The organism is Pseudoalteromonas sp. SWN29 (assembly GCF_015864465.1).
Taxonomy (GTDB): Bacteria; Pseudomonadota; Gammaproteobacteria; order Enterobacterales; family Alteromonadaceae; genus Pseudoalteromonas.
Genome location: NZ_JADYXE010000023.1, coordinates 1 through 57,671, shown reverse-complemented (window position 1 = coordinate 57,671; position 57,671 = coordinate 1). Strand labels below are relative to the sequence as shown.

At 37.6% G+C, this 57,671-nt stretch carries 51 protein-coding genes and 4 pseudogenes (1 of these 55 running past the window's edge); 37 read left to right on the top strand and 18 right to left on the bottom strand.

What is annotated here, in order from left to right; genetic code table 11:
- Positions 1-595 carry the 3' portion of an alpha/beta hydrolase gene (locus tag I6F53_RS10615; RefSeq protein ID WP_197239504.1) on the top strand. 287 nt of this gene lie to the left of the window's left edge, so 595 of the gene's 882 nt are visible here — the last part of the coding sequence; the start codon falls outside the window, past its left edge; the stop codon is at positions 593-595.
- 576 nt (positions 596-1,171) lie between these two features.
- On the opposite strand, the gene I6F53_RS10610 is transcribed toward I6F53_RS10615, so the two are convergent.
- Positions 1,172-2,380 carry a porin gene (locus I6F53_RS10610; protein WP_197239502.1) on the bottom strand — a complete coding sequence of 403 codons (1,209 nt, stop codon included), beginning with the start codon at positions 2,378-2,380 and terminating at the stop codon, positions 1,172-1,174.
- Between the two features lie 905 nt (positions 2,381-3,285).
- Between I6F53_RS10610 and I6F53_RS10605 the strand changes: the two genes are divergently transcribed.
- The 5 genes from I6F53_RS10605 to I6F53_RS10585 all read left to right on the top strand — a co-directional run bounded on the left by I6F53_RS10605 (position 3,286) and on the right by I6F53_RS10585 (position 10,797).
- Entirely contained in the window at positions 3,286-4,875 is a 1,590-nt protein-coding gene (locus I6F53_RS10605; protein WP_197239525.1) for an ABC-F family ATPase, read from the top strand.
- A gap of 351 nt (positions 4,876-5,226) precedes the next feature.
- Positions 5,227-5,709, top strand: a complete 483-nt coding sequence (purE, locus tag I6F53_RS10600; RefSeq protein WP_002962540.1) for a 5-(carboxyamino)imidazole ribonucleotide mutase — start codon at positions 5,227-5,229, stop codon at positions 5,707-5,709.
- A gap of 2 nt (positions 5,710-5,711) precedes the next feature.
- Positions 5,712-6,860, top strand: a complete 1,149-nt coding sequence (locus I6F53_RS10595; protein WP_197239501.1) for a 5-(carboxyamino)imidazole ribonucleotide synthase — start codon at positions 5,712-5,714, stop codon at positions 6,858-6,860.
- Between the two features lie 124 nt (positions 6,861-6,984).
- Positions 6,985-8,160, top strand: coding sequence for an endonuclease/exonuclease/phosphatase family protein (locus I6F53_RS10590; protein ID WP_197239500.1), 1,176 nt, complete (start codon positions 6,985-6,987; stop codon positions 8,158-8,160).
- Between the two features lie 132 nt (positions 8,161-8,292).
- Positions 8,293-10,797: a S9 family peptidase gene (locus I6F53_RS10585; protein ID WP_197239498.1), complete on the top strand. Its 2,505-nt coding sequence runs from the start codon at positions 8,293-8,295 to the stop codon at positions 10,795-10,797.
- An 88-nt stretch (positions 10,798-10,885) separates the two neighbouring features.
- On the opposite strand, the gene rrtA is transcribed toward I6F53_RS10585, so the two are convergent.
- Positions 10,886-11,470, bottom strand: coding sequence for a rhombosortase (rrtA, locus tag I6F53_RS10580; RefSeq protein WP_197239497.1), 585 nt, complete (start codon positions 11,468-11,470; stop codon positions 10,886-10,888).
- Positions 11,471-11,567: 97 nt separating this feature from the next.
- Between rrtA and ggt the strand changes: the two genes are divergently transcribed.
- The 3 genes from ggt to I6F53_RS10565 all read left to right on the top strand — a co-directional run bounded on the left by ggt (position 11,568) and on the right by I6F53_RS10565 (position 16,059).
- A complete protein-coding gene (gene ggt / locus I6F53_RS10575) occupies positions 11,568-13,343 on the top strand; it encodes a gamma-glutamyltransferase (RefSeq protein ID WP_197239496.1) in 1,776 nt (591 codons plus the stop codon).
- Between the two features lie 142 nt (positions 13,344-13,485).
- Positions 13,486-15,180, top strand: a complete 1,695-nt coding sequence (locus I6F53_RS10570) for an NAD-dependent malic enzyme (RefSeq protein WP_197239495.1) — start codon at positions 13,486-13,488, stop codon at positions 15,178-15,180.
- Positions 15,181-15,333: 153 nt separating this feature from the next.
- Complete coding sequence (locus tag I6F53_RS10565; protein WP_166420312.1) at positions 15,334-16,059, top strand: SIMPL domain-containing protein; 726 nt, start codon at positions 15,334-15,336, stop codon at positions 16,057-16,059.
- A 15-nt stretch (positions 16,060-16,074) separates the two neighbouring features.
- Here the strand turns inward: I6F53_RS10565 and I6F53_RS10560 are convergent, their stop codons facing one another.
- Complete coding sequence (locus I6F53_RS10560; protein WP_166420313.1) at positions 16,075-17,427, bottom strand: DUF2254 domain-containing protein; 1,353 nt, start codon at positions 17,425-17,427, stop codon at positions 16,075-16,077.
- Positions 17,428-17,579: 152 nt separating this feature from the next.
- Here I6F53_RS10560 and I6F53_RS10555 point away from each other — a divergent pair, with 152 nt between their 5' ends.
- The 14 genes and pseudogenes from I6F53_RS10555 to I6F53_RS10490 all read left to right on the top strand — a co-directional run bounded on the left by I6F53_RS10555 (position 17,580) and on the right by I6F53_RS10490 (position 32,462).
- Positions 17,580-17,951: an MAPEG family protein gene (locus I6F53_RS10555; protein WP_166420314.1), complete on the top strand. Its 372-nt coding sequence runs from the start codon at positions 17,580-17,582 to the stop codon at positions 17,949-17,951.
- A gap of 14 nt (positions 17,952-17,965) precedes the next feature.
- Positions 17,966-18,598: a sulfotransferase gene (locus I6F53_RS10550; RefSeq protein ID WP_166420315.1), complete on the top strand. Its 633-nt coding sequence runs from the start codon at positions 17,966-17,968 to the stop codon at positions 18,596-18,598.
- Positions 18,599-18,645: 47 nt separating this feature from the next.
- Positions 18,646-19,218, top strand: a complete 573-nt coding sequence (locus tag I6F53_RS10545; protein WP_007586685.1) for a tRNA-(ms[2]io[6]A)-hydroxylase — start codon at positions 18,646-18,648, stop codon at positions 19,216-19,218.
- 259 nt (positions 19,219-19,477) lie between these two features.
- The gene (locus tag I6F53_RS10540; protein ID WP_165728636.1) at positions 19,478-21,397 is read left to right on the top strand and encodes a pilus assembly protein N-terminal domain-containing protein; all 1,920 of its coding nucleotides are present in this window, start codon (positions 19,478-19,480) and stop codon (positions 21,395-21,397) included.
- Entirely contained in the window at positions 21,394-22,071 is a 678-nt protein-coding gene (locus I6F53_RS10535) for a tetratricopeptide repeat protein (RefSeq protein WP_165728635.1), read from the top strand. The genes I6F53_RS10540 and I6F53_RS10535 overlap by 4 nt, the downstream gene beginning before the upstream one ends.
- Before the next feature lie 379 nt (positions 22,072-22,450).
- Positions 22,451-22,840, top strand: coding sequence for a hypothetical protein (locus I6F53_RS10530; protein WP_010552792.1), 390 nt, complete (start codon positions 22,451-22,453; stop codon positions 22,838-22,840).
- Positions 22,841-22,937: 97 nt separating this feature from the next.
- Positions 22,938-23,705, top strand: coding sequence for a hypothetical protein (locus I6F53_RS10525; protein ID WP_165741299.1), 768 nt, complete (start codon positions 22,938-22,940; stop codon positions 23,703-23,705).
- Between the two features lie 6 nt (positions 23,706-23,711).
- Positions 23,712-25,010: a CpaF family protein gene (locus I6F53_RS10520; protein WP_197239493.1), complete on the top strand. Its 1,299-nt coding sequence runs from the start codon at positions 23,712-23,714 to the stop codon at positions 25,008-25,010.
- Complete coding sequence (locus I6F53_RS10515) at positions 25,003-25,878, top strand: type II secretion system F family protein (RefSeq protein WP_197239492.1); 876 nt, start codon at positions 25,003-25,005, stop codon at positions 25,876-25,878. Before I6F53_RS10520 ends, I6F53_RS10515 begins: the two co-directional genes overlap by 8 nt.
- The gene (locus I6F53_RS10510; RefSeq protein WP_007586675.1) at positions 25,875-26,690 is read left to right on the top strand and encodes a type II secretion system F family protein; all 816 of its coding nucleotides are present in this window, start codon (positions 25,875-25,877) and stop codon (positions 26,688-26,690) included. The genes I6F53_RS10515 and I6F53_RS10510 overlap by 4 nt, the downstream gene beginning before the upstream one ends.
- Positions 26,691-26,699: 9 nt before the next feature.
- Positions 26,700-27,866, top strand: coding sequence for a hypothetical protein (locus tag I6F53_RS10505; RefSeq protein WP_197239490.1), 1,167 nt, complete (start codon positions 26,700-26,702; stop codon positions 27,864-27,866).
- Positions 27,863-30,742 carry an ATP-binding response regulator gene (locus I6F53_RS10500; RefSeq protein WP_197239489.1) on the top strand — a complete coding sequence of 960 codons (2,880 nt, stop codon included), beginning with the start codon at positions 27,863-27,865 and terminating at the stop codon, positions 30,740-30,742. The genes I6F53_RS10505 and I6F53_RS10500 overlap by 4 nt, the downstream gene beginning before the upstream one ends.
- 37 nt (positions 30,743-30,779) lie before the next feature.
- Positions 30,780-31,205 carry a response regulator gene (locus tag I6F53_RS10495; protein WP_010552799.1) on the top strand — a complete coding sequence of 142 codons (426 nt, stop codon included), beginning with the start codon at positions 30,780-30,782 and terminating at the stop codon, positions 31,203-31,205.
- A gap of 514 nt (positions 31,206-31,719) precedes the next feature.
- Positions 31,720-32,462, top strand: a pseudogene (locus I6F53_RS10490) (alpha/beta fold hydrolase).
- Positions 32,463-32,893: 431 nt separating this feature from the next.
- Here I6F53_RS10490 and I6F53_RS10485 read toward each other — a convergent pair.
- The 3 genes and pseudogenes from I6F53_RS10485 to I6F53_RS10475 all read right to left on the bottom strand — a co-directional run.
- Entirely contained in the window at positions 32,894-33,853 is a 960-nt protein-coding gene (locus I6F53_RS10485; RefSeq protein WP_197239488.1) for a sugar-binding transcriptional regulator, read from the bottom strand.
- A 247-nt stretch (positions 33,854-34,100) separates the two neighbouring features.
- Positions 34,101-34,547: pseudogene (locus I6F53_RS10480) on the bottom strand (TOBE domain-containing protein); the annotation flags it as partial.
- Positions 34,548-34,765: 218 nt separating this feature from the next.
- A pseudogene (locus I6F53_RS10475) lies at positions 34,766-35,192 on the bottom strand (hypothetical protein); the annotation flags it as partial.
- Positions 35,193-35,315: 123 nt separating this feature from the next.
- Here I6F53_RS10475 and I6F53_RS10470 point away from each other — a divergent pair.
- From I6F53_RS10470 to I6F53_RS10450, 5 genes are read left to right on the top strand one after another with little or no spacing between them, the layout of a single operon-like run.
- Positions 35,316-35,699 carry a response regulator gene (locus I6F53_RS10470; RefSeq protein ID WP_165728620.1) on the top strand — a complete coding sequence of 128 codons (384 nt, stop codon included), beginning with the start codon at positions 35,316-35,318 and terminating at the stop codon, positions 35,697-35,699.
- 13 nt (positions 35,700-35,712) lie between these two features.
- Positions 35,713-36,618 (top strand): AAA family ATPase, encoded by a 906-nt coding sequence (locus I6F53_RS10465; RefSeq protein ID WP_197239487.1) that lies wholly within the window; start codon positions 35,713-35,715, stop codon positions 36,616-36,618.
- 6 nt (positions 36,619-36,624) lie between these two features.
- Positions 36,625-37,611 (top strand): DUF58 domain-containing protein, encoded by a 987-nt coding sequence (locus I6F53_RS10460; RefSeq protein ID WP_197239485.1) that lies wholly within the window; start codon positions 36,625-36,627, stop codon positions 37,609-37,611.
- Positions 37,611-39,581, top strand: coding sequence for a transglutaminase family protein (locus I6F53_RS10455; protein ID WP_197239484.1), 1,971 nt, complete (start codon positions 37,611-37,613; stop codon positions 39,579-39,581). Before I6F53_RS10460 ends, I6F53_RS10455 begins: the two co-directional genes overlap by 1 nt.
- Before the next feature lie 7 nt (positions 39,582-39,588).
- Entirely contained in the window at positions 39,589-40,911 is a 1,323-nt protein-coding gene (locus tag I6F53_RS10450) for a Na+/H+ antiporter family protein (protein ID WP_197239482.1), read from the top strand.
- A gap of 269 nt (positions 40,912-41,180) precedes the next feature.
- Here I6F53_RS10450 and I6F53_RS10445 read toward each other — a convergent pair whose 3' ends face one another.
- From I6F53_RS10445 to I6F53_RS10435, 3 genes are read right to left on the bottom strand one after another with little or no spacing between them, the layout of a single operon-like run.
- Entirely contained in the window at positions 41,181-41,612 is a 432-nt protein-coding gene (locus I6F53_RS10445; protein ID WP_002960891.1) for an acyl-CoA thioesterase, read from the bottom strand.
- Between the two features lie 5 nt (positions 41,613-41,617).
- Complete coding sequence (locus I6F53_RS10440) at positions 41,618-42,436, bottom strand: M23 family metallopeptidase (RefSeq protein ID WP_197239481.1); 819 nt, start codon at positions 42,434-42,436, stop codon at positions 41,618-41,620.
- Positions 42,429-43,286, bottom strand: coding sequence for a 6-carboxytetrahydropterin synthase (locus I6F53_RS10435; protein ID WP_197239479.1), 858 nt, complete (start codon positions 43,284-43,286; stop codon positions 42,429-42,431). The genes I6F53_RS10440 and I6F53_RS10435 overlap by 8 nt, the downstream gene beginning before the upstream one ends.
- A gap of 203 nt (positions 43,287-43,489) precedes the next feature.
- Between I6F53_RS10435 and fabA the strand changes: the two genes are divergently transcribed.
- Complete coding sequence (gene fabA, locus I6F53_RS10430) at positions 43,490-44,005, top strand: bifunctional 3-hydroxydecanoyl-ACP dehydratase/trans-2-decenoyl-ACP isomerase (protein ID WP_007582756.1); 516 nt, start codon at positions 43,490-43,492, stop codon at positions 44,003-44,005.
- Between the two features lie 101 nt (positions 44,006-44,106).
- On the opposite strand, the gene rmf is transcribed toward fabA, so the two are convergent.
- Positions 44,107-44,277: a ribosome modulation factor gene (gene rmf / locus I6F53_RS10425; protein WP_002960897.1), complete on the bottom strand. Its 171-nt coding sequence runs from the start codon at positions 44,275-44,277 to the stop codon at positions 44,107-44,109.
- A 399-nt stretch (positions 44,278-44,676) separates the two neighbouring features.
- On the opposite strand from rmf, the gene acuR reads away from it, so the two are divergent.
- From acuR to I6F53_RS10410, 3 genes are all read left to right on the top strand, one after another.
- Positions 44,677-45,312 carry an acrylate utilization transcriptional regulator AcuR gene (gene acuR, locus I6F53_RS10420; protein WP_197239477.1) on the top strand — a complete coding sequence of 212 codons (636 nt, stop codon included), beginning with the start codon at positions 44,677-44,679 and terminating at the stop codon, positions 45,310-45,312.
- 49 nt (positions 45,313-45,361) lie between these two features.
- A complete protein-coding gene (acuI, locus tag I6F53_RS10415; protein ID WP_197239476.1) occupies positions 45,362-46,354 on the top strand; it encodes an acrylyl-CoA reductase (NADPH) in 993 nt (330 codons plus the stop codon).
- Positions 46,355-46,426: 72 nt separating this feature from the next.
- Positions 46,427-46,843, top strand: coding sequence for a VF530 family DNA-binding protein (locus I6F53_RS10410; RefSeq protein ID WP_007582761.1), 417 nt, complete (start codon positions 46,427-46,429; stop codon positions 46,841-46,843).
- Positions 46,844-46,970: 127 nt separating this feature from the next.
- Here the strand turns inward: I6F53_RS10410 and I6F53_RS10405 are convergent, their stop codons facing one another.
- Positions 46,971-47,402, bottom strand: a complete 432-nt coding sequence (locus I6F53_RS10405; RefSeq protein ID WP_197239474.1) for a DUF3859 domain-containing protein — start codon at positions 47,400-47,402, stop codon at positions 46,971-46,973.
- Between the two features lie 105 nt (positions 47,403-47,507).
- Positions 47,508-49,319, bottom strand: coding sequence for a protein kinase domain-containing protein (locus I6F53_RS10400; RefSeq protein ID WP_197239472.1), 1,812 nt, complete (start codon positions 49,317-49,319; stop codon positions 47,508-47,510).
- Between the two features lie 226 nt (positions 49,320-49,545).
- Here I6F53_RS10400 and I6F53_RS20600 point away from each other — a divergent pair, with 226 nt between their 5' ends.
- The 3 genes from I6F53_RS20600 (at position 49,546) to I6F53_RS20590 (ending at position 50,762) form a co-directional block, all read left to right on the top strand.
- Positions 49,546-49,893 (top strand): TonB-dependent receptor plug domain-containing protein, encoded by a 348-nt coding sequence (locus I6F53_RS20600; protein WP_231615099.1) that lies wholly within the window; start codon positions 49,546-49,548, stop codon positions 49,891-49,893.
- Entirely contained in the window at positions 49,844-50,146 is a 303-nt protein-coding gene (locus I6F53_RS20595) for a TonB-dependent receptor domain-containing protein (RefSeq protein ID WP_231615100.1), read from the top strand. The genes I6F53_RS20600 and I6F53_RS20595 overlap by 50 nt, the downstream gene beginning before the upstream one ends.
- A 175-nt stretch (positions 50,147-50,321) precedes the next feature.
- Complete coding sequence (locus I6F53_RS20590; RefSeq protein ID WP_231615101.1) at positions 50,322-50,762, top strand: TonB-dependent receptor; 441 nt, start codon at positions 50,322-50,324, stop codon at positions 50,760-50,762.
- 122 nt (positions 50,763-50,884) lie between these two features.
- Here I6F53_RS20590 and I6F53_RS10390 read toward each other — a convergent pair whose 3' ends face one another.
- The 6 genes from I6F53_RS10390 to I6F53_RS10365 all read right to left on the bottom strand — a co-directional run bounded on the left by I6F53_RS10390 (position 50,885) and on the right by I6F53_RS10365 (position 55,736).
- On the bottom strand, positions 50,885-51,331 hold the full coding sequence (locus I6F53_RS10390) for a hypothetical protein (RefSeq protein ID WP_197181053.1): 447 nt from the start codon (positions 51,329-51,331) through the stop codon (positions 50,885-50,887).
- A 114-nt stretch (positions 51,332-51,445) separates the two neighbouring features.
- On the bottom strand, positions 51,446-52,105 hold the full coding sequence (locus I6F53_RS10385) for an NADPH-dependent FMN reductase (RefSeq protein ID WP_197239471.1): 660 nt from the start codon (positions 52,103-52,105) through the stop codon (positions 51,446-51,448).
- 176 nt (positions 52,106-52,281) lie between these two features.
- Positions 52,282-53,097, bottom strand: coding sequence for a hypothetical protein (locus I6F53_RS10380; RefSeq protein WP_231616577.1), 816 nt, complete (start codon positions 53,095-53,097; stop codon positions 52,282-52,284).
- A gap of 383 nt (positions 53,098-53,480) precedes the next feature.
- Positions 53,481-53,717: a hypothetical protein gene (locus I6F53_RS10375; RefSeq protein WP_197239469.1), complete on the bottom strand. Its 237-nt coding sequence runs from the start codon at positions 53,715-53,717 to the stop codon at positions 53,481-53,483.
- Positions 53,718-53,789: 72 nt separating this feature from the next.
- On the bottom strand, positions 53,790-54,803 hold the full coding sequence (locus tag I6F53_RS10370) for a DUF5924 family protein (RefSeq protein WP_197239468.1): 1,014 nt from the start codon (positions 54,801-54,803) through the stop codon (positions 53,790-53,792).
- Between the two features lie 168 nt (positions 54,804-54,971).
- Positions 54,972-55,736 carry an ATP-binding protein gene (locus I6F53_RS10365; RefSeq protein WP_197239467.1) on the bottom strand — a complete coding sequence of 255 codons (765 nt, stop codon included), beginning with the start codon at positions 55,734-55,736 and terminating at the stop codon, positions 54,972-54,974.
- A gap of 608 nt (positions 55,737-56,344) precedes the next feature.
- Here I6F53_RS10365 and I6F53_RS10360 point away from each other — a divergent pair.
- Positions 56,345-57,322 (top strand): DUF1852 domain-containing protein, encoded by a 978-nt coding sequence (locus I6F53_RS10360; protein ID WP_197239465.1) that lies wholly within the window; start codon positions 56,345-56,347, stop codon positions 57,320-57,322.
- A 91-nt stretch (positions 57,323-57,413) separates the two neighbouring features.
- A pseudogene (locus I6F53_RS10355) lies at positions 57,414-57,671 on the top strand (methionine synthase); the annotation flags it as partial.

Sequence of the window (57,671 nt, the reverse complement as noted above, 5' to 3'; positions counted from 1 at the left end):
TAAGGCTATATTGGTGTCTATCCCTAATTTATTTTTTAAAGATACTCGTAATCGCGATTTAGTGCCTCCTTATGCCCGCCAAGATGTAAATACACAAGCGCGTTTAGAGCACGAAACACTACCTGAGCCAAACGGTGAAGCTGATAAGTTTTTAGCATTTATCGAAACTGAGTTACTTCCATATTTATCAACAAATTATAAGCTTAGTAATAACCGTGTATTAAGTGGTTTTTCGGCAGGTGGTAGCTTTGTACTTTATACACTGCATACAAAGCCTGAGTTATTTAATGGTTATTTTGCGTTTAGCCCAGCAGCTTGGTATGACGACATGACTGTAGTTAATAACGTAGATGCGTTTTTAACGGCTCAAGCTAACAAAGTTAAGTCGCCTACTTATTTATACCTTTCGGTGGGTGGAGCAGAGCACCCGTTAATGTTAAAAGCATTTAATAATTTAGAGACTGCTTTAACAACAAACCCTAATAATAACCTTGTCTGGCAAAGTGCTATAAACGAAGGTGCTGAGCATTCAGACAATCCACCTCTTAGTGTAGCTAAGGCATTAGCTGGTTACAGTGCGTTTATTAAAAAGTAGGTTAGGTAGGTTTAAGCGATAACTGTATATGCGTACAGTTGTCGCTGTTTTATCTATTTATGATAACGAATCAGTTTTATAGTACTTTACTTAGTTTAATATTATTAACGACTTACAAAGGGAAGTTGGTTTAATTTATTTTTGCACAGCAAATGAAAACACTGTTTTTATATACAGCTTATAGGTATTGAGTTAGAATTCCATCAGTACCCATGAGCATATATCACACTATTTGTTACTGTTTTAATTACCCTTACGCATTTAAGTGATCAGCAATAAGGAGTGTAAGTGCTTTACAGTTTCAATATAGTTTCACCATCTTTTTACACTCTTAATGCAATTAATATAAATTGGCTGGTGGCTCTACATTAAAAGAACACATCATACTTAGTTCTATTTTAAAACTAAACTAAGCAATAGAGTTAAATTGTTGAAAAGGTAATCAAAGGGATAGTGCAAAATACAGGTCGGTGGGATTCAAAAGTATAGCGGAATAAAAAAAGCCCAGTTAAAAAGTTAAAAGGGCTAAAAGGGTTGTGCTTAGGGAAGTTGTAGTCGTTTTAGTTAAACGGGTATTTAAAACTTATATCTAAAACCAAATGCTATACCGTCATCTTCAGACTGCTCCATTTGTGCTTGTTGATCGTCGTTATCGCTTTCAAAGTCGCTAAAGTCTTTACGTGCTTCTACGTAGGCAATAGTGTCTTCGTCAATTAAGTAATGAAGGCCAATAACAGCAAACTGGCGTTTAAATACATCGTTAGGATCGGCGTTAAAGTTTGGTTGTATTACGTAATCATCACCGGCAGCAAACACGTTGTAGGCAATAAAAGGGCGAAAATCGTTATCAAAGCGGTAAGATGCGAATGTTTCTATGCCAATTGCGTCATCAATTAAGCGACCAATATTATCTGTGTCGTGGTTTTTGTTTTTATTTACGTTAGCAGCAACGTAAAGGCCGCGCTTTTCAATGCTGCCCCACATAATGCCTGCACCATAAATTAAATCTTCAACGTTTCGGGTAGAGCCATCGCCAAACGTTAAATCAAACTCACCACGGTTAACACCTGCAGTAAGCGTTAGCATATCTGTTGGTGTATAAGTAACAGAAGCACCAAATGTGTAATTAAATTCAACTTCTTGGGCTGCGCTATCGCCTGAGTTCCAAAGTGTTTCGCATTCTTCTTCTGAAATGTCGCTTACGTCACAGGTATAAAATTCGCTGTTTTTAAGCTGCGCTTGTACTGCAAAATTAAAATCGTTGTAACTATTGCGGTACTGCACTAGCTTATCGCCACGGCCAGTGCCATTTACAGCGCCATCGTCTTTATTATAAGTGTAAACGCCTGCGGCATTGCCATCCCATACAAAGCTATTATTTGTGCCGTAAACTACGTCGTACCATGCACCCCATTGTTTACCAATGGTAAGTTGCCCGTACTTTTCGTGCGAAAGGCCTGCGTAACCTAAACGGTTATATAAAAACTCATCTTGAATTGATTCAAAGCGGTTGTTGTAAACAATATCGCTGCTGCCAACAGGGTTTACACCCCATTCTACGAGTGCAAGGGCAGTCCAGTCTTTCTTAAGCTTTCGGGTAAAGGCAAAGTTGATGCGTGAAGTACCATTAACAACTTCGGTTTCGTTTTGTGTATTAATTACACGCACATCAAGATAACCACCTACTTTTAGAGTGTTTTTATCATCCTTGTATAGCTCTACCGCCGAAACTGCGGGTGCTAGTACAATACTTGCGCTAACCAGTGTTGCTAATTTTTTGCTCATCTTGTGTGTTGCCCTGTGTAAATTGATCAGTGTTTTCACGTAGGTAAAAATTCAGATTTGAAGACTAACAAAGCGATAAACGACTCAAAAGTGAAAAATACTCAATAAAACTGAGCATTAATCTTAATAGGTGTTCACGAGAGGTTAATTTTGTTTTTCAGGTGTTGCTGAGGTTTGTTTTTTTAGTTGTTTTGTAGGTAAAAAGAATTGGTAATAAGTGGTGTGTTAAAATTCTAATTTGAATTAATTTCATCTTGGTTAAAAAATAGCGACTAGTGCAAAAGCTCTAAAACTGCTTTATTTTCATAAATATAGCTTTTTATTACTATAGGTTGTACAAAAATGAGTTAAGTAAACACACATACACGTTAAAAGTGTTTTTACTCTAGGGTCTGTTGATCTTTGCGGATTAAAATTTGTTCAAATTAGGGGCTATTTAATCGCGGCGCGAGGTTTGTAACCTAGTGGGCTAAGTAAAAACCGAGCTACAAAGAGTAAATAGCCCCTAGGAAGACCCCTTTGGGCAGCGCCTGTTTGGCATTAATGCTACGTTATCGCCCATTTATGGGGAATAACCACACTACATAGACTCTGCCTTGCCTTAACACCAAACAGACTGCTGAAAATTCAACCTTGAAAGTTCAACAGACCCTAATATATATAACAAATTATAAACACTCATATCGGTTTATTATGAATGTATTTATGAATTTTAATTTATCTAAATTGAATAACAGTTTGCAAAAACACTAAATTTAATTTGTTATTTTAATTACGAGTAGCTCAGTGATAATAATTGCCTTAAACGACGTGGCTTGCCATTAAACTTTCATAGAAAAACAGGCCATTTTGGTTTAAACTGCGCGCAATTTAATTACATCCTTACTCCCTTGGAGGGTAGCGCTATTATTAGTACAGCTAATGTCACCATGCAATTTGGTGCTAAACCATTATTTGAAAATATCTCAGCAAAATTTGGCGATGGAAACCGTTACGGTTTAATTGGCGCAAATGGTTGTGGTAAATCAACATTTATGAAAATTTTAAGTGGTGAGCTTGAAGCGTCTTCAGGTAATGTAAGTACTGATCCTAATGAACGCGTTGCTAAACTAAACCAAGACCAGTTTGCCTACGAAGAATACTCAGTAATTGATACTGTTATTATGGGCCATAAAGAACTGTGGAAAATTAAACAAGAACGCGACCGTATCTATTCTTTACCAGAAATGAGTGAAGACGACGGTATGAAAGTAGCCGATCTTGAAACTGAATTTGCTGAAATGGATGGTTACTCTGCTGAATCTAAAGCAGGCGAGCTTCTATTAGGCGTAGGTATTGGTACTGAGCAACACTTTGGCCTAATGTCAGAAATTGCACCAGGTTTTAAACTACGCGTGCTACTTGCACAGGTGTTGTTTTCAGACCCAGATATAATGCTACTTGATGAGCCTACCAATAACTTGGATATTTACACCATCAAGTGGTTAGAAGACGTGTTAAACCAACGCGACTGTACCATGATAATCATCTCGCATGACCGTCACTTTTTAAACTCTGTGTGTACTCACATGGCAGATATTGACTACGGTGAGCTACGTATTTACTCAGGTAACTATGACGAATACATGTTTGCAGCAACGCAAGCACGTGAGCAGCTACTTAGCGAAAACGCGAAGAAGAAAAACCAAATTGCTGAACTTCAACAGTTTGTATCACGCTTCTCTGCTAACGCATCTAAAGCTAAGCAAGCTACATCGCGCGCTAAACGTATCGACAAAATTCAGTTAGACGAAGTTAAAGCCTCATCACGTCAAACACCGTTTATTCGTTTCGACCAAGAAAAGCAGTTATTCCGTAACGCGCTTGAAATGAATAACTTAACGCAAGGTTTTGAGGACAATACGTTGTTTTCTGGACTTGAAGGTTTAGTAGAAGTTGGCGAACGTATTGCTATCATTGGTGAAAATGGTGTTGGTAAAACAACATTACTTAATACATTAGCAGGGCGCTTAGCTCCTAAAGCCGGTGAGTTTAAGTTCTCAGAAAATGCAAATATTGGTTACTACGCGCAAGATCACGCAGATGAGTTTGCAACCGACATGAACTTGTTTCAGTGGATGGAGCAATGGCAACAAGAAGGCGACGACGAGCAAGTGGTTCGTAGCTTCTTAGGTCGTATGTTGTTCTCTCAAAACGACATTAAAAAGTCAGTTAAAGTAATTTCAGGTGGTGAGCAAGGCCGCATGCTGTTTGGTAAAATTATGATGCATAAACCAAATATACTGTTAATGGATGAGCCAACTAACCACATGGATATGGAATCTATTGAAGCGCTTAACCTAGCACTTGAAGCCTACGAAGGTACATTAATGTTTGTATCGCACGATCGTCAATTTGTATCATCGGTAGCTACCCGAATTTGGGAAGTTAAAGATGGTAAAATCATTGACTTTAGAGGCAACTACGCAGAATACCTAGCGAGTAAAGACGCTTAATTAGCAATTTAACCTGAACTCTGGATAATAAACCTATCTCGAGCCGCTATTTTTAGCGCTAACTGCGTTGAATTTACTTGCAATAGGCTAGCTATCGACGCGTAAATTCGCCTTGTTTTCACTGAAAATCTCTGGCTAGAGAAGATAAATTTAAATATCACCATGATTCAACACGTTAGTAAATCTCTTAACCAGAGTTCAGGTTATCTACCCGTTAATTCTAAAAAGCCATGTTTAAACATGGCTTTTTTTGTTTTTGTGAGTCGCAATTAAACGGCGTTTGGGTATAATACCCGCCTAAAACCGGACATAAGTCCGCTATTTTGAAAAATACATTACTGAGGAGTATTTATGACTGTTGGCATTATTATGGGTTCTAAATCAGATTGGCCAACCATGGAACATGCAGCACTTATGCTAGAGCATTTTGGCATTAAGTACGAAACTAAAGTCGTGTCTGCACACCGCACTCCTCAATTACTTGCTGATTATGCAAGTTCAGCCGCAGAACGTGGTATTAAAGTGATTATTGCAGGCGCTGGCGGCGCTGCGCATTTACCGGGTATGGCTGCTGCTTTTACATCGCTTCCTGTACTGGGCGTACCTGTAAAATCAAAAGCATTAAATGGTGTTGATTCACTTTTATCTATTTGCCAAATGCCTAAAGGTGTTGCTGTTGGTACGCTTGCCATTGGTGAGCCGGGCGCTGCAAACGCAGGTTTACTAGCTGCACAAATTTTAGGGTGTCAAAATCCAGAAATTTTTGCAAAAATTGAAGCGTTTCGTAAAGCGCAAACCGACACTATATTAGCTAACCCAAACCCTGCAGAGTAATAATGAATATTTTAATATTAGGTGCAGGGCAACTTGCACGTATGATGAGCCTTGCAGGCGCGCCACTTAATTTAAACGTAGTGGCGTACGATGTAGGCAGCAAGCAAATTATGCACCCGCTAACTGGCGAGGTTTATACCACATCACTTGAGCAAGCAATTTCAAACGCAGATGCAATTACTGCTGAGTTTGAGCACATTCCTGATGACGTACTAACACTTTGCTGTAACAGCAATAAGTTTTACCCAGGAAAAGCCGCGATTAAAACCGGTGGCGATCGCTCGCTTGAAAAGGCATTGCTTGATAAAACAAATGTAACCTGTGCGCCGTATCAATTAATTACTGAAAAAGCGCATTTAGAACTTGCCGTTAAAACCCTAGGTAAGCCACTTGTTATTAAAACATGCCAAGCAGGTTACGATGGAAAAGGTCAATGGCGATTAAAGTCAGATGATCAAATAGACGAAATTTGGTCACAAATGGCTGATTTTATTGCATCGGGCACAGAGCTTGCGCCACATACAATTATTGCTGAAAAAATGATCCCGTTTGATCGTGAAGTCTCTATTATTGGTGCGCGCGATAAACACGGTAATGTTGCTATTTATCCGCTAACAGAAAACGAGCATACAAATGGTGTGTTAACTTTATCTATTGCGGGTAAAAACAATCGCAGCGTTGAAGCGCAAGCAAACGATGCATTTACTAAAATAGCAAACGAACTTAACTATGTTGGCGTATTAGCTATTGAATTTTTTGATGTACAAGGCACGTTACTCGTAAACGAAATTGCACCGCGTGTACATAACTCAGGGCATTGGACACTACAAGGTTGTCACTGTTCGCAGTTTGAAAACCACATGCGTGCTGTTGCAGGTCTACCGCTTGGTAATACAGAGCTTAAACACATTACCGCGATGATAAACGTACTAGGGCAACCTAGTATTCCAGCTGACGTACTAAAATACGCAGATGTGACTAGCCATTGGTACGGTAAAACTGCAAAACCAGGTCGTAAAATGGGCCATATAAACGTATCGGCCACTAGCATGAACGACCTAGCAGATAAATTAGGTGAGCTTACTGAATATTTACCTGAGCAAGACTACCCAGGTATTTTAAAAGCGGCAGCTAATTTAATCCTTCATTAAACGGCTAAATACTCGTTTTATTAAATGCCGAGCTTGCTCGGCTTTTTTATGTTTAAAAAAGGCGCGTGGATACCCAGTTTGTGAAATAATGATTGAGTCTAAAATTTTACAGTGAAATTATTTAATGAAACTTAAAGCAATTTATAGCGCACTACTTGTTGCCGCTTCTTTTAGTACTTTTTTTAGTAACAGTGCATTTGCATCAGACTCTCTTCGTGTTGCTACATTTAATGTAAGTATGGATGCAACTAATCACACGCCTAAAGGTGAGCAAATTAAAAGTGATGCTTTAGTTAACGCACTTAAAGCAAACCACCAGCAAATTAAAAACATAGCCGAAATTATTCAACGTGTTCGCCCTGACATTATTTTACTTAACGAATTTGATTACATCCCAAAAGAGCAGGGCATTGAATACTTTAATAAACATTTTTTAAATGTAGGTCAGCAAAAACAAGCGGCTATTAACTACCCTTACTCTTATATAGCCCCAGTAAATACAGGCCTAGCCACCGAGTTTGATTTAGATAATGATGGCAAAAAAAATGGCGTGATGGGCGATGCACAAGGCTTTGGCTTTTTTGAAGGCCATTATGGTATGGCTATTTTGTCAAAATACCCAATCGATTTTGATAAAGTAAGAACTCTTCAAACCTTTAAATATAAAGACATGCCAAATGCACTAATGCCAGTGATGCCTAAAACAGGCGAAAACTGGTATAACGCACAAGAATGGCAAGCACTTAGGCTCAGCTCTAAATCGTTTTGGGATTTACCTATTAACGTAAATGATAAAACCATTCATGTTATTGCATCTCACCCAACACCGCCTGTATTTGATGGCGAAGAGGACAGGAACGGCAAACGTAACCACGATGAAGTAAGGCTAATTGCTGACTATGTATCAAACGCCAAGTATATTTACGATGATAAAGGCCAAAAAGGCGGATTAAAAACTTACTCTCGTTTTGTTATTTTAGGTGATTTAAATGCCGCACCAGAGGGCGATAAAGCGCGTACAAATACCACCGACCAACTGCTTAAAAATCCACTTATTAACGCTCAATTTGTTCCAAAAAGTGAAGGCGCTAAAGAGCAGTACGATGTACTTTATGCACAAAATTACAGTGCTAATTGGCAAGCGCGTGTTGATTACGTACTACCGTCAAATTATGGCTTAAAAATTAAAGACGGAGGGGTGTTTTGGCCAACTAAAACCAGCGATGAATATCGTTTAATTAAGGACAGAAACGCTTCAAGCGATCATCGACTGGTGTGGCTTGATTTAATAGTTGAATAGCGTCCACTAATAAAGGGGGCGTTAGTAAACTGAGCTTTACCCTGTTTAATGGCTATTTATCTTAAAAAATTGCAATAACTTGAGTGCTTCTGCTTAAATACGGCTTAATTATAATAACCGTATAGAAGCACTATGATTTTTAATTTTTCTTCATCTAAAACGTTAGTGGCCTTAGCTGTTGCCTCAAGTGTCATGCTTGCAGGTTGTAGCGCTACTGCTAACACCTCTTCAACACAGCAAAGTGTATTACCAGCAACTAAGATTGCTGCGGTTGTAAACACACCAGCAGATATCGGCTCACAAAAAATAACGCTAGAACAAGCAATGGCCGATCCAGATTGGATGGGTAATCAGCCAGAGAGTGCTTACTGGGCTAGCGATTCGGCTACTATTATTTATGCTCAAAAAGAGCAAGGTAATACACTACGCGATTTATTTAGCCAATCAGTTACTAGCCAAACAGCAGAGCAAGTAGCACTTAATAAACTTCATACTGTGGGTTCAAATAAAGCTGTTTATTCAAAAAATAAAACAATGGCGGCCTACACGTTTAAAGGCAATGTATTTGTTAAAAACCTAAAAACGGGTGAACTTAAACAAATTACAGCGACATCAGCAAGCGAGTCTAAACCACAATTTTTAAATAATGGCGATTTAGTTTACCGCCAAGGTAATGTGTTTTTTAGAGTTGATTTAAAAACAGGTTTAACGACTGAGCTTGCTAACTTAAAGCTTGCCGATGAGCCTAAAGGCATTGAAGAGCCAAGCACTTATATTGCGAAAGAGCAGCATAAACTGATTAAATTTGTGGCGCTTCAACAAAAAAACAAAAAAGATAAGCAAGCACGTAGTGAGCAAATTAATGAACAAAACGATTCAGTTGCTAACACGGCTTATTACTTAGGTGACGGTAATAAAGTTGCTGAGGCACAACTTTCACCAAATGGTGATGCGCTGTTAGTTGTTGTACAAAAGCAAACAGATTGGCGTGGTGAGGGCGATATTATGCCTAACTACATTACAAATGACGCTACCATTGAGCCTAAAAAAGCACGCCGCCGTGTAGCCGATGCTAAAGAAGAAACTTCACAGCTTGTGTACATCAATTTAACTAATAAAGAGCAAACATCACTTAGCTTTAATACCTTACCGGGTTTTGATGAAGATGTTTTAGCTGCAGTTAAAAAAGAAAATTATGCACGTGATGGTAAAACATATAAGTCTAAAAAGGCGCCTCGTGGCATTAACCTTATTATGGACTGGGGTTTTGAGCAAAGCCCAATAGTATGGAACGATGACGGGTCACAAGTTGCTATCATGCTTGAAGCGTGGGACAACAAAGATCGTTGGCTTGCTACCGTTGATTTTGAAAGCAACAAACTCGTTTCGCAGCACCGCCTACATGACGATGCATGGATTGCTTATGCATTTAACGACTTTGGTTGGTTGCATAACTCAAACACGCTTTATTATCTATCGGAAGAGTCGGGTTATAGCCAGCTTTATAAAAAACCAGTAAATGGTAAAGCAACTGCGCTAACACAAGGCCAATTTGAGGTTTCTAATTTAACGCTTACCAGCGACGACAGCGCTATTTATTATAAAGCGAATGTTGAGCACCCCGGTCTTTACGAAATTTACCGTGTTAACCCGCAAACAGGTAAGAGTGAGCAAGTTACTGACTTAAATGGCATGACTGACTACACGTTAAGCCCTGATGAAACCAAGTTACTCCTTAAGCACTCTACAATTACCATGCCTAATGAGCTTTACGTAGCAGATGCTAAAGCAAATACAAAAGCCACGCGCTTAACTCATACAGTGTCGGATGAGTTTTTAGCTAAAAAGCTAACTGCACCTAAAATTGTAGCCGTGCCATCGAGCCATACTGATCAACCAATATACGCAAAAGTGTACTACCCAGCTGATTACGTAGAGGGTGAAGTAGGCAAAAACCGTAAAGCGGTTATTTTTAACCACGGCGCAGGCTACTTACAAAATTCACACATGGGCTTTTCGGTTTATTTTCGTGAATTTATGTTTCATTCATTACTAGCAGATGAAGGCTATATAGTAATGGATATGGATTACCGTGCGTCTAAAGGTTACGGACGCGATTGGCGTACTGCGATTTATCGTCAAATGGGGACGCCTGAAACACAAGATTTAGCCGATGGCGTTAAATGGATGGCGCAAAATGCCAACGTTGATACTAAAGCTGTCGGTACTTATGGCGGCTCTTACGGCGGCTTTATGACTTTTATGGCCTTATTTACCGCGCCAGAGTTATTTCAATCGGGTGCTGCACTTCGCCCTGTTACCGATTGGGCGCACTACAACACAGGTTACACAGCTAATATATTAAACCATCCTGATGTAGACCCGATTGCCTATGAACGTAGCTCGCCAATTTACTATGCTGAGGGTTTAAACAAGCGTTTATTAATTAACTCACCCATGGTTGACGATAACGTGTTTTTTCAAGATTCAGTGCGTTTGGTACAGCGCTTAATAGAGCTTGAAAAGCAAAACTTTGAAACAGCGATATTCCCAGTTGAACCACATGGCTTTGTACAGCCTTCAAGCTGGTTAGACGAATACCGCCGTATTCATAAATTATTTAAAGAAACGCTTTAATTCTTAAAATAAAGTATAAAAACAAAAACGCCGCGTTAGTTTAATAAACTAACGCGGCGTTTTTATTAGAGGAGCAATAGCTTATGCGCTATTTTTGCTTTTTTAAGAGCTCTATAGCCAGTGGTATGGCAAGTAGAGTTCCACCTATAACGCCAATTAAATGTGCATCAATGGCCACAGTGGAGTTAATAAGTTTTCCTATATCGGCATTTGGGCCGCTAAATTGCTCAAACGCTATTTTAATCCATACGCCTATAAATAATAAATAACCCGATTTAAGCCCTACAGTTATATCTTTAACTGCCCCCCAAATAATTACGCCATGAAGTAAAGCACTTAACCCAGTGTAAATATGTATGCTTGGGCAAAACCAATACACACCAAGTCCACACCATAATGCCAGTAAGCATATATTAAACGCATAACGAGCAGGGGATGTATATTCACCATGCAAAAGCCATATTAATAAAACACCACTGGCATTTAATCCCAAATGAGCCCAATTGGCATGAACAAATTGGCTAGAAAAGATTCGCCACAGTTCGCCTTCATCAATTAGGCTTCGGTTAAATTCAAGTAAATTATTTAAATCAAATGCAGCAAAAATGGTACTAAAAAGCAGCAAAATTATAGGCGGTAATATATAACGAGGTTGAATAGGTAAATTAAGCATTTTATTGTAATTTTTTAGTCAAAATTTTTGCATATTGTGCCCGTTTAACTTTAAGATGCCAAATACAACTACGTAATTAAGTGTTTTTAGTATTTTTATGCATTTTAAACTTAACTCATTATTTGCCATTGGACTGTGCGCAGTAACGCTGCCTTCTATTGCACAACCAACTCAAATCGAAACTCGCGAACCTGAAGCCGCTACTGGATTAATCCATAAACAAGTGGTGCAAGGGAATAAGTACATGGTTGCTGCTGCAAACCCATATGCTTCAAAAGCCGGTCAACAAATTTTAGCCCAAGGCGGCAGTGCCGTAGATGCTGCTATTGCTACTCAACTTGTACTTACTTTAGTTGAGCCGCAGTCGTCAGGTATTGGCGGTGGTACATTTATGATGTACTACAACAAAGCAAACAATAAGCTGACTAGCTTTGATGGCCGTGAAACAGCTCCTGCAAATGCAGACGAAACGCTGTTTTTAGATAAGCACGGTAAAGCCGTTAAATGGATTGAAGCTGTAGTAGGTGGGCGCTCTGTTGGTGTACCTGGTATTTTACATGCCTTTGCAAGCGCGCATAAGCAATACGGTACATTGCCGTGGGAAGAACTTTTTAAACCAGCTATTGAACTTGCAGAGCAAGGCTTTGTAATTTCGCCGCGTTTACATGGCTTATTAGCACGCCAGTTAAACCCAGGCGTGTTGAGTATGCCTATTATTAATGAATATTTTTACCCAAATGGTAAATTAATTGAAGCAGGTAGTGTTAAAAAGAACCAAGCACTTGCTGACTTATACAAAGACATTGCAAAGCAAGGCATTGATGCGTTTTACAAAGGCGAAAACGCTAAGCAAATGGTTAACGCCGTACAGCACTCTAAAATTGCTCCTGGTAAGTTGAGCGTACAAGACTTAGCGGATTACAAAAGCAAAGAGCGCGACGCTGTGTGTATACAATACCGAGCGTACAACGTATGTTCAATGGCACCACCTAGTAGTGGTGGTGTAGCGGTGCTACAAATGCTTGGCTTACTTGAACATAAAGACATGAGTGCACTTAAGCCAAATGGCGAAAAAGCGATTCATTACTTTAGCCAAGCATCGCGTATTGCATTTGCCGATCGCGATATGTACATGGGCGATCCCGATTTCACCCAAGTACCAACAAAAGAGCTTTTAAACAAAGATTACATTGCCTCGCGCGCTAAATTAATTACCGAAACAGACCAACCAGCCGTTGCAGGTAACCCTGTAGGTTACTTAAGTTATGCAATGGATGACTCATACGAGTTACCGTCTACCTCGCACGTATCTATTGTCGATAGTAAAGGTAATGCAGTGTCGATGACCAGTTCAATTGAAATGGCGTTTGGCTCTACGGTTATGGTTAATGGCTTTATTTTAAATAACCAACTAACTGACTTTTCGTTATCGCCACGTAAAAACGGCAAGCTTGTAGCAAACCGTGTAGAGGCTGGTAAACGCCCGCGTAGCTCTATGTCACCGGTAATGGTATTTAATAAAGATGGCAGCTTACGTTTAATTGTAGGCTCACCTGGCGGTAGCCGTATCATCGATTACGTTGCACAGGTTGTAGTGGGGGTTATTGACTGGAATTTATCAGCGCAAGACGCCATTAACTTACCGCGTACAACAAATCGTAACGATTACACCAGCCTTGAAAAAGGCACCGCCATTGAAGCCATTGCACCCGCGCTTACTAAACGCGGCCACAATGTACGTATTATTGACTTAAACTCGGGTTTACACGCAGTTGAAGTTAAAAATAATACCCTATATGGTGGCGCTGATCCGCGCCGTGAAGGTGTTGCGTTATCTGATTTAACTGATAATAACGCCACTATCAAATTTTAAATTATGTATAATATGCTTGCGGGCAGTGAAGCCCGCATGTGTTTTCTCTCAATGGTCTGACAAGCTTAATTGTCGTTGCAATTAAACCTTTAATACTGATAATGACAGATCATAACTTAAGACTCCGTTAAAGCCTGGAAATATGACAACTAATACTGATCCTAACTACTTATATATTCATCATTCTGGCCCTGGCCTAATTGAAACACCGCTATTAAATAAAGGCAGTGCCTTTAGTAAAAAAGAACGCGAAAATTTCAATCTTGCTGGTTTACTTCCTCCTCGCTTTGAAACAATAAAAGAGCAAGTTGAGCGTTGTTATCAGCAGTACTCTAGCTTTACCGACAACCTTAATAAGCATATTTACTTACGTGCGATTCAAGATAATAACGAAACACTTTACTACCGTTTAGTGCGTGACCATCTTGAAGAAATGATGCCAATCATTTACACGCCTACAGTAGGTGATGCCTGTGAAAAATTCTCAGACATTTACCGCAGCGCACGTGGTTTATTTATTTCATATGAAGATCGCTACCAAATTGACGACATTTTACGTAATGCGACTAAAGGCAAAGTAAAAGTTATTGTTGTAACCGATGGCGAGCGTATTTTAGGCCTAGGCGATCAGGGTATTGGTGGCATGGGTATCCCAATTGGTAAACTGTCACTTTACACTGCATGTGGTGGCATTAGCCCAGCATACACACTACCTGTAATGCTTGATGTGGGTACTAATAACGAAAAGCTTCTAAACGATCCTATGTACATGGGCGCACGCCATAAGCGTATTGCTCAAGACGAATACGATGAGTTTTTAGATTTATTCATTAAAGCGGTTAAACGCCGTTGGCCAAATGTGTTACTTCAGTTTGAAGATTTTGCACAGCCAAATGCAATGCCACTACTTAAACGCTACCGCAATGAAATTTGTAGCTTTAATGATGACATTCAAGGTACTGCGGCTGTAGCAGTAGGGTCTTTACTTGCTGCGTGTCGTATTAAAAATTCAACCCTAAGCCAACAAAAAGTAGTATTTGTGGGCGCTGGCTCTGCTGGTTGTGGTATTGCAGAGCAAATCATTAGCCAAATGGTGTTTGAAGGCATTAGTGAAGCACAGGCACGTAGCCAAGTATTTATGGTTGACCGTTTTGGTTTGCTTTCAGAGGGAATGGAAGGCTTACGCGATTTCCAACAAGCACTTGCACAACCGCAAGGCTCGTTAAGTGAGTGGACTTACAGCGGTGAATACGCATCACTTCTTGATGTTATGCACTGTGCACAACCAGACATTTTAATTGGTGTTTCAGGCCAACCTGGTTTATTTAGCGAACAAGTAATTCGCGCTATGCACGCCGGTTGTGAACAGCCAATTATTTTCCCATTAAGTAATCCATCTAAGCAGGTAGAAGCACATCCTGCTGATGTTATTAAATGGACAGACGGTAAGGCACTTGTTGCAACAGGTAGCCCATTTGATCCGGTTGAATACAACGGTGAAATTTTCCCAATCCCACAATGTAACAACAGTTATATTTTTCCAGGTATTGGTTTAGGGGTTATTGCCGCTAAGGCGACACGCATTACAGATGCTATGTTAAGTGTGTCTAGCGAAATGCTTGCTGAATCATCGCCGCGTGCTAACACAGGTAAAGGTAGTTTATTACCAGCACTAACTGAAATTGAAACGCTAAGTAAGCGTATTGCATTTGCCATTGCTAAAAAAGCAATCGAAGAGGGCGTTGCTCTTGAGATTACTGATGATGCGTTATGGGCAGCAATCGACAAAAATTACTGGTTACCAAAATACCGTAACTATAAACGTTGCAGTGTTTAATAACGTTTATACGTAATTAAAATAAACAGTGTTGTAGGCACAGTTACAACGCTTAACAAAAAACAGGTAATTGCCTGTTTTTTTGTGCTTGTTCATATTTAATTAACCACGTACGGTGTTTACTTGCTTTTACATAATTAAAGGATCGACTTAATGAAAACTCTGACTCTCGTTTTAGGTAGCGCACTGGCTTTAAATGTACTTAGTTTTGATGCACTTGCTGCTGCAACTCCCGATGCTCCTCATATTTATGTTAAAGGTGAAGCAACCCTTACAACTATGCCAGATTACGTGCAACTTAGCGTAGGTATTACTAAGGTTGATAAAGACTTAATTGCAGCTAAAAATAAAACCGACTTAACCATCGCTAAAGCAATTAAGCTCGTAAAAGAAATTGGTGTTAAAGAGGGAGATATAAACGCCGGGCAAATCTCAATAAACCGTGATAGCCAATATAACCGCACTACCGGTAATCAAGAATTTAAAGGGTTTAAAGTTTCTCGTACATTAACGGTAAAACTTAGCGATATAAATAAATACCCTGAGTTACTACAAAGCTTAGTTAACAACGGTATTAACGAAATTAATCAAACGCAATTTTTAGCAAGTAACTACAACGAGCTGCATAAAAAAGCACAAAAATTAGCAATTAAAGACGCACGTGACGCAGCAAAAGAGTTTAGTGAAGATTATGGCGTTGATTTAAAAGGATTGTACAGCGCATCACTAAGTCCACTCAATGTGCAGTCGCAGCCTTATATGCGTGCAGAAAAAATAATAATGGCTGATAGCGCACCAAGTAACTATGTACCTGATGCCTACCATGCTGGAGAGATTAAAGTTACTGCCTCAAGCTATGCTGTGTATTACATAGACTAAAATTGTTAGATATCTTTACTTTTGGTGGTGCTCAAAACGTGCCACCAACTTCTCACCTTGCTCCTGGCTAATACGCGCAATAGAGTTGAGCATATTAGTCACTTCGCGTCTGTCGTATTCATTAGTTACATGCTCATTAATGTCATCAACAATCGCATTTAAATAATTAAATAAACTGTTGCGTGCATCGGTATCTTTATGGGCAATAAACAAAATATTTTTAAATGCCTCAAGCACGTTTGTCATTACGTATGCATCGCCTTTGGCGTAATTACGAAGCGGTGTAAAATTATCGTGTAGCAACTCATCAAAGCTTGTTTCGTGCAGGTATAGTAATGGTCCTTTATCACTGTGCTTAAACGAGTAATTAATATCGTTAATTGAAAGTCGTTGAATAAGTAAAATGCTCAGCATATCAATTGATTTAACCGCAGTACCAGGATCGTTGATACCCGGGCTCATTGCTTTAACCGCAATCTCTGATATTTGTGTTAATCCATAACGATAATGATCGCTAATGTACTCTTCTATATAAAAAATAAAGCAGTCGAGAATTTTATTTATCAGCTCTTCATCGTTTGCTATATCTTTATTACATTTTAAAAACGGATAGCCTTTAACTGTAAAATAGCCTTGGTTAACAGAGATATAAACCTTTATATCTTGCTCTGCCAAAATGGCACACAGCTTATCGGTATGTACGCCTTTATAATATCCTTCTGTTTTACTGCTAACCGAATGCCACTTGGTAAAATCAGGGAAGTCTTCAACTGGGTTTTCTTGTTGCCTTTGGATAATTGTTTTAATTTCGTTTTTAGTTTGACTAAACAAGCCATTTAATACGTTATCAACCTGAATAGCACGTGAGATTGAATGTATAAAAAATACAAATAAACCTAATGAAATCAAGCCAAAAACAAGTGCAAACAACACACCAATGGAAGGAATAGCCGTACTGCCACCTTCAAGCTTATTAATATTTATAAGCATAATTATTGAGTAAATTATACTGCCTAAATAAAAGCCCAAAACCATTTGGTGTGATTTACGCGTAATAAGCCCTGGCACTACGCGAGGCGATAAACTCGCACTGGCCGAATTTAAAACCACCATTACCATCGAAAAACTAAACACGGTAAGCGAAATAATACTGCCTGCTAAGGTGCTTAAAATAGTACGCGCGTTTTCGGCGCTATCAACGAGTACAACCGATATAAACGATTTTAGTTGCTCAATAGGGGCTAAATATTCAACTGACATAGTAATAATGGCGAATACCAAAAAGCCCACTGAAAGCACTGAAGGGTAAAAGCCAATACTGTTAATCATTCCACGGTAACTATCGGCTACTTTGCGAGGTACAAACATAAAATCCTTTGTATTTTTCTACTTACTTAATACCTCTAGCTTAGCATAGGCATTTATTAAACTTCTGATAATGCTGCTCAAATTTATATGTTATTATCACGCCCACAATAATAGAGCGCATATTTATGCGATAAAAATAACAGGACAACACTGTGATCATTTCAACTTATGCAGCACTACTTGCGTTTTACTATGTTTATTTAAGTTTTAACGTAATAAAATTACGCCAGGCACAAAAAGTATCATTGGGCGACAACGGTGAGCCAAGCCTTCAACGTGCAATACGCGCCCACGGTAACTTTATGGAGTACGTACCATTTGCTGTTATTTTACTTTTTTTAGTAGAGTATCAAGGCCTTGCTAGTCATTACTGTCACATACTAGGTGGGATGTTATTAATAGGACGTGTATTTCACAATTCAGGCATCGTAGAAAAAAACATGAGATTTCGCCAAATTGGTGCTGTATCAACATTTTTAGTCATTATTATTAGTGCATTTGTTATGCTTGTGACACGTGGTTAATTAAAGAAAAGTTAATGAGCAAAATATTTATAATAGGTTTACCGCGTACCGGCACAACCAGTGTGTGCCATGCATTTTTAGAACTCGGCATTACAACAGCGCATACCGCCTATACCAATGCCTGTTTTGAAAATGCTAACGCGATTGCCGACACTCCCATATTTAACGATTTTAAAGCGCTTGATATCCATTACCCAAATTCTAAATTTATTTACCTAGAACGCGAATTGAGTGCATGGCTGCCATCAATAAAGCAGCTCCTAACGCGTATGCACACTAATTTAACGCGCGGCGACGGGGGCTTTAATATTCATATAAAACGCTGTTATTTAAATACGTTTAGTGAGCTTTCGCTTAATAATATTAATGACGATAGTTACTTAGCAGATTGTTATAAAAAGCATTTTAATGACGCTCAAACGTACTTTAATAACCGTGAACATGACTTTTTATCTATTGATATAGCAAAGCCTGATAGTTACAAAAAGCTGTGCGATTTTTTAGCGTTAAAAAGTGACAAAGCTGATTTTGAAAAAATGAATATGGGCGGTAAAGTCACCGCATGGAACGATATTAAACACCCGTTAAAAGTTGAATCTACGGCTAAAGGGCGCATAGATAAATTACTGCCTTACAAGATTTTTTAAATCAAATACGTTAAAATCCCCGCATTATTATTTAAGTTGTACAGAACATGTTTGAATTAAAATACCACACCCCATTTGAATGGACCGAAGTTGTCCTTGCTGACTTTAATACATTTTTACAAGATCATGCTGCTGCTGAAAAAAAAGCATCCGGTATGGCTATGTCTATGCTGTCGCATTACCCAGACAAACGTAAATTAGTAAAAGCCATGACCGACTTAGCACTAGAAGAACTAATACATTTTAAACAAGTGCTTAAGTTACTTTTAGAACGCGATGTAAACCTAGGTGACGACAAAAAAGATCCATACATAAAACAAATTCGTGCACTATTTAGACACGGACGCGATGGCTTTTTAATGGACCGATTACTGGTTGGCGGTGTAATTGAAGCACGCGGCCATGAACGCTTTTCTCTAGTTGCCCAAGCATTACCTGAAGGCAAAGAAAAAGACTTTTATGTTGCTATTGCTAAGTCAGAAGAAAAACATAAAAATCTATTTGTAGAACTCGCTTACGAATACTTTGAAAAAGAAGAAGTTGATGTTCGCCTAGAAGAGCTATTAATAGCTGAAGCGAAAATCTGTGAAAGCATTCCTTTTACTGCGGCATTGCATTAATTAATACTAGTGCCTGTAGGCCTTTCAGGATTAACCTCGAAAGATAAACAGGCCCTAGCGCAGAGTGTATTTACACGCTCTGCGCATAGTCATTTTAAGCTCACGCCTTTATTAATCCCTGTGTGAATCATTGATTTGCAATTTGCGAATCAAAATAATAAAAAACACGTTTATACATCTTAATCCACTGATTATAAATACAAAAACCCTTGGTCTCATACTTGCTACCTATACAGTAAGCAAATTGAGGGAAAGGCTTATGTTAAAATTTATTTTTATACTATTACTAATATCTTTTACCGCTATGGGCAGTGAAAGTCATTTAGATTATATAGAAAATGCAAATGGTGAGCGGGTACAAAAAGTATCGCACTTAGTTAAATGGACGCATACTCGCTTTGTGTTTACCCGTGATATTTCTCGTATTGCACTTGGCCACGAAACAACACTTGATGTGAACGTGGTAAATGGCCGTGAGCTACTAATTTTAGCTAAAAAGTTGGGCCGTACATCTATGATGGTGTGGTACGACGATAAAAGCTCTGAAACATTTTTACTTGGCGTAACCGAAGACTACAGCGTACTAGAAAATGCCTTAAACGACATCCATCCTGACGTACAGCTAACCATAGCGCCTGATCGCCATGCTGTTGTATTACGTGGTGAAGTACCTACTATAAATTATCGTCATGCCGCTTATGAAGCTGCAAAAAACTACCTTTATGCCAGTAGCTCACAAGCATCACAACCCGTTATCACCTCAAATCCTAACCAAGGTATGTTTAATTCACTTGCTCAACGCTTGCAAGGCTTGGGTAACGCAAACGGCGGCAGCTCTCAAAACTCGAGTAAAGTCGCTATTATTAATTTAATAAAAGTAACTCAAGCACCCAAGCCTAAAGAAGAACGTATTAGCGAAGTAATAAAATCAATGGGCGCAGATAAAGTGACCATTAAACGCATCTCGGTTGATGAGTTATCAAATGACGACAACGATGTGTTTTTACTTTCCGGCTCTGTAAAAAACCAGATAGAGCTAGTGCGCTTATTAAATACAATTAATAAATTATTCGAACCAGAGCAAGCATTACAAACTCAGGGTTCTCCTCTTGATCCTAATAATTTAATGGGCGGCGCAACGCAGGATAAAAGTTCAGGTATTGAAGTACTTGCCAACGAGTCAGGCGGTTTAATAAATGATGCTACCTCAGGATTAAATTTAAGTAATGTGAGTTCTAATATTGCAAGAGCAACGTTGCTGTCAGTGGCTGGCGGTAAAGTTTTGTCGAGTATTGAAGTTGAAGATTTACCGCAAGTGCGTGTATCGGTGCAGCTATACGAAGTAAATCAACGTAGGTTAAAGCAATGGCGCCCAGATATTAGCGTGCTCTCTAATGGATATGAAAAAGAAGCGGGTTTATTTGGCCGTGACGGTATGACTAATCGTGAATCTGGCTCTGCAACAATAGAAAATGCGCTGCAATTAATTGGCGGTCAATTAACTAATAACTTACAGCTTTCTACCTCACAGTTTGCCATTGATATGTTATTTTCATTACTTGAACAAGAAGGTATTTCTCGAACGCTTTCTCGCCCTACAATCACGGTTTTAGCCGGTGAAAGTGCCGTGTTTAAAGTCGGTGGTGAAGTACCTGTACCTACAAGTTATAGCCCTTCAGGAATTACAAGCGGGCAGCAAGGTAGTAGTGGGTCGGTGTTTAGCGGTACAGAATTTAAATCATTTGGAGTTGAATTAAATGTACGCGCCATGGTTGACGACAAAGACAGAATAACACTTGATCTAAACCCTGTAATTTCATTACCCGATACCACGTTAACCGCCGAAATTGCACAAAGTACAGGCAGCAGTTTAAACAGTAGTGCATTTAATACACGCAGCATGCAAACATCAACACGTTTAAAAGACGGACAACCTCTTATTATTGGTGGCTTAATTAGCACCGATAACAACGCAAGCCACGACTTTGTACCTGATGGCAACGGCAATAGCATGCTAGGAAAGTTAAGCGAAACAACCAGTAAAAGTGAAAACAACCGCGAGCTAATTATTGTTGTTACTCCAAACCTGGTGCGTGAGCCAATTAATACCTTACGTTCGTGGGAGCAGGCAAATATAGACACCCAGTTACTTAGTTACATACAGGAGCAAGGGCTATGAAAATATTTTATATAATTTTACTGCTTACTTTATCGGGTTGCGCTCATATTGATTACAAGCCAACAGTAAATCCTTACAACGCGTTGAGTGACATCGTTAAAAAATACCAATTAAATTCCCAACCATTAAAGTGTGAAGGTATAAATGCAAGTAACTGTTTAAACCTAGTGCATGAGGTGAATCAGTTAATGCTTGAACACCCCGATAACAAGGCAATACTTTCAATATCGGCCTACGTACTTTATAAAAGTGGCCGTGCTAATCAATCTCAACAAGTTATAAACACATTACTGAATAAAGCTAATCCACCATTAAATGCAATTACTTTAGGGGTTACGTTAGCAATAGAGCAAGGTAATTTAGCTAAAGCAAAAAGTATTGCTCAATACGGCGTTGATGTTTTTGGTACACATGCTTCACCATACCTGCAAATGGCCTCTATACATTATGCTCAGGGCAGTTACGTTATAGCTTCAAACTACTTAGAGCTTTCGGTTAAGTTTGGTTTAAATAGCACTGCCTATTTTTACCATAAAGGGTTAATTGAAGAAGCTAATACCAATAATTTATTGGCTTGTGGCTACTATGAGCAAGTTTTACGTGCAGAACCCACGCATAAAAAAGCACTTGCTAGGCGCGGTAAACTCTCCGTTTTAGGTAATTGTTATTCTTAAGGCCTTCGGGCCTTTTTTTATACCTAAAATTTGGCATTATTTAGGGCCAAAACCACTTTATTATTTATCAAAAATACAAGTAAAGCTTACGCTCATCCTACGTTTTATACGTAACCTCACAAGACTGCTTTTAATATTTACCCCTTACACTATCCATCAGTTTTAATAATACTTTCAATAACGTAAACCTAGCATTATTTATCTAAAATATTTTTAATATTGATTTGCATTTTGCATTTTGCAAATCAAAAATTAAAACATCTAATAAACAGTAACCATTAAAAACATAACCAACTGTATTTAATAGTTATTTATAGCTGGCATGGTCCTCGCAATATGTAAAGTGAGCATAAGCTCTTCTAATTTAAAGGCTACGATTATGAAAACTATTAAACATAACTTAAATAGCAAAAAGCAAAAAGGTTTTGTACTAACGTCAGAGCTAATCATTCTTTCTACTTCAATGGTAGCAGCACTTGTAATTGGTTTATCTACATTACGTGACTCGGTAACCAGCGAACTTGAAGATGTAGCTGAAGCAATTGGCTCACTTGACCAAAGCTATGTATTTGACGGCATGATTAACGCCGAAGGCACTGCTGAAGTGTCTGGCTCTGGGTTTGTAGATTCAGTTGATGTGTACGCAGGCGATGGCAGTTCATTCACTTTTGTTGCATCAGACTTTAGTGAAAGTGCCGCACTTGTTAATGCAACACCAAGCGGCGATGCTGCAACACGTACAGCAGCAGGCGGTTCACAAGGTAACTAACGCAAGGTACCCAATATAAGGCAACCAGGTTTGAATACCAAGCTTAAGGCTCACTGCCACAAAAGTGTGGCAGTGAAAGTTACTCTGGAGGAATATTATGAAAAGTAAAAGTAACAAAGGCGCAACCACTGCGGCTCTCACATTACTCATCACCTCTGGCATGTTAGCTTCGGCTTTGGGCATTAGACAGGTAAGCGATGAAAATAGCGTAACAGCCTGGGTAGTAAACAAAAATATGTCGGCCGGTCAAACAGTAACCGTTCACGATGTAGAGCAAAAGAGTATAGATCCAAGTAACTATTCAAATATTGCACTGAGCGTTCAAAACCCACGTGCATTAATTGGTCAAAAATTAGCAACTAATAAAATGGTTGAACAACCTTTGTTCGACACCGATTTTATTAGAGCGAAAAGCCAAAATTTATCAGAAGCCATACCGGCAGGGCGTGTTTTATATACTTTAAAACTAAACACCTTAGATATTCCGCTTTCGCGCATACACAAAGGTGACCGACTCGACATAGTCGCTAAAACTAATCGCTTAGTAAGAACAGTTGCCCGTGATGTACAGCTTATTGGTGTTTCGAAAGGTCCTAAATCGCAAGCCGCTAAAAGTGGCGTAATGGATAATTTAGCTAAAGAGTCTAATTCTGCTACGGGCGGTGTTTCATTAGTCCTTGCGGTACTTCCAAAAGATGTTTATTCGTTGGCGGGTATAGATAACGCCGACAAAGTTTCAATTATTGTGCATAGCGCTTATGACATTGAACAAGGTCGTTTGCAAAACTTTTCACGCTTACAAACCAGTCGCACAATCGAAGTGGTTAAAGGCGTTAAAAATGAAGCTGTATATGTAGCTAAGTGAGTTTTTATGTTTAATTTATCAAGCAAACATGAAGAAGTTCAAACCAGTTTAAGTACCTTTGAAGAGCTTAAAAAGCTATTGCATGATGCCGTTATCGAAGAGTACGAACAAGAACCAACCGCGCTTTTATCAAGTAATGTTCTCGAAAAAATCTCTGTATTGTGCAGTGAAATTCCACAATTTAATCAATCTTCATTTAATCAACACCAACAAGAGCAGGTTGTTCAGGCTGTATTTGATGAAATTCAGGGTCTGGGTCCTATTGCACAGTTTATGCTGGACGATCAGGTGAGTGATATTTTAATAAACGACACGCAGGATATTTGGATTGATAAACAAGGCAAACTACTTTGCACAGCCAGTAAGTTTGATGACGAACGCCATTTACGCCGATTTGTTGATCGCTTACTTGATGGTTGTGGCCGACAAGTGAATGCGCTTATGCCAATTGTTGATGGCAAACTAAAAGATGGTAGCCGTGTTCATATTATTGTACCGCCTGCGTGTACCAGCGCAGCTATTGTGTCTATTCGTAAGTTTAACCATAAAAAAATAAACGATGACTTTTTAGTTAATAACCATTTTTTAGATAAAAACATCCTATCATTTTTAAAAAGTGCAGTTAAAACAGGCGTTAATATTTTAGTATGTGGTAATGCCGGAGCGGGTAAAACGTCATTATTAAACGTACTTGCTAACTCAATTAACGCAAATGAACGTGTGGTAACCATTGAGGAAAGCGCTGAGCTTAATTTGCATCACAACCACGTTGTGCAATTAGAAGCCCACGACACAAACAGCGATGGTAAAGGTGCAGTTAGCCTAAGAGATTTAGTAAAAGCAGCCCTTAGAATGCGCGCAGATAGAATACTTGTTGGAGAGGTACGCTCAGGCGAGGTAATCGATATGCTCCAAGCAATGAACTGTGGTCACCAAGGTTCGATGACGACCATACATGCTAACAGCGCAAATGATGCCGTTATTCGTTTATCTACCTTAGTGCAGTTACACAATGCACAACTGAGCGATACCCATACAAGTTCGCTAATCGCGTCGAGTATTCAACTTATTGTGCATGTTTCTCGCTCAACTAATGGCACCCGAACTCTAAAAAGTATTGGTGAAATTAAGCGTGTTAATGGCGGCGCACATTTTAGCCCGCTTTATAGTATTAACGAAGCAGAGCCTGTACAAAGTGAGTTAATAGATAACTCAAGTGTTATTGAGTTTATGAAAGGCCAAGGCGCAAATGCAAAAGAATTAAAAGCATTACTGCACAATAACCCGGAGGCTAACAATGACTAAACTTGATTATTTATTAGCTATAGCGGCGGTTATAACCTTTGTACTTGCAACTAGTGTGTTGGTTTCTTTGTATGCTAAAAATAAAAGCAGCCAAGGCACTAAAAAAGTAGATATTTTAGAAGAAAAAGACGTACTTACTCTGTCACTACGAGTGCTAGGCTTAAACATAAGTAACGCCTGGTTTATAAGCATGGCGTGCTCGCTCTCTAGTAGCTCATGGTTTTTAGCTAAATTATATTATCCAGAGGCATCAACCAGCGCGTTTATTATTTCAATCGTGGTTTTTGTAATCTGTTTTATAACTGTGATTGACTTGGCTCATTATAAATTAGCAAAATTTGAGCATCATTTTTTAGAATTTATTGAAACCGTACAATCGTGTTTAAGCACTGGGCTATCGCTACAGCAATCAATGCAGTTTGCTGATGAACATGCAGACCCATATATAAAAAAACAAAGCACCTTACTAATACAACGCATGAGCATGGGTAGTGATGCCGAAACGTCGTTTGCCCCTTTAATTGAAAGATACAACTGCGAAACCGTAAGATTGTTTGCTCATAGCATCATTACACATACACAAAGCCAGTGTGATTTAACCGATATGCTAAAAAGCGTATGCAACATGATGTCGCTTCGGACCCTCGACCGACAACAGCTAAAAGCTAAGCTTTCGGGTACTAAATACGCTGCTGTATTTAGTGGTTTTTTACCTTACGTACTAATTCCTTTATTTAGCTATACCGATCCAACCTGGTTTGAACCATTATTAAACGACCCTAATGGGATTGCATTTATAACGGTTGCGCTTCTTTGTCAGCTATTTGGTTTTTTATGGCTACGCCTTAGCTTAAGGGTAACATTATGATTGATATACTTTTACTTATCGGACTTTTAGTAAGTATGGGCTCATTTATCCATATTCATAGGCAATCTCTTAAAGTTGAATTAGATAAACCCGATACTAAAAACATTAATTGGTATCCGCTAATCATCATCTCTAAACGTCAACTAAGACAAGCAGGGATTCAAATTAATAAAATATTAATAAGCCTGTACTGCTTCAAAGTGGCTGCTACTTTTAGTGCATTTACGGTTATAGAACTAACAGGTTATGAGCTGAGCCAATCGATTAAATTATTACTGTGTTTTATGTGTTTTTTTGCACCCGAATGCTGGTTTTTATTACGTAAAAATCAACGCAAAACCACTATTAATAATAGCTTAGAGTTTTTTTTACGGGTGTTACTGGTTTACATGCGCGCTGGATTTTCACTAGAGCGCTCATTTGCACTGGCAGTTGATCATGGATTAAGTCAAAAACACCCATTATACAAAGAGCTAAAGTTATTTTTATTCGAACTAAGCGCAGGTAAAGATCGTGAATTTGCATTTAATTCACTTTTTGAAAGAACCGGCGTATTAGGAATTAAAAAGCTCGCCAACTTAATGTTAATAGGGTCAAAACTTGGTACGCCACTTATCCAAGCAGTAGAGGCTCAACTTGAAGGCCTAGCTCTAAAAAAGAACATTTTACTCGCTAAAAAGGTAAACAAAAAAGCGATGCACACAACCTTTCCCATTATCTTAATTTGTTTTCCGATGTTTTTGGTATTGGTGTTTTTTCCCGCAGCATTACAAGTAATGAACGTACTTAAAATGCTTGTAGAAGTGTTATAGGAGCCTGATATGAAAAAGCATTATCAACATGGGTACATACTTACTATTGAGCTTATATTAATTATTACAATTTTAATTATTGGCTCAATTGGCGGGGTTATTTTAGTCAGAGATGCCCTTATTAAGCGCCATCAAACTAAGGTAGATAATCAAATTACTGTCGTTGATGCTAACAATAGACCACTCGGTATTGCAGTAAGTTTTGATGAGCATCAAGCACCACTCATATTTTATACAGACCGTGGAGCAAACAACACGTACAGGGCATTAATAGGCATACGAGACGATAGGTTTACCTCGCGAGAAGCTGTTTATTACGATGCTCCAAATTGCCAAGGTAACCCGTGTTTAAAGGGCTTAAGTGACGAAGCAACAGACAGCCAAGGTGTTAGCAAGTTAAATAATACCGGTAATGTAAGTTATATAAATGCGCTGCAGCAAGGTCCAAATTATGCAATAGGGCAGTTAGGTAATACCGTTATTGGTCAGTTATTAAGAAGTACGCCACAACAATGCCCAGCTAATAGTGAACAAATTCTATCTCGTTATGTATCGCAAAAAGTAGTAACAGGCTCACCTTGTGAAAGCTTTGAAATAGATAAGCAACCGGCCGACAGCAGTTGTTTAGTTGGCTTGACCGCTTTGGGTCATCCACTTGTAGGAACCGACGGTCGAGAGTTGGCGCTATCATGTGACACATGCCAAGCAGGGTACGAATCGCAAGGCGACATACTTGATTTATATTTACCCGAAGTAGAATCCCTCTTAAAAGAAGCACTTAAAGCGCTTAAGTTCGTTCTTATAGGAACAAACTTTGATATAGAGCTTGGCACTATATGCTGCCCAGAAGGGACACGCTTAGAAGAAGATGAAAACATTGTAGAGACACTCGTCTTCACTATTTTACAAACTACATTTGAGCTCGCCGGTATTGATTTAGTAAATAACCTTATTATTAGTGAAACACTGAGCTTAATAGGGATTGAGCCAGGCATTACATATTGCAAAACATCACTTAATTTAGTTAATGCAGAACAAGTAATTAATATCACCACAGGCGAACCAGCACTTAGTAGCTTAACACCACCATTTAAAGTTTTACTGCCAGTACATAGCGGCCAAAACAGTACAACGTGGATACATACTCCCCCTAAAGGGGAAGGAGAACGTCAATGAACGCCTCAAATATATTTACCTCACATGCTAATGTAGCAGATACACAAACTGATGAAATATCAACAGAAATTAAAGAAACGCTAACACTACTAAAACAGTTTTATGATGTTCCAATTGTTAAATTTATCGATTTTAGAGAAGTTTATTCAGAGCAGTTAATAACCTGCAACGATAAAGAAAGCGTCGAAAATGAGTTATTAAGCTATCAAAAACGCTGTAGACAAGAAAAACTATATTTATTTGAAGATACCTTTTTTGATGATGTATCAAACAACACGCACAAATTAATTCGTTTTTATGCACAATATCCAATTTATAGTGTCACTAATAAATTAATTGGCGTAGTGCTGATGGCCGATTTAGCACCTAAAACATTAATAGGTTCACAAAAAGATCAGTTTATTTCATTTGCTCAATTATTACAGACACAGTTAAATAAAAATTCAGATTCAGTAAGTAATCAAAGTGCTAAGCCTGAGAAAAAAAATTATGATGAAAAGTATATTCATGTATTTAGTTTAGCGCCCGTCGCATTTTTAATTGCATTAGTATTATGCTCATTCACTGCATTACTTCTTTATACTATTGAAAAAAAGGAGCTGCAAAGTAACTACAATCAACAAACCCAGCAATTACGTAAAACGTTATTTAATGCATTAGAGCGATTTGATAATCAAGGATTGTATATATCTCAAAAAGATTTAGTTATTGCAGGCTTTTTGCAAAGCCAAAATAACTATACAAAAGAGCAGCTTAACAATTTAGTGCAGAGTCAGGTTTCACAAAGTTTAACTTACAAAGGGTATGTTGTGTTTGATTCTGAGTATAACCAGCTTGCACTTTGGTCAAAAAATAATTTTGATTTAGCCGCGTATGGGTTTACAAACTGGTTAGAAAAATTTAATAAAAGAGCAAATAAACAAGCAGTAGAAGTATTTACGGTTGCTGATACGGCCTTCTTAATTTCTGAAATAAAAATAAAACAAGGCTCTATTTATACACTTACAGCATTTGATTTAAGTAAGTTTTTAAAAGCCGTTATTGGCAAATTAAACACTGAAAATTATAACGTTTTTATAGCAACACCACAGTTTACTTTAGGAAAACAAGGAGAAGTAAACCCGAGTATAATTAAAAATAGTATTAGCGCTTTAAGCAGTCGTTTTCCACCTACTTGGCGCTTGCATGTGCAACCAATGAATAAAATAGTACGACCACAAATAACTAAATACAGTTTAATTAGATTAGGGTTAATCTCTTTTTGTGTATTCGCGTTTGTGTATTATTTTTTACGTTTACCAAGGCGTTTACACAGTGAAATAAAACAAAAAAATCAGTTAATACTCAATAGAGAGGAGCTTTTTTCAAGTTCTCTGGATGCACTGCCGCATGGGTTTGCTATTTTTAATAGCCATGAATTTCCTGTGATTACCAACAATGCTTTTAATCTTTTATTTGCACAGGTGAATAAACAAAACAGTCAGCTATCGTATAGCCAGCTGATAAGTATTGCGCAGCAGCATAATATTATAAATCACTACCATGAACATCATAAGCTTGATGATGACCGTAACCAATTAATAGATATAGGTTTTACAGACGGGAAGTGGATAACTGTATTACAAAGACATACAGATTTTAATGGTTTCGTTTGCTACTTTAGAGATGATACAGAGGCACATCAAAAAGAATGTTTACTCGCTGATGTTCTCGAAAAATCAAAACAGACAAATCAATTAAAAGAAAAATTTGTTACAAGGCTTAGCCGTCAGTTAAAAACGCCTTTATCATCTTTAAAGTCATTAGTTGAAATATCTAAAGATCCAATAAGCTTTAACGAATTTAAAAACAATGTGGGGAATATTTCTGATGCATGCGACCAGCTCGAAAGTGTAATTCAGCAACTCGTAAATATAAATAAATCGGAAATAGGTAAGTTAAAGCTTCAGGCCAAAAACGTAAACCTAAATCAAATGATCAATAATAATATGTCGATTTTAGCTAAAGAGGCTGAAAATAAAAGAATCGTTCTTAAAAATAATATTACGCCTGAATTAACGGTCGCAAGCGATGAAAAGTTAATTTCTCAATTGGTTATTCAATTAGTGACTGAGGTTTTGGATTCATCAAATAATACAACGCTTTCAATTAACGCTCAGATTAAAAATGAAAGTAAACGTAATTACTTATACCTCGATTTTTCATTAAGTAATTTGATCGACAGTAGTAACTTTATAACTGAGCTTAAAAGTATATCGGGTGATGATATAACGCGCTTTATAGATGATAAAGACGTGTCATTAGAGTTAAAGTTTTTTATTTCAATATTTAAAATGTTAGGTGGTAAAGCGATAATTGTAAGTAGTAACGCGAATAAATCAACGATATCACTTTCTATGTTGATCAACATAGCAACCAAACAAGGTAAAGACAATGAGCAAGAAGTACCAAGTAGCTCGTTAACAAATAATGATTTAGTAAAAGCTAGTTTAGTAACTAACAAACACCAAAACACGCTATTACTGGTTGATGACGATCCTCTTGTTGAGATTGTAATTAGAGCGATGCTAAAAAATGAGAATATTAAAATAGATTACGCGCGCAGTGCAATAGAAGCGATGTTGATGGTATCGCAAAACAGTTACGACATTATTTTAATGGACATAGTAATGCCAGAATTGTCGGGAACTGACGCTATGTTAAAAATTAAAAAACACAGTGACAATTTGAAAACTAAAATAATTGCGCATACATCGACACCCGATACAGATTCAAAATACGTTAACCAGGGCTTTGATGACATGCTATTAAAACCAGTAAAACAAGGTGTATTAATAAACCAAATAACACGCATTTTAAAAGATAAGTCGTTATAAATTAGCGTATATTACTGGAACAGTAATGAGGTAAAACATGAAAAACACTATTGAAAATATGGCTGAAGTTATCGAGTTTAAAGTAACGCCAATAAATAAAACTAAACGACTGCTTTTAGTAGATGATGACTTGCTAATAGAAATAGTAATTAGAAAAATGCTTAACGAAGAAAATATTTTAATAGATTTCGCATCAAGTGCTATAGAGGCGCTACTTATGGTTTCTCAAAATATTTACGATATTATTTTAATGGATATAGTAATGCCGCAATTTACAGGCACCGACGCAATGCTAAAAATAAGAAAGCATGCTGACGCATCAGCAACAAAAATTATCGCTCATACATTTAGTGAAAACGAAAATAGTGATAACAAGTATGTAAAGCTTGGGTTTAACGGCCTGTTATTGAAGCCAGTTAAGCAAAGTGTATTAATAGAAAATATTAGATATTTTTTGGAATGATAAATAGAAACAGTAGGGCGGTTAACTATTTTTTATTTATAGCTTACTAAAAAGTTAAATTATAATTTTTGAAAGCACTAATATTTATTAGTGCTTTTGCGTATATGAACCTTTAATTTATTTAAATTTGTAAAAGTTCTTTAATAAGAATAATTATTTCAAATTATTCCTTCAAAGTATTACAAACTACGCTTTTGTAATTGTTGCATATATAAGAGTCATCGTTTCACACTTCCTAAAGCAATTTAATAATCATAATTATTAAACCTATAATTTTATGGGGTAAGTAAACTAACTTAGCCTAGAGCCTACGTATCACAAGGGTTTAACTTTAAAAACATTATGATGCTTCAATAATTAATAGATACTCATCTTGGGATGAAATTTGCTTTATAGGCTTATATTCCGGTTTTATCGGTTACTAAATATTATAATTTTTTAAAATTAACGAGGCAGAAATATGAACAAAACACAGTACGTTACAGTAGAGGGTCATAAAATTGCATACCAATAAATTGGTGAAGGAACATCATTATTATTAATACATGGTATACCGACTAATAATGCATTATGGCAAAATGTTATGCCAAAACTAGCATCTAAGCATCGCACCTGATTTACTCAATTTTGGTGAATCTGATATGCCAAGCGACACAGATGTATCTATAAATGCACAATGTAGAATAATGCTTGCACTTAATACTTGAATTCAAGAGTTTATGGAAGAGCTAAATATTTCTAAAACAAATGTTGTAGCTCATGACATTGGTGGCGATATAGCTCAATTAATGGCTGTAAATCATCCGGATAAAGTAAACGGGTTGGTTTTAATTGATAGTGTATGTTTTGATTCTTGGCCAATACCAGAGTTTGAACCTTTGCTAGAACCAGGTGTAGAAGAAAAAACAACTGTAGCTGAATTTGTGGATACATTAAGAGATTTCATGCCCAAAGGTGTTTACGACTCGAGCGTAATGACTGAAGAGTTAATGGAAATATACTTAAAACCTTGGAGCAACGAGCTGGGAAAAGCCGCTTTATTTAGTAACATGCGCAGGCTCAATAAAGAATATACCGAAGCTATTACAGGCGACCTTAAAGCTTACCTCATGAAACGCTCATATTATGAGGTGAAGAAGACAAGTTTCAAAAGCCAAATTCATCAGCCAAAGTATGTGCCAATGTTAGAACAAGCCATATTGATTTGGTTGGACAAAGCAGCTCATTGGTGAATTCATGAATGATAAAACATTCTAGAACATCAGAAACACATCAACTGGATGGTTTAAAAACTATTAAATTCAATAGCTTGAGTTTTACTATATAAAACAGCTACTAGGTAATTATTGTTTATACCGCTTGGATATATTAATTACCAAGCGGTATTTTTATATGTTCAAAAGCTAATATAGTAAGTGGGTAAGACACTGACTATTAAGATAAGTAGGTTGATGCTTATTAAATAGTCAAAATATCGCGTTTATACGTTAATTAATGAAGGTGAGTAACTTGGTTATGTATTTATTTATGCTATTTAACATAATGTAAATTATAGGTAGTTTATGACTATGTAGTAAGAGCGCTTAAATGCGCCCTCGCTATGTCCAATACTAGACGGTATCGGACATTACGTGGTTTTATTACAATAACAAGTATTACTAATACAGATGCTTTGCTTTTCAAATTGTTCAATCAATACTTAATAAACGCTCAGCTGTATATTCGTTAGTAATTAATCCACTGATCATGTTTGACCTTACTGCGCCCAAAATGGCTAACACTTTTTCTTCACCAGCAGCTATCGCATAAATCTGTTTGTTAGTATTTGTTTTTAATGGCGTACTTGCTACACGCTGATTAACTGTGCAATCTAAAAGCTTACCGTTTTTATCAAACACCCAACTAATCATTTCACCGACGGCACCTAGTTCTTGTAACTCTTTAAGTTCTTGCGCATCAATAAAACCATCTATATGTAATGGCGATTTTTCACCTAAGCTACCAATACCCACAAATGTTACATCGGCATCTTTAGCGAGTTTTAAATTACCGGTAATATTTTGTTGTGCATGTAACTGTTCTTTTTCTTCAATACTTCTTGGTAAAACTGGCAATGGCATTGGGTAATGTTTTGCATTGGTGTGTTCGGCCATTCTTACTACAACATCATAAGGCGAAGCCGATCCATCCAAAGCCATATTACCTAGCATTGCTACAATTTTATGTTGCGGACAATCAACAGTTCTTAGCTCATCTACACATGAACGTAAAACTCGACCGGTTCCCATAGCAAGTACTTTGGGTTGTTCTGATTTTAAATGGCGTTCTATTTCTGCCGCGCCAGCTTGAGCCAAACCTAATGCAGATGAAGGTTCAGACGGGTCGCTCGGTACAACTTCGCACGAATCTAACCCAAAACGGCTTTTTATTTTTTCGGCCAGATCCATACATTTAGCAATCGGATGATCTAGCCTAACTTTAATTAGCCCTTGACTAACTGATAACGCAACCATTCTTTGTGCAGACTGGCGAGATATGTTGAGTTTTTTAGCTATTTCATCTTGCGTTTTACCGCCAACATAATACAACCACCCTGCTCTGGCCGCATCGTCTAGCTTTCTAATTTCTGTATTTGATAGCTTTACCACGTAAACCTCTTAAAATAGAAGGAAAACTAAGTCCTTATTTTCATTACATAATTTTAATTATATGTGCTGCTATATAAATTATTTATTAATTTTTGAGTATCTATTTATTAATAACGTTTTTGTTATTTATAGTTGTAAATATACCATTCCTTAATAAAAAATACCTAGGTTTCATAGGATTATGTAATTAGAATTTAGTTAATAGCACCTTTATAAAAGTGCTATTTAAGGTAATTTAAAATTGGGTTTAGCTAATTGTTAAACCATTATTATCAAACTTTAATACTTTATCTGCAGGTGCGCTTAGGTAAATACTGTCGCCATATTTTAATGGGCAATCACCATCAGCTTTTACTGTTACGGTACCTTTTCCTTCAATATTTATATGTAAAAAGCTCTCCGATCCTAAGTGTTCAATAACACCGACAGTACCCGCCCAAGTGCCGCTTTCTGAAGAGAGTGTTATATGCTCTGGGCGAATACCAATACAACTAACAGTCGTATCTTCATTTTGTGTAGCATCTATAAAATTCATTTTTGGCGAACCAATAAAACCCGCTACAAATTTGTTTACAGGATTTTTGTAAAGCTCTAGAGGTGTACCTACCTGTTCAAGAATACCGGCATTAAACACAGCAATTCTGTCTGCCATTGTCATGGCTTAAACCTGAACGCTTGTAACATAAACCATTGTTTTTACTGAATTTTCAGCGTCCATACTTATAAAGCCACACGCGAACATAATTAATTTATTTTTCATCGGGTATTCCCCATACACGTTATGCTTTAACAAGGGCTATTAAATTTCAATCTATTTCCAATTCTATTTATGGCAGTTTTAAAGTATAAAACTGCCCACAAAGTGCATTTTTAGGCGCTTTATATAAATAGATGGACTGGTTGGATAATGATTTAAAACTTAACAGAGATTTCTGAAGTGAAGCCGTCAAATCCTTTACCGATTTGGCCGCCCGAATTAACACCTTCTTCTTGATTAACATACTCAACTTTTAAAAGCGTTTTATCGTTAAACCAGTAACCTGCGGCTACTTGTATACGCTCCACTGTGTTGTCTGTTTGTTCAATTAAGTCGGAAGTGTTTTCGGCTTCTGCATAACGAGCCGCTACATATAGCTTTTTAGGGATTAGATATTATTGTGCTTCAAACACGAAGTACTCAACCGATGAGTCGCCTTCTATTGCACTGTTTGAATCAAAAGTAGTGCCATTTTCATCTGCTATGCCGTTAGATGCATCTGAGAACGTATAATCTACCCACCATAAAAATCAGACTAATCTCGTCAGATGTTTGATAAGCTAAGTTAAGCTGGATGATCGATATTAGTTAAATCTATAAATAGTTTATTTATTAGTGTTTTTTAAGTAACGTTCTTGAGCTTATGAAGGGGTTAGCTTAGTATTAAAGCACTTAAGATGTACTCAAAATAGAAGTTACCTACATATGGAATTTGTTCGCCCGCTAGAGCCTATCCTCATTATTGATGATGTTAAGGAAATTCGTGATTATCTAAACCAAATTTTAACTGAGTTAGGGTTTGAAGATATATTAGAAAGTGCCGATTTTAGCTCTGCTAAGCCTATTATGGACAAAAAACCGCCAGGCGTTATATTTGTAGACGTTGATTTACCTGACTCTGACGGTACGGATATATTAGAATACATTAATAGTACCTACCCGCATACTCATGTTGTTATGTGCTCTGGCCATAATAGCCTCGAAAACGTGCAAAATACGTGGGAAATGGGCGCTAAAGGCTTCATTGCAAAACCATTTAATACAAAAAAAGTAGACACCGTAATGAAGCGTCTTGAAATAATAGAATAATAATAAGGTTAACATGCAAAGCACTGTTACTGCGATTATAGAAGATCTTTCGAGTGTTATATTTGGTAAACAGCAACAAATAAAACTGGCACTTACTTGCTTATTTAGTGAGGGACATTTACTCATTGAAGATTTACCAGGTATGGGAAAAACTACCCTTTCTCATGCATTGTCGGCTGTATTAGGTTTATCCTATCAACGCATACAATTTACAAGTGATCTTCTTCCTGCTGATATTTTGGGTACTAATGTATTTAATTCTACCGAGCATAGCTTTACGTTTCATAAAGGTCCTATATTTAGCCAAGTAGTTTTAGCTGATGAAATAAACCGCGCAGGGCCTAAAACACAGAGTGCGTTGCTTGAAGCAATGGAAGAGCAGCAAGTAACAATAGATGGTAAAAAATATACGCTGCCAAATCCATTTTTTGTTATCGCAACACAAAACCCGCTTTATCAATCGGGTACTTATCCGTTACCCGAGTCGCAATTAGACCGTTTTTTAATGCGTATAAGCTTGGGGTTTCCTCCTAAAGAGGCCGAAAAACGCTTAATTTTGAATATGCAAAAACGAGATTACAGCCAATTACCGCAGCGAATTAACAAACAAGAGCTTGCTGAAATTCAATCCAAAATAAGCAAAATAACACTAAGTAGCCCAGTGGTTGACTACATTATTGAACTAGTTAATTACACTCGTACGAGCAATGCGTTTGCAGCATCGCTATCACCGCGTGCAAGTATGGCTTTGGCTAAAGCAGCTAAGTCATGGGCTTTTATTGATGGCCGTGATTTTGTAATGCCAGAAGATGTTCAAGCCGTATTTGCAAGTGTGTGCCAACATCGATTAGGTTTGCATAATGAGTCAGGTGAAGCGCAAGTAAACGATATTTTAAAAAACGTTTTAGTTCCGGTATAAATTTTTATGCCAAAAAAAACAGTTAAGCGCCCTTCTTTATTTAAGTCATTTAAGGTCAGTTTATTTAATAAGTTATTAAAAAATAAACATTTAAAAAACTCAATTACGCTTGAACATAGAACAATTTATGTATTGCCGTCATCCCTTGGCTGGTACTTTGTTATTGTGGCTATTTTAAACTTTGTGATGGGTATTAATTATCAAAATAATTTAATTTTAATAATGTCCTACCTTATGTTTGTGGTAATAATTATTGCTGTGCTAATGGGTTACAGCAACGCCAAAGGCTTAACGGTTAAATTTAAAGATGCGTTTAATAGTTACTCGCCTCAAAAGCCAAATATTCGATTTGAATTGCAAAGCCCCTCAGTTACCCAATCTATTAATTTAACGTATCAAGGTACTGAGCAAACTCAACAACATACTGATGAAGTGGATAGTAAAACGCAGCTACTCACACTTAACTTACCTTATAGTTCACGCGGTAAATATGCAGTACAACGCATTAAAATTGCGAGTAACTATCCGTTTGGTTTAATTACTGTTTGGAGCTACATTCAATTACAAACAGATATTTTTGTATACCCGTCGCTTGAACAAGTACTTAGTGATACACATACCTCAATGCTGGACGAACAAGCTGATAAAGGGATATCAAAAGAATCGGGTAGCGAAGAGTTTGAGTCGTTAATCCCACATTTACCTGAGATGGGTTTACAAAGAATATCGTGGAAGCATTACGCTAAAACACAACAACTATTAGTCAAAGAGTTTGCAGATTTTAAAACCGCGAATGCCCTATTCGATTTTACATTGATGAATGGGGATACAGAACAACGTTTAAGCCAATTATGCTTTTTAGTATGTGAAGCAACCGAGCAAAACACGCCTTTTATGTTAAAGCTACCTAGTAAAACAATAAATACTAATACCGGGCTGCAGCATAAGCAGCAATGCTTAGCGTTATTATGTTCATTTAATGGTGGTGTGTAATGGGCATGCTCAAAAACGAAAAAGTAATAAATTACTCACTGTGTTTTATATATGCATGTTTGATTGTATTTTTTATAGCGCATTTACCGTTGGTTTTTGTAGGCGTACTTGCACTTATTTGTGCATGGAATTTTTTCATAACACTGAGTAATAAACCAAAGCCAAATGCCTGGCTTGCAAACATACTCGCTGGTGCGTCGCTTGGTTTAATGCTCTACACTGTAGGTATGTCCGATACGGTTATTTTATTTGTAGCTATGTTACTGCTTGCTAGTTTATTTAAGCTGCTGCAGGCTAAAACCAAAAAGCACTATCATGTAATTACAACGCTTACGTTTTTTTCACTCTCATCGGTGTATTTATTTAACCAAAGTATTTTAACGACTTTAACTGTAAGTAGTTTATATATATTAAATTTTGCAGTACTTGGTCTACTTGAGTCAAAACATAATTTGAAAATAGCCTCAAAGCAAAGTGGTAAATTACTATTTTTAGCGCTTCCTTTAGCTGTCTTTTTACTGCTTTTTTTACCAAAAATGCCCGCTTTTTGGCAACTCCCTGGGCCTAAGCTTGCAAAAACTGGGCTTTCTGAACAAGTCGATCCATTCGATATCGCAAAGCTTTCTAATTCAGATGAGCTGGTGTTTAGAGCTAAATTTAACGAAGTAAAACCTGTAGCGCCTTATTATTGGCGAGCAATAGTTCATGATGAATTTAATGGCAATGCGTGGCTAACGTCTGACTTTTTAAAATATAATAATTTAAAAACTAATATTGAGAGTATAAATGACGAGCAACTTATTGCAAGCTACTCGGTTATTACTGAGCCTGCTACACAAAAATGGCTCTATGGTTTAGCGTATTCAAGCAGTGAATCACAAAATGTTGAAGGTAATTCACTCGGTTTATTACGAAAAAAAAGCCGCCAAGCTAAAAGCTTACAATACGATGTAAACAGCTTTAGTTTTTCAGATTTACCACTTGGACAATTTGAAGAAAAACGCTACAAATATCTAGCTCATAAAGAGAATGTTAAAACATCATCACTTGCTAAAAACCTAAAGAAAAATACACACTCTGACCGTGAATTTTATAATAGTCTATTGCAATATTTTGTAAATAAAGGATTTACTTACACGCTAACCCCTACACCTATGAGTGGTGATAACACGATTGATCAATTTTTATTTGATAATAAACGAGGCTTTTGCGGCCATTACGCGAGTGCTGCGGCTTATATTTTCAGAACTGCTGGTATACCCGCTCGATTAGTCAGTGGCTATTTAGGTGGTGAACTAAATCAAGATAATAATACGCTCACTGTTCGCCAGTACGACGCACACGCGTGGGTAGAAGTATATTTACAAAACGAAGGTTGGGTTATTTTTGATGCAACGGCTGTTGTTGCACCAGAGCGCTTAAATGGCTCACTTTCACAAAACGAAGAGCTGAATGACGAATTTAAAAGTAATCTAGATTTTGGATTAGTGAGCTTAAGTAATTTTCCGGGTATTAATTGGTTAAGGCTAGAGCTCGAGAATTTAGATTATCAATGGTCTAGCTGGGTACTTGGCTTTGATGAAGAAAAACAAAATGATTTTTTAAAATCTCTTTTTGGTAGTAAAAACATTTGGCTTGTTCCATTAATGGTATTACTCACTGCAGGTTTTTGTTTTGTTGGTTACTTTGTTTATTTAAACTTACCAAAGCGCCCAACTAAATTAGCGCCTATGGTAAAAGAGTTTAATGAAATACAAGCATGGGCAAAAAAACAGAAGTTTAATACGCCCGAGCATTTAACACCCAGCCAAAAATTACAGCTATATGCTGATCAAAAGCCTCAAGCTGCGCAATCAATAAACACTTTTAGCCAATTATTTAACCAAGTACGCTATGGTAAAAAACCTTTTACTAAAGAGCGTAAAACTCAGGCTAAAGATCTGATAAAATTAATTAAAACATCCAAATGAGAATACTATGAATGCTGTTGTTATAGGCGTTATTTTAATGCTCGGGCTATCTTTGGCCCGCGTTAACGTCATTGTAGCTATGATTATAAGTGCTTTAGTTGCGGGTTTAACCGCAGGCCTGGGCATAAAAGAAAGTGTTGATGCATTTAATTCTGGCCTTTCTGCGGGCGCCGAAATTGCACTGAGCTACGCTATGCTCGGTGCATTTGCCGTTGCTATTTCTAAGTCGGGCTTAACACGCATACTCGCCGATAAATTACTTGCCAAGGTAAATGCAAAAGGCAGCGGTAATGAAACGTTTTTAAGCTACTTTATTTTATTGATTATTTTAGGCTGTGCGATTTCTTCTCAAAACTTAGTGCCTGTGCATATTGCGTTTATTCCTATTTTAATTCCTCCACTACTCGTTGTTTTTAATCAGTTAAGATTAGATAGACGTGCTATAGCGTGTATTTTAACATTTGGATTAGCAACCTCCTACATGGTGCTGCCTTATGGTTTTGGTGGTATTTACTTGTATTCTATTTTGCATAAAAATCTGGTCGATAACGGCTTAGACATTGTAAATACACAAGTCCCTATGGCGATGATAATTCCTGCATTAGGTATGTTTATTGGATTACTTATTGCGGTATTTATTACCTATAAAAAACGCCGCGACTATACAGAACAACCATTAACAACTGTGAGTAAATCTGCTGATGTCGAAAACCCTAAAAAAGTAATGATTGTAGGGCTATGTGCCGTACTTGCTTCGCTTGTTGCACAAAACTTAAGTGGCTCAATGATTTTAGGCGGCTTAGTAGGTGTAATGATATTTAGTGTATTTGGTGTAGTTAAATGGGAAGAAAACGGCGACGTATTTAGTAAAGGCGTTGCGATGATGGCCATGATTGGCTTTATTATGATATCGGCACAAGGCTTTGCTTCAGTTATGCAAGCAACCGGCGATGTAGCAAGTTTAGTACACAGCGGTGCTGCCCTTTTTGATGGTAATAAACCTTTGGCGGCTGGTGTTATTTTGTTAGTCGGGTTATTAATTACAATGGGTATTGGTAGCTCGTTTTCAACAGTGCCTATTATTGCTACTTTGTTTGTACCTTTGTGTTTAGACCTTGGCTTTTCGGTAATGGCTACCGCTGCACTCGTTGGTACTGCGGGCGCTTTAGGTGATGCAGGCTCCCCTGCTTCAGACTCAACGCTTGGACCAACATCTGGCCTAAATGCCGATGGGCAACACGACCATATTAGAGACTCTGTTATTCCAACGTTTATTCACTTTAACATTCCATTACTGATATTTGGTTGGATAGCAGCAATGGTGCTTTAAGTAGTATGCATGTAAGTATTCGTAAATTTAATTAAAAGCTGAATGTAACTAAAAAGGTATGTTTAAAGCATACCTTTTTAGTTCTTACAATTCTCAATATCACACATTAACAACCCCCTGTTTTGATTACCTTATTAGTGAGTTTTAATTTTGATGTTGAGGTTATATTTAATAAAAAATTAGTATGATGTGTTCTTTATAGTTTTTTATATAAGCACCAATTAAGGTGCTTATATAGCTTTACTCTATTTTGTATTTAAAGCTTTAAATTAATCAAAACCATAAATCATTTTATCGCAAACTACCGGTGTCGGTCTGTGATTATCATCGACTGCAACAAACGTAAAGCTGCCACTAATGGCTGAGTGCTTATCGTCTTTATGCATGGTTTCTAACAAAATATCTACATCAACTTTTAAACTGGTGTTACCTACATGCACTACTTTAGCGATTAATTCAGCAAAAGTACCTGCTGGTATCGCTTCTTTAAAGTCTACTCTATCTGAGGATATAGTAACCAAAGGCTTACGACAAAAACGCGTAGCTGCTATAAATGCAACTTCATCCATCCACGCCAGTGCATCACCACCAAATAACGTATTGTGGTGGTTAGTACGCCCCGGGAATACTGTTTTAGTTACCGATGTGGTTGAGTCTTCAATACGCTGAGCAATTATTGCATCGCGGTTTACGTCAGTCATAATCTCTACTTTTTGTTTGCTAATGTATCTTGCATTAGTAATGCAGGATCAAGGCGTTCGCCTTTCCAGTTAAAGCGCCAATCTAGATGAGGACCTGTTACACGGCCTGTTGCACCAATTTCAGCTACTTTATTACCTTGAACTATTTTGTCGCCCAGTTTTACATCAAGCTTGCTTAAGTGGATGTAAGTTGAAGTAATACCGTGCCCATGATCAATAATTAATGTACCTCCTGAGTAGTATAAATTAGGCTCAGCAAATACCACGGTACCACTAATCGGCGCATAAACAGGAGAGCCTGTTTTATTGGCAATGTCTAAGCCAAAGTGCGGACGACGAGGCTCACCATTAAAATAACGTTGGCTGCCATAAACACCCGATATACGCCCTTCTGCAGGCTTTAACACAGGGTCTAAAAAGTACAGTAAATCAGAGTCGACTTCACGTGCTTTACGCACAGCAACTGCTTCGCGGCTTATACGTGCGCTAACTTCTTTTGGCGGTGAAACATATTTTTTAGCTACGCCGGTAATTTTATCAATTTTATATTCACGCTTGGTAATAGCTATCGGCTGAGAATGTGACTTGCCGCTGTTATCTACCCACTTTAAAGTATGAGTAGTGTCAGCATCACGACCAAAACCAAATACAAAATAACCACTAGATGAAAGTTTTAACTCTTTGCCATCTAAGCTTACCGATTTAGCATTTTCAAGCTTACCTGTAACCAAGCCGCCTTGTGTTAAGTGCCCTTTTAACTCAAGCGCCATAGCACTAAAGCTAGTAGAGGCAATAAGTGCTGTTGCTAAAAGTGTTTTAAACATAGCTAATCGATCCTTTTCCAACACCTTCATAAGCGGTTACTTTTACTGCTTTTTCTGGGTATTGAGCTTTAATTTGGCCAGCTACATGTTCAGCAATACATTCTACGGTTGTATCTACTGGTAAAATGTCGCAACGAGATTTGCTAATAGCCATTTCAAAATAGCCTTGTGTCGATGTATAGGCAAAACATACGTCATCAGCTTTAGCTGTTATGTGTTTTAAATCACTGCTGTTAATTTGATCTTCACTGGTAGCTAAGTAAATATCTTCCCACTTTTGAGACCATTCTTTTTGCAAGCGCGGCATAGAAATGCCATCAAGGCTGATACCAATTTGAGAACGATGCCCATGAATAATGCGTTGGCAATTACCGTCATGTTTTTTAAGGCCATGACTGTAATGATAGTAAAAGCTTTGGCTGTGTTCAGGCTTAAGAGACAGCTCAATTTTTTCAATGTTATCTGGGAGTTTTGGTAAAATAGTCACAATTAAAAATTCAGTAACCGATTCAACCGTTACTTCGTCTGCGTTAATCATACAATAAGCTTGATGAGGGGCGCTCATAGCTAAGTGGTTGTTTTCACCAAATGTGCAGTCGAGTGTTTTATGCTCGTCAAATTCAGATACAGTCCCATTAAGGCCCATAGGAATTGCTAATCGGTGATCAATACACTCATCTATAATGCCTTTAATTTGCTTTTTAACTAAACCAAAGTCTAAAACCATAGACTCTTCGTTAAGTTTACCGTGCAAAGTTAGATCAACAATCCAGCTCTCGCCAACGGCGCCGCGTTTGTTACATAAGTAAGAAAAATCAATCACAGTTAGTGAGTTAACAAAAAGGATCATAAACTTCCTTTAGACTGGTTATAAGACAGCATTAATTATAATGATTTCTGATTGTAATTGCGCGGTTTTATAGTGCAAAAACCAATCGCGTTGATTGATTGGTGATTTAATATGCAATATTTTGATTTTTTAACTGCTCCGAGTTGTTTAGCGTACAAGTGTACGCTAAAGTACTTGGCAATTTCTAAGCGAAGATAAGTGTTATGGAACCTAAAAATAGCTATACAAAAGAAGATTTGATCCTTTGTGGTCAAGGTGAAATGTTTGGTGAAGGCAACTGTCGTTTACCAAGTGACAACATGTTAATGATGGATCGCATTACCTCTATAACTGCTGATGGCGGAATACATGGTAAAGGCGAAATTGTTGCTGAGCTTGATATTGACCCTAGCCTTTGGTTTTTCGATTGTCATTTTAAAGGCGACCCAGTAATGCCAGGTTGTTTAGGCCTAGATGCTATGTGGCAACTAGTTGGCTTTTACTTAGGTTGGTCTGGTGGCCCAGGTCTTGGCCGTGCGCTGGGTGTGGGTGAAGTTAAATTTACTGGCCAAATTTTACCTACTAATAAAAAAGTAACTTATCGCCTAGTAATGAAACGCGTAATTAAACGTAAATTATTTATGGGCGTTGCCGATGGCACTGTAGAAGTAGACGGCCGAGTAATCTACGAAGCAAAAGATTTAAAAGTGGGCTTATTTCAAGACACTAGCGCGTTTTAATTACTTTAACTGAATCCTTAAAAATTTAGTTTTAAAAGTTAACGCACAAACAAAAAGGCCTCCAATGTGGAGGCCTTTTTGCTTAAATTCGATTATTGATCTTAGGTTTTGTACATGTTGCGGTTTTCAATCGCCTCACGCCACCCTCCTAACCACTCTGATTTTGGATCTACTTGTTGATAAGGGCATAGCTCTTTTGAGCGACCTGCTAAACCTGCTTTAAAACCTTGAGAATGAGCTCTTTCTAAACGATCTCTTTTCTGTCTCTTCATCGGTAATATCCTCACCTTTTTATTTATATATTGTGTAGCATTAGTGAAATCTACATTTAATGAATAGTTAATAAAAATGTAAAATTCAAATCGTAAAAGCAATTAAATTGTTTGACTTTAACTAAGCTGCTGATGCAAAAATGAATTAACATTTAAAAAAGTAAGTGGTCATACAACATTTAATTTGACCGGTTTTATGCTAAATAAAATGCGACTCAATAATCGCTAAAATGTACTTAAGTACATAATTTACGACCTGTGCATTTTGACTAAGTTCCAAACAAAAATGTAATCGTGACACTTTTATTTCAGTTATTTTTACTCACCCTATTTGCATTCTTTTTAAACAATTTAATATTATGCTTGATTATTTAAAGTCGATCGGTCTAATATATAGCTATGAACAAAAATACATCAACATCAATACGCCGTGGTCGCCCACCTAAAATAGCCAGAGAGAACGCCGATACAAAAGCGTTACTTATTCGTACGGGCCTAGAAACTCTAACTGAGTTTGGCTTTAGCGCCACTGGCCTCGATACTATTTTAAAAAAAGCCGCTGTACCCAAAGGCTCTTTTTATCATTACTTTAAAAGTAAAGAAGCCTACGGCATAGCGCTAGTTGATGCATACGACAATTATTTTATTGCCAAGCTTACCCATTACTTACAGCAAGAAGATGTTCCCCCACTTGAGCGAATCGTTAATTTTACCCAAAGCGCCATTAAAGGGATGAAAAAATACGATTACAAACGTGGCTGTTTAGTCGGTAACTTAAACCAAGAACTTAACCATTTAAGTGAAGAATTTAAAACCAGATTAATGCAAAGCTACACCGCATGGCAAAACCATGTAGAAGTTTGCTTAAATCAAGCTAAGCAACAAGACACTATTGCAAGCCATGTAAACACACAATTAATGAGTGAGTACTTTTGGATTGGTTGGGAAGGTGCTGTTATGCGCGCCAAGCTCACTAAATCAAATACCCCACTTACTTTGTATACAGAAATGTTTTTACGCGCATTATTAACCTAATGCGTTTTTATTTATCAATTAAAAGACGATCGGTCTAAAAGGATATCCCATGAGTAACCCAATTAAAGCCATTGTTATTAATAAAGAAGATAATAACTACAGCGCTTCATTATCTACTATCGAACATAGTGATTTACCAAACGAAAATGTATCTATTGACGTGCTATACAGCACACTTAACTATAAAGATGGGTTAGCAATTACTGGTAAAGGCCCCGTCGTACGCAGTTTTCCTATGGTGCCGGGCATTGATTTAGTGGGTACGGTTACACATTCCACCAGCGATGAATTTAAAGATGGCGATAACGTAATATTAAATGGCTTTGGTGTAGGCGAAAAACATTGGGGCGGACTTGCTAAAAAAGCAGCTCTTAATAGCGATTGGCTAATCCCCCTACCTTCTGGCATTTCGCCTAAACAAGCAATGCAAATAGGCACTGCGGGTTATACCGCTATGCTAAGTGTTATAGCGCTCGAAAAACAAGGTATTACTCCAGAGTCTGGCGAAATACTGGTAACCGGTGCTAATGGTGGCGTGGGTAGCTTTGCTATTTATTTATTAAATCAACTTGGGTTTAACGTTACGGCGGCAACAGGTCGATTAGATCAAAGTGAATATTTAAAAGAGTTAGGCGCATCAAACATAATTGACAGAAACGAGCTTTCAAACCCGGGTAAGCCTTTGCAAAAAGAACGTTTTGCAGCCGCGATAGATTCGGTAGGTAGTCATACACTGGCAAATATTTGTGCTTCATTAAAATATGGAGGTGTAGTGACAGCATGCGGACTTGCACAAGGTATGGATTTACCAGCATCGGTGGCACCATTTATATTACGTGGCATATCGTTAATGGGGATTGATAGCGTAATGCGCCCTAAAGCGGACAGAATTGAAGCATGGGATCGTTTAGCTAAATTAGTAAGCGCCGATTATTTAGATAAAATTTCGACAGAAATTACGCTTGATCAAGTAATTGATAACGCAGAGCAACTTATGGAAGGTAAAATTCGTGGTCGTGTTGTAGTTAATTGCCAAAGTTAAGCTATTTACTCTGTTAAAGCCTCGTTATTAAATTTATAATGCAATTTGTATTTTAATAACGAGGCAACACCTATGAGCAACCAAGAACTTTTCAGTAATAACCCACTGCAAGGCGTAAAATTAGAACAAGTGGTTGAAGAGCTGGTTGAACAATACGGGTGGGAACTCCTACACGCTTATTTACAACTTAACTGCTTTAAAAATAATCCTGATGTTAAGTCTGCGGTTAAATTTTTACGTAAAACACAATGGGCACAAGAAAAAGTAGATAACTTTTACCTGTACCGTCTTAAAAACTTACCTAAGCCTGATGATGTGCAATACGAATTGCCGCCACGAGATCGCGTTATCCCAGCTGATCATAAACCTGGTGAGCCATGTGAACTTAGTTTTGTTGATGCTAAACGTATTGTAGAGAAAAAAGAATCTAAGCAACGTGCCCGCGATCGTAAGCAACGTTCTAATTCAAGTAACCCTTGGGGTAACTAAAGCCACTTTAATATTATTGTAGAGTTATTTATAAGTAGCTCTACAGCTATCTCTCATTAACTTTAATTGTTACCCGCGCCCATATAATTCATAAGTGACTAATAAATGGCTAATAGATAGATAACTATTAATATCCTCGATTTTTCCAAAAATCTGTTTCAGTGTGCTCTGGCTCTAATGTCACATTAAATGTTTTATCAGCAATAATTTTTCCATTAAGCTCAAGGGTCATTCGCCAATCACCTAGTTTATTTTCTATTGGCAGCCAAAGTGTATCGCCTAAGTAAAAATTCCAATCACTATCTTTAACGTATACATCACCTTCAAAAGGGTCCATTACATCACCGTTACTGTCTGGAATATCAGGATGGTAAATACAATAATGAAGCTTTTCACCCCTACCTTTTTTAATATTTACGATTAAGCCAAACTCAATATCAACCTCAGCTATTACATTTGTTGTAAATTGCTCTATTTGTGGCAACGCTTTACTTTCACTGTCCCACTTGGAATATATTCCGTGGCTTTGTAACGTCACTACAGGTTTTGTTTTAGCCATTTAGGTAGCCTTTTATATTGCTTAATTAGTTTTAATTTAACTTTTTGGAATCTAAGCCTGAATTAGAGGAATAAAACACAATCACACAATCCAATTTTTTTATATTTAAACAAGCTTAGGATTTTTAGGGAAGTAGTGCTCTTCTTGGTGCTCACATAAACTAAACTCACGCGTATTTTTGTAAGGGAGTTTCATAAAACCAGCCACTCCCACATCTGTAATGTTTACCGCGTATTGCATAAGTTTATTAAGCAGGCGCTTAAACTCAACCTCTTTGGTAGAATCGAGCAATCGATAATAATGGTGAATTTTCATTCTGTCGGGCAGCGCTTCAAAAATAATACACCCCGTATGATGAATTTGGTTCAGCTCAAATACGCACTTAATAACTTTTTTAGGTAGTTGGAGTTGCTCATCTGGGTCTTTACCATCTTCAAAATATGAATGCGGGCGGGTTATGTCGTTTGCTTTCATGCTTACAACTTCGTATTCAAGCTCTGGTAGGCTATCAAACTTAAATGCACCCGTGCCGTCTCGTTCTAGTTGAATGGTTTTACGGGCATCAAACAAACAACACTTAAATAAACCTTTTTGATTAATCGCTTGTGCTAGCATCACGGTGTTATTTATCGCATCACTAAATGCATCACCCAATGATTCGTCATGCATAATTAAAGACGACTCAACAAACAATGAGTCATCCCTCCAATGAAAACTAAGCCCACCTACTACAGGGTACTTAGCTAATCGGCTTATTGATGCTAAAAATGCTTTTTCGGTATCGCCGGTATCAAACAAAAACTCTTTATAATAGCGGTCAAGTTGAGCGTCGTTTATATCTAGTAATTGTTGATTATGATCCGCCTGGCGTAAAAACTGTTTTCGTGAACTATATACAACCGTGTCGGGCTGCTCGTCGCTGCCATACCAAAAAGGGATATCGGCTTTTTTTTGCTTTTTATCAAGCTCAGGTAAATACGCTTTAGCCATAGTTATAATATTACGCATAAAGTAATCGCCAGCACCATCACGTATGGCCTTACTTTTAGAGAGCATACCATCAATAACTTTAGCCAGTTCTTTTGGGAGCCCTAAGCTGCTTGCAGGGATGGCTTGTGCACCAAAGCGGCACGACTGCGCCGACGCTAGCGCATACAACGTAGCGGCTACACCTTGTTCGTCAAATCGAGGGGATGATTGCTCCCCCGACATTTGCGCTTCACCAATAAAGTACACATCGCCCATACGGGCATTCGTTGTGCTTAAATCGCCCGACATTAAATCCATAAAGTTACTGGCAACAGGGTTACCATCACTATCGAGCTGTGCATACACAGAGCTGCCCCAATCCACTAACGAAAGCGCATCAGTGTTTGCATCCCACACAAGGTTTGAAGGCTTTATATCGCCATGCACAATAGGTTGTGGGCTAATGCCATTTTTATGGCTGCGTAAATCAACCAACACATTACGTAACCTAACCGCGAGAGCCATTATTTGCGCCGCACTAAAGCGGCCTGTTTTAAGCGATACTTTTTCAAGGTCCTCCCCAATGGCGCGTGCCATCATTAAAATCCCTTGTTTTTTAATACGCTCAAACGCATAAAAAGTAGGCACTAAGGGGTTGTTAATTTGCGAGAGCATATACGCTTCATCTTCTAGGCGGTCACGTATACTTTGAGCAAGCGTAATACGCGAAAACTTAAACACCCAAGGTAAGCCGTTATCATCATCACCGGCAAACACAAAGCCAAAAGCACCCGAGCCAATCATTTCAACGTTTTTATAGCCCAGCAGGGTTAACTGCTTAATACAAATATTAAGCCACTGACGATGCTTTTTAGCATCGCGGTGCGAAAGCAAATAAACAGATTGCTCTTCGTTGATGTAAAAATTGCGGATTTCTTTGGCTTTCAATACGGGCTCTCTAGTCTGTTAGTTTTATATAGTTACTTAATCCATTCGATTATTAGTTTTATGTAATGAGATTACAATAGCTTGAAGCCTAGTTTTTAAATTACACATATTTACTCACCTCTAAATAATTACAAATAACCAACAAATGTTGCATCCAATAAATTATCTAAGCCGTATTTAACTTAGCTGCATTTAATAACAAATACATTAAATAGGGATTTTAGTCATGAGAACATTAGCAATTTTAGCGCTGGGCACTTTGTATAGTGGTTATAGCTATGCAAACATAGAAAAATTAACCGTTTATGGCCACAGGGATGGGTTAATTGGTGAGTCAATCAGCGCATCTAGCGGTATTATTGGTCAAGGTGAAATTCAACAGCGCCCAATGTTAAGAAGCGCCGAAATGTTAGAGCTAATTCCAGGTATGGCGGTCACTCAACATAGCGGCTCTGGTAAGGCTAATCAATATTTTATTAGGGGCTTTAATTTAGATCATGGCACCGACTTTGCCACCAGCATAGATGGCATGCCAATTAATATGCGAAGCCTACTCAGGCTTTTGGGAATCTAACCTGCTACTTACTCCAAAACTTGAAGCAGCCGTGGGTGTGAGGTACGACTATTTCGATACTAACGTTACCAGTCTTGCCGCCGTAAACTCAGGTAAAGCAAAGGATGATTTAGTGAATTTTAAAGGGAGTTTAAATTACCGCTTTACTGATTTAGTCGCCGCATATGCTAATTGGGGGCAATCTTTTCATTCTAATGATGCGCGCGGCTCTACTATAAATAGTGACCCAGTCACAGGTGAGCAAGCAGAGTAAGTAGACTTATTAGTTAAAAGTGAAGGCGCTGAAATAGGCATCCGATTCGCTGATGAGCAAAAATTTAATTTATCGGCTGTACTTTGGTGGCTAACACTCGACTCAGAGCTATTATTTGTTGGCGATGCGGGTAATACAGAGCCAAGTGACGCATCTAAAGCGTTACGGATTAGAAATGAGCGCTTATTACTGGATTAACGACAGCTTTAGTATTGACGCGGAAGCCTCGTTTACGCATTCTCGTTTAGATATTAATGACGAAAATAATTACATTGAAGGCGCTGTACCAGTTGTTGCAAGTACAGGGGTAAATTGGCATATAACACAGCAATGGCAGTCATCAATTAGAGTTCGTCATATTGGCAAGCGTACATTAACCGATGATGGTGATAAACGCTCAGAGCCTCTAACAGTAGTAAATAGCGCTATTAGCTATGAGCAAACTCACTGGAAGGTAAATTTTGAATTACTTAACCTATTTAATAGTACCGACCACGATATAGATTACTACTATGCGTCGCGTTTACAGGGTGAGGCTGCACAAGGCGTTGAAGACTATCATTTTCACCCTATTGAGCCTAGAACAGCGCGACTAACATTAAGTTTATTATTTTAATATTTAGTAAGAACACAGCAGCACTGTATATAAAAACAGTGCCACTATGAATTGCTACTTACTTGCTAAATTATGTTCAAATAACCAGCAAATATCAGTTAAAAGATATAAATACCAATTTTTTAGGGAACAATACGAATTTGATCAACTGAATTTACATCAACATGTGTTTGATAATAATATTTATTGGTTTTCCTTCCTTTACTTAAAAAGTCGATGGTAACCCGCTTCGCTTCACCTGTTACTTCAATTGTTTTATCAATAAAAAATGTTTCGGCTGATTGTCCGTATTTTTCTGTGAGTTTAGCCGCTACTTTTGAATCAATTGAAATTGTAATAGCGCGTCGATCACGATAGTCATTTTCTGTATTTAAAAATACGTCACCGTACTGAGAGCCCGCAGTTTTAATATAAAACTTAAATGTACCGCTAACACCTTGTGGCGCGCTCTGCTCCGAAAGAGCTATTAAATTCATATTTGCAGTAGTGCCTTCGCCAAGCGCCGGTAATTGTTGTACAGAGCTGCAAGCACTAAGGGCCAGTACACTCAAAAGAGTAAGGTATTTCAAGATATAACATCCTTTTTTTATATGAAGATGTTAATAATAACATTTATTGGTTTATAGTTTCTATAAGTGAAACAAACTAAACCCTAATTAGTGCTTAGTTATATTTTATAAATACTAGGGAGCATTTCGCTGGGATGGGTTTGACTTAAAGCTTTTTAACATCTGCTCAGGATCTTCAACGTCACTCTGATTTTTAGCCGCTTGTGCCCACCAAATCAACTGCCCAAAAGTACGGTGAAAATAATTAAACCACGATGATTTCTCTTGCCCAACTTGCACAGAACCATCGTCATTAAATACTTCTTGTGCTTTTGGTACGTGGATCATTGCTGATACAGGTAAGCAGCCAAGCTCCGATAAAAACGAGCGCATACTTATTGCAGCTCTTAATCCGCCCCATTGCCCAGCAGAATAAGTAACAATAGCACTGGGTTTATACGAAAAGAGTGAGCTACCAAAGTGGTTAAGTAAGTCGCTCAGGGCTGGGCTCATACTATGGTTGTACTCGGGGCTGATCATTACATAGCCATCAGCCGCTTTAATTTTGTCTGCTAAAGTATTTAGCATTGAAGGCGCTTTGCCTTGTGCATATGAAAAATGAGGCTTAAACACTTTCTCGCTTGGGTAATCAAGTGCATCTATCAGTTCAAACTCATGATCTGAAAATTGCTCATTTAAACATTCAATGCAGGCTTTACCTACTCGCTCACCTAGTCGGGCAGGCCTAGGAGGTGTGCTATCTCGCACTGTCCCTAAAAACACTAAAATCTTCATATGTAATCCTTATATGTATTTGAATAACAGCTAAACACTAACATTTTTAGGTATTGTGTATTACACATATGCATTGTTGATCGATTTAATCATACAGCGAGGGTTTTATCCACTGAGCTCTGAACAGTCTAAAAGTAAAACACACAGCTACAAACACAACCTCGAAAAAGCGCGCCCTAATATTGATAACTTAGCCCCACACCACCCCAAAATATATTTCGAAGTGTCTCGTCGCCTGCAAAGCGTTTTTCATCTTTATTAAAGGCAATGCTATAGCTTATATATGTGTATAGGGCTAACTGATTAAAAAGCTGATACGACAAGTTTGCAGTAAACTTAACGTTGTTTACTCCGTTGTGCCCATCACTAACATACCCCGCGTTAAACCCCACGCCTGATTTAATATCTACTGATAGTAAATCGTTAATATAAAAATCCTTTTTTACTGCCATCTCCAAAAATGTACCGCTGGCATCAAATGAATGATAAACACTACTTAATAACTGAATATCGTTTGCATAATAATACGCAAAGTCGAGGCTTAGCTCATTATCGTGAGCATCAATGCCTTCTTCACGAGCTTTAATATAGTTATAACCTACATACATCTCTATCCGCTCAGATAAGTGAGCGGTATAAATAGCATTTAAATTCAGCTCTGAATAATCACTACTAATACCTTTTGCCGCCCAAGAGATCACCGCAAAGTTTTTATAATTAAACTCAGTAGCAATTGATGCAATGCCATTACCGGCAAGGTTATCTCGACCTTCGGTTACATATCGGCTTTCCCATAATGGGTGAATATGTAAATAAAACTCTTTATTTTTATAATTTACGTCAGTATTGGTATGCTTAATATTTCCGCCTACACCCACTTCAAGCTCTTGGTAGTGCTCTTGTGTTTTGCTTGTGCGTAAGCTGTATTTACTCCCGCTAGAGTCGTAATAACAAATACATATTTTAAATAGTGAGTCATTTATTAAGTCCAAAACCATCATAAATAGTAAAAAGTGGCGCATAGTATTGTTATAAAACGTGTTAGCGCAATAAATGGATGTATATATATTGTTTTATTTATTAGATTTTTAAGTATTTACTAAGTATTACCCATAAACTACAAGTTGCAATAAGCTCGGATTTCAACCAACAAACCTAAGCTATATAAGCACCGAGCAATGCTCTAGCAGGTACTTAATTTAATAGTTCAAATGATAGTTATAGTACTCACGGTGAGGTGTTCCCTATTGCAAAAACAGGAAAAGTATAAGTAGGAAGTGTAAAAAAAGTGCGGTAAAGGGGAAAACTATAAGCAGCAATAATTCGTTAAGCTGCTTATTATTCTTAAAATAATTAACCTAATTTGTTAGCCAGTTTAGTGACTTAAATAAGCCATAAGGGCAATAAGTGCAACATAAAAACAAAAACCTAATAAGAAGGTTAAATCCACTCTTTTAGCTTTACTCGCTTTATACGATGCAAAGTCTTTAAACTCACTTTTATACTGCCCAAACGTTACCACTTTTACTAGCAGCCACCCGGTTGAGTAAAATAAAAAGCTCAAACCCGTTTCAACTATTAGCCAAATAAAAATTTCAAATGCAATACTCATTAACTATGTCCATTAGTTTGGAATACAAAAACTATATCAGCTATGTGTTTAAAATACAGCCAGCTAAATTAATTAAGGTGTAACAGTAAATTTCATTAAACCTATTAGCTGGCCCGATTCTGTTACTACTTTTACCTGCCACTTACCCGTTGCATCACTTGGAAAGTTTACCTTGTGAGTCCATGCTCTATAACCTAGTTCTCGCCCACCGTTTATATTTAACGTAATTCGATCAACCTCTTTTTTATTATGTATCCACACATGAAATATTTTTTCGTTTAAACCTCTTGGTGCTTTAACAGCCGTCCAACTATATAAACCTTGATGGTGTAGCGTATAAGAATCTAACTGCTTAATACTCCCTACTGGCTTTTTATGCTGTAAATCAACCTCATGAGCTAACGTAATATCGGTTAATCGCAGTGCTGCAGGAGGCACAAAGCTGCGTAACTTCCAAACGCTGGCACTAAAAGCACATAAAATTAAAACTAAAATAGGAAAACGCCACCAGCGTGCATTAGGCATTAAGTTATTTAAACTTGGTAAGGTAACCACTACAGCTGTTACAAGTGCAGCGGCTAAACTTTGGCTAGTAGTCAAATTTAATAAAATAGGTAAGGTAACAAGTAAAACAACGAATAAAGCAAAGTTATGAAACACACTAAATAGCGTACGGTTTTTAGCAAGTTTTTTGTAATAAAATGGGTCGATTACCGATATAAGTGCACACAAAGCAATAAGGGAGGTAAAAAAAGCTTGAGGATGATCCCACTGCGTAACCGCTAAAAAAAATGGCAACGCAAAAAATAGGCTTTCTTGCTGCACCATTTGCAGAGCAAAACGCATAACATTAGGGGATACAGCCACACCAAACTTTTCTTCTACTTTGTCACGTAGCCAGTTATCAATAATCAGCCATAGCCAACTAACAAGCAAAAATATGGCAATAAATTGCGAAAAAGACTCTTTTCTATCTACCAGTGCAAAGCTAGCAACACCCGACAAAAATGACATCACAGCCAATAATCCAGGCCGCTTTTGCATCGCGCTTATAAATTTAGCAATTATATTTTTACAGTAATCCATTTATGAGTGTTTCCGTACGGGTATGTACTTTATTATTTTTATTCAGAGTATGATTAGTTTAACCAAGTTTAAATGAACAGCAGATAGATGGGCTTAAAACTAGCTATTTAACAGTTGATTACAAAAACAGCGATTAAATAGCATCATCCTAAAAAGCAGGTTGTTTGCTTATTTAAGCTCAGCGCAATTAAATAAAAGATCGGCATAGCGGTCCATTGGTACATTTATTAATTTTTGCAACGCGTTTGCTTTGGCCAGTAACTCATCCTGATTGAGTGAAGGCATTGTATTATTAAAAGCAAAAACAATTTTATTGTCGCCTTCAATAACAAAACTAAGAATCCTTCCTGAAAACTCTTTATCAAGCAGTTGGTCAAATACCTCTCTTTGCCCAACTTTGGTATGGCAAATATTAAGGACGAGTACACCATCAAAAGTGAGCGCATTTTTACAATCGCGTAAGTATGATGATTGTACTTGGTCTGACTCCATCCCCTCTGAGCTATATAAATCAGAAAAAATAACATCCGTTTTTATCTGCGTTTTTTTCATATAATTTGCCGCATTATCAATATGAATAAACAAACGTTTTGACACAGGAACTTCAAAATATTTTATAGCCATATCCGCAACGGCTTGACGATATTCAACGGTATGAATAGTCAGTGCAGGAAACGCATGATAAAGACTTTTTGCTATAGAGCCGGCCCCAAGTCCCATTATCATCGCGGTTTTTAAGTGCGGTATAAAAAAAAGCGCAGCCATCATAGCTTGCGTATAAGCTAAGCTTAACCCGTTAATATTATTTAATTTGATACAGCTTTGATAAATTTTCCCGTCAAAGCTGAGAATAAGATTCTTTTTTGTTTGATATACATAAACCGGGCCATGCTCATCAGTAACTGATGCAATACAAGTGCCTTTGATATCCACGAATACTCGATAGGTGAGGTGATGAAAAATAAGTATAACTTAGTTAACGCACTGGCATTGCCATTAATATGGTTTATAACGCTTTTATTAATAGATAAGCAGCTATGCAGTAATTAAGAAGTCTGTTTACTTTTTAAGATTAGCTAAAGTAGCTACTTTTATAGCTAACTTAAGCTTAAATAGTCATTACATTTACTATAAACAACGATGTAAAATGCTTAAAAATTAGCTAATGCACTGTTTTAAAAATAAAAAGCTCCTCTGAATATTCCTCATGATCAACATGAATAAAATACACCACAAACAAAAGGACGTCTAAACGGCTAAGCCTCCATGTCATATTTATATCATTTTTCCCGTTTACCCCGCCAATTTACGCCAACTCACATCTAACAATAATGATTAATGAATATGACTCATGTTTTATGTGAAATTAAACCGTTTTTCTTCATATACCAATCAACGTATAAATTACTCATCCCTTAGCGCTAAACACTATTACTAACAACTTAAAGCCGCTGAATAACAAAACCAGCACAGTAAGTTGCAAGGCTAATAAAGCGCAGAGCATCAATCAGGTTTAAATTATAAAATTGGATATAAACACGATGAAAAAAGATTTTACATTTAATATTAAGAGCGTTTCACTCGACGAAAATTATCATCCATCAACTAATACGCGTATCACAACCAACTTTGCTAATTTAGCCAGAGGTGAATACCGCAAAGCAAACTTGCGTAACGCATTAAACATGATTAACAACCGTTTTAATGCCCTAGCCCATTGGGATAACACCAAAGGTGAGCGTTATGCTGTTGAGCTTGAAATTGTTTCTGTTGAGATAGGTATTGAAGACGGCGGCGAAAGCTTCCCATCAATCGAAATATTAAAAACAAATATTGTTGATCATAAAACGAATAAGCGCATTGAAGGCATTGTAGGAAACAACTTTTCATCGTATGTTCGCGACTACGACTTTAGCGTACTCCTACAAGAGCACAATAAAGGCAAGCCTCAATTTAGTATTCCTGATGACTTTGGGGTTTTACATGGCAAGCTATTTCAGTCATTTGTAAATTCGGATACATACAAACAAAATTTTAAAAAACCACCGGTTATATGCCTAAGTGTGTCAGATAACAAAACCTACAATCGCACCGAAAACCAACACCCGGTACTTGGCGTAGAATACGAGCCAAATGAATCGTCTTTAACTGAGCAATACTTCAAAAAAATGGGCTTGCAGGTACGCTACTTTATGCCGCCAAATAGCGCCGCGCCTTTAGCATTGTTTTTCTTTGGTGACTTACTTAATGATTACAGCAACCTTGAGCTTATTAGCACCATTAGTACGATGGAAACGTTTCAAAAAATCTACAGACCAGAGATTTATAATGCCAATGCAACAGCGGGTAAATCATATAAACCAAACTTAAAAAACTTGGATCACTCACTAACGCAAATTGTGTATGACCGAGAAGAGCGCGGCAAGTTAGCAAATGAGCAAGGCAAGTTTGCACAAGAGCATTTTATCAAGCCGTACCAAACGGTTCTTGAACAATTTTCGGCTAACTATCTTTCATAACAATTGATAGTAACGAGCATTAATAATAACTAAAAATAACGCGCTTAACGCTACGTTTAATAATTAACTAAAATATACGGCATTATTTATCATGAAAAAATTACTACCTACCTCTACCGCTGGCAGTTTACCTAAACCTTTATGGCTTGCAGAGCCAGAAACACTTTGGTCACCTTGGAAATTACAAGGTGATGAATTAACCCAAGGCAAACACGACGCCCTACGCTTGTCATTATTCGACCAGCAACAAGCAGGCATTGATATTGTTAGCGATGGCGAGCAAACAAGGCAGCATTTTGTAACTACATTTATAGAGCACCTAAATGGCGTTGACTTTGAAAAACGTAAA

Coding starts and splice junctions, on each gene's coding strand:
- I6F53_RS10560 (WP_166420313.1), bottom strand. CDS start 17,427: ATGTTTGTACCTCGCAAAGTAGCCGATAGTTACCGTGGAATGATTAAC.
- acuR (WP_197239477.1), top strand. CDS start 44,677: ATGAACAAAAATACATCAACATCAATACGCCGTGGTCGCCCACCTAAA.
- I6F53_RS10385 (WP_197239471.1), bottom strand. CDS start 52,105: ATGAAGATTTTAGTGTTTTTAGGGACAGTGCGAGATAGCACACCTCCT.
- I6F53_RS10535 (WP_165728635.1), top strand. CDS start 21,394: ATGAAAATATTTTATATAATTTTACTGCTTACTTTATCGGGTTGCGCT.
- I6F53_RS10495 (WP_010552799.1), top strand. CDS start 30,780: ATGAAAAACACTATTGAAAATATGGCTGAAGTTATCGAGTTTAAAGTA.
- I6F53_RS10360 (WP_197239465.1), top strand. CDS start 56,345: ATGAAAAAAGATTTTACATTTAATATTAAGAGCGTTTCACTCGACGAA.
- fabA (WP_007582756.1), top strand. CDS start 43,490: ATGGAACCTAAAAATAGCTATACAAAAGAAGATTTGATCCTTTGTGGT.
- I6F53_RS10505 (WP_197239490.1), top strand. CDS start 26,700: ATGAAAAAGCATTATCAACATGGGTACATACTTACTATTGAGCTTATA.
- I6F53_RS10445 (WP_002960891.1), bottom strand. CDS start 41,612: ATGACTGACGTAAACCGCGATGCAATAATTGCTCAGCGTATTGAAGAC.
- I6F53_RS10545 (WP_007586685.1), top strand. CDS start 18,646: ATGTTTGAATTAAAATACCACACCCCATTTGAATGGACCGAAGTTGTC.
- rrtA (WP_197239497.1), bottom strand. CDS start 11,470: ATGCTTAATTTACCTATTCAACCTCGTTATATATTACCGCCTATAATT.
- I6F53_RS10570 (WP_197239495.1), top strand. CDS start 13,486: ATGACAACTAATACTGATCCTAACTACTTATATATTCATCATTCTGGC.
- I6F53_RS10610 (WP_197239502.1), bottom strand. CDS start 2,380: ATGAGCAAAAAATTAGCAACACTGGTTAGCGCAAGTATTGTACTAGCA.
- I6F53_RS10370 (WP_197239468.1), bottom strand. CDS start 54,803: ATGGATTACTGTAAAAATATAATTGCTAAATTTATAAGCGCGATGCAA.
- I6F53_RS10550 (WP_166420315.1), top strand. CDS start 17,966: ATGAGCAAAATATTTATAATAGGTTTACCGCGTACCGGCACAACCAGT.
- purE (WP_002962540.1), top strand. CDS start 5,227: ATGACTGTTGGCATTATTATGGGTTCTAAATCAGATTGGCCAACCATG.
- I6F53_RS10455 (WP_197239484.1), top strand. CDS start 37,611: ATGGGCATGCTCAAAAACGAAAAAGTAATAAATTACTCACTGTGTTTT.
- I6F53_RS10530 (WP_010552792.1), top strand. CDS start 22,451: ATGAAAACTATTAAACATAACTTAAATAGCAAAAAGCAAAAAGGTTTT.
- I6F53_RS10440 (WP_197239481.1), bottom strand. CDS start 42,436: ATGTTTAAAACACTTTTAGCAACAGCACTTATTGCCTCTACTAGCTTT.
- I6F53_RS20600 (WP_231615099.1), top strand. CDS start 49,546: ATGAGAACATTAGCAATTTTAGCGCTGGGCACTTTGTATAGTGGTTAT.
- I6F53_RS10450 (WP_197239482.1), top strand. CDS start 39,589: ATGAATGCTGTTGTTATAGGCGTTATTTTAATGCTCGGGCTATCTTTG.
- rmf (WP_002960897.1), bottom strand. CDS start 44,277: ATGAAGAGACAGAAAAGAGATCGTTTAGAAAGAGCTCATTCTCAAGGT.
- acuI (WP_197239476.1), top strand. CDS start 45,362: ATGAGTAACCCAATTAAAGCCATTGTTATTAATAAAGAAGATAATAAC.
- I6F53_RS10465 (WP_197239487.1), top strand. CDS start 35,713: ATGCAAAGCACTGTTACTGCGATTATAGAAGATCTTTCGAGTGTTATA.
- I6F53_RS10460 (WP_197239485.1), top strand. CDS start 36,625: ATGCCAAAAAAAACAGTTAAGCGCCCTTCTTTATTTAAGTCATTTAAG.
- I6F53_RS10565 (WP_166420312.1), top strand. CDS start 15,334: ATGAAAACTCTGACTCTCGTTTTAGGTAGCGCACTGGCTTTAAATGTA.
- I6F53_RS10510 (WP_007586675.1), top strand. CDS start 25,875: ATGATTGATATACTTTTACTTATCGGACTTTTAGTAAGTATGGGCTCA.
- I6F53_RS10595 (WP_197239501.1), top strand. CDS start 5,712: ATGAATATTTTAATATTAGGTGCAGGGCAACTTGCACGTATGATGAGC.
- I6F53_RS10375 (WP_197239469.1), bottom strand. CDS start 53,717: ATGAGTATTGCATTTGAAATTTTTATTTGGCTAATAGTTGAAACGGGT.
- I6F53_RS10405 (WP_197239474.1), bottom strand. CDS start 47,402: ATGGCTAAAACAAAACCTGTAGTGACGTTACAAAGCCACGGAATATAT.
- I6F53_RS10435 (WP_197239479.1), bottom strand. CDS start 43,286: ATGATCCTTTTTGTTAACTCACTAACTGTGATTGATTTTTCTTACTTA.
- I6F53_RS10525 (WP_165741299.1), top strand. CDS start 22,938: ATGAAAAGTAAAAGTAACAAAGGCGCAACCACTGCGGCTCTCACATTA.
- I6F53_RS20590 (WP_231615101.1), top strand. CDS start 50,322: ATGAGCGCTTATTACTGGATTAACGACAGCTTTAGTATTGACGCGGAA.
- I6F53_RS10410 (WP_007582761.1), top strand. CDS start 46,427: ATGAGCAACCAAGAACTTTTCAGTAATAACCCACTGCAAGGCGTAAAA.
- I6F53_RS10470 (WP_165728620.1), top strand. CDS start 35,316: ATGGAATTTGTTCGCCCGCTAGAGCCTATCCTCATTATTGATGATGTT.
- ggt (WP_197239496.1), top strand. CDS start 11,568: ATGCATTTTAAACTTAACTCATTATTTGCCATTGGACTGTGCGCAGTA.
- I6F53_RS10585 (WP_197239498.1), top strand. CDS start 8,293: ATGATTTTTAATTTTTCTTCATCTAAAACGTTAGTGGCCTTAGCTGTT.
- I6F53_RS10540 (WP_165728636.1), top strand. CDS start 19,478: ATGTTAAAATTTATTTTTATACTATTACTAATATCTTTTACCGCTATG.
- I6F53_RS10590 (WP_197239500.1), top strand. CDS start 6,985: ATGAAACTTAAAGCAATTTATAGCGCACTACTTGTTGCCGCTTCTTTT.
- I6F53_RS20595 (WP_231615100.1), top strand. CDS start 49,844: ATGGCATGCCAATTAATATGCGAAGCCTACTCAGGCTTTTGGGAATCT.
- I6F53_RS10520 (WP_197239493.1), top strand. CDS start 23,712: ATGTTTAATTTATCAAGCAAACATGAAGAAGTTCAAACCAGTTTAAGT.
- I6F53_RS10515 (WP_197239492.1), top strand. CDS start 25,003: ATGACTAAACTTGATTATTTATTAGCTATAGCGGCGGTTATAACCTTT.
- I6F53_RS10500 (WP_197239489.1), top strand. CDS start 27,863: ATGAACGCCTCAAATATATTTACCTCACATGCTAATGTAGCAGATACA.